Origin of the sequence: Pelomonas caseinilytica (assembly GCF_021353235.1) — a bacterium.
Classification (GTDB): domain Bacteria; phylum Pseudomonadota; class Gammaproteobacteria; order Burkholderiales; family Burkholderiaceae_C; genus Pelomonas; species Pelomonas caseinilytica.
The window spans coordinates 113,439-167,365 of the sequence record NZ_JAJTWT010000007.1 but is presented as its reverse complement, the minus strand read 5'-3'; the positions used below and the strand labels follow the sequence as shown (position 1 = coordinate 167,365).

49 protein-coding genes, 1 pseudogene and 1 riboswitch (2 of these 51 cut by a window edge) are annotated in these 53,927 nt (G+C 71.3%); of the genes and pseudogenes, 21 read left to right on the top strand and 29 right to left on the bottom strand.

The window, feature by feature from the left end; genetic code table 11:
* Nucleotides 1–577 carry the 3' portion of a hypothetical protein gene (locus LXT12_RS17550; RefSeq protein ID WP_233393579.1) on the top strand. The gene continues 161 nt to the left of window position 1, outside the view, so 577 of the gene's 738 nt are visible here — the last part of the coding sequence; its start codon lies off the left edge, out of view; the stop codon is at nucleotides 575–577.
* A gap of 338 nt (nucleotides 578–915) precedes the next feature.
* Here the strand turns inward: LXT12_RS17550 and LXT12_RS17545 are convergent, their stop codons facing one another.
* Both LXT12_RS17545 and LXT12_RS17540 read right to left on the bottom strand, forming a co-directional pair.
* Nucleotides 916–1,221, bottom strand: a complete 306-nt coding sequence (locus LXT12_RS17545; RefSeq protein ID WP_233393578.1) for a high-potential iron-sulfur protein — start codon at nucleotides 1,219–1,221, stop codon at nucleotides 916–918.
* A 71-nt stretch (nucleotides 1,222–1,292) separates the two neighbouring features.
* The gene (locus LXT12_RS17540) at nucleotides 1,293–3,041 is read right to left on the bottom strand and encodes a PQQ-dependent methanol/ethanol family dehydrogenase (protein ID WP_233393577.1); all 1,749 of its coding nucleotides are present in this window, start codon (nucleotides 3,039–3,041) and stop codon (nucleotides 1,293–1,295) included.
* A 341-nt stretch (nucleotides 3,042–3,382) separates the two neighbouring features.
* Between LXT12_RS17540 and exaC the strand changes: the two genes are divergently transcribed.
* Both exaC and LXT12_RS17530 read left to right on the top strand, forming a co-directional pair.
* Entirely contained in the window at nucleotides 3,383–4,906 is a 1,524-nt protein-coding gene (gene exaC / locus LXT12_RS17535) for an acetaldehyde dehydrogenase ExaC (RefSeq protein WP_233393576.1), read from the top strand.
* Between the two features lie 5 nt (nucleotides 4,907–4,911).
* Nucleotides 4,912–5,295: a DUF779 domain-containing protein gene (locus tag LXT12_RS17530; protein ID WP_233393575.1), complete on the top strand. Its 384-nt coding sequence runs from the start codon at nucleotides 4,912–4,914 to the stop codon at nucleotides 5,293–5,295.
* Nucleotides 5,296–5,301: 6 nt separating this feature from the next.
* Here LXT12_RS17530 and LXT12_RS17525 read toward each other — a convergent pair whose 3' ends face one another.
* The 8 genes from LXT12_RS17525 to LXT12_RS17490 all read right to left on the bottom strand — a co-directional run bounded on the left by LXT12_RS17525 (nucleotide 5,302) and on the right by LXT12_RS17490 (nucleotide 14,572).
* Complete coding sequence (locus tag LXT12_RS17525) at nucleotides 5,302–6,570, bottom strand: glycerophosphodiester phosphodiesterase family protein (RefSeq protein WP_233393574.1); 1,269 nt, start codon at nucleotides 6,568–6,570, stop codon at nucleotides 5,302–5,304.
* 95 nt (nucleotides 6,571–6,665) lie between these two features.
* Entirely contained in the window at nucleotides 6,666–7,679 is a 1,014-nt protein-coding gene (locus tag LXT12_RS17520; protein WP_233393573.1) for an ABC transporter ATP-binding protein, read from the bottom strand.
* Nucleotides 7,655–8,458 carry an ABC transporter permease gene (locus LXT12_RS17515; RefSeq protein WP_233393572.1) on the bottom strand — a complete coding sequence of 268 codons (804 nt, stop codon included), beginning with the start codon at nucleotides 8,456–8,458 and terminating at the stop codon, nucleotides 7,655–7,657. The genes LXT12_RS17520 and LXT12_RS17515 overlap by 25 nt, the downstream gene beginning before the upstream one ends.
* Entirely contained in the window at nucleotides 8,455–9,276 is an 822-nt protein-coding gene (locus LXT12_RS17510) for a hypothetical protein (protein WP_233393571.1), read from the bottom strand. The genes LXT12_RS17515 and LXT12_RS17510 overlap by 4 nt, the downstream gene beginning before the upstream one ends.
* On the bottom strand, nucleotides 9,267–10,043 hold the full coding sequence (locus tag LXT12_RS17505; protein WP_233393570.1) for an alkaline phosphatase family protein: 777 nt from the start codon (nucleotides 10,041–10,043) through the stop codon (nucleotides 9,267–9,269). The genes LXT12_RS17510 and LXT12_RS17505 overlap by 10 nt, the downstream gene beginning before the upstream one ends.
* Nucleotides 10,044–10,143: 100 nt before the next feature.
* Nucleotides 10,144–11,187: an ABC transporter substrate-binding protein gene (locus LXT12_RS17500; RefSeq protein ID WP_233393569.1), complete on the bottom strand. Its 1,044-nt coding sequence runs from the start codon at nucleotides 11,185–11,187 to the stop codon at nucleotides 10,144–10,146.
* A complete protein-coding gene (locus tag LXT12_RS17495) occupies nucleotides 11,184–12,329 on the bottom strand; it encodes an alkaline phosphatase D family protein (protein ID WP_233393568.1) in 1,146 nt (381 codons plus the stop codon). The genes LXT12_RS17500 and LXT12_RS17495 overlap by 4 nt, the downstream gene beginning before the upstream one ends.
* Nucleotides 12,329–14,572 carry a TonB-dependent receptor gene (locus LXT12_RS17490; RefSeq protein ID WP_233393567.1) on the bottom strand — a complete coding sequence of 748 codons (2,244 nt, stop codon included), beginning with the start codon at nucleotides 14,570–14,572 and terminating at the stop codon, nucleotides 12,329–12,331. The genes LXT12_RS17495 and LXT12_RS17490 overlap by 1 nt, the downstream gene beginning before the upstream one ends.
* Before the next feature lie 231 nt (nucleotides 14,573–14,803).
* On the opposite strand from LXT12_RS17490, the gene LXT12_RS17485 reads away from it, so the two are divergent.
* Nucleotides 14,804–15,589: a DeoR/GlpR family DNA-binding transcription regulator gene (locus LXT12_RS17485; protein ID WP_233393566.1), complete on the top strand. Its 786-nt coding sequence runs from the start codon at nucleotides 14,804–14,806 to the stop codon at nucleotides 15,587–15,589.
* Here the strand turns inward: LXT12_RS17485 and LXT12_RS17480 are convergent.
* From LXT12_RS17480 to LXT12_RS17465, 4 genes are read right to left on the bottom strand one after another with little or no spacing between them, the layout of a single operon-like run.
* Entirely contained in the window at nucleotides 15,574–16,869 is a 1,296-nt protein-coding gene (locus LXT12_RS17480; RefSeq protein WP_233393565.1) for a glycoside hydrolase family 10-like protein, read from the bottom strand. The two genes, LXT12_RS17485 and LXT12_RS17480, sit on opposite strands and share 16 nt — an antisense overlap.
* The gene (locus LXT12_RS17475) at nucleotides 16,866–17,999 is read right to left on the bottom strand and encodes an acyltransferase family protein (RefSeq protein WP_233393564.1); all 1,134 of its coding nucleotides are present in this window, start codon (nucleotides 17,997–17,999) and stop codon (nucleotides 16,866–16,868) included. Before LXT12_RS17475 ends, LXT12_RS17480 begins: the two co-directional genes overlap by 4 nt.
* Nucleotides 17,996–19,276 (bottom strand): AmpG family muropeptide MFS transporter, encoded by a 1,281-nt coding sequence (locus LXT12_RS17470; RefSeq protein ID WP_233393563.1) that lies wholly within the window; start codon nucleotides 19,274–19,276, stop codon nucleotides 17,996–17,998. Before LXT12_RS17470 ends, LXT12_RS17475 begins: the two co-directional genes overlap by 4 nt.
* Nucleotides 19,273–20,154, bottom strand: a complete 882-nt coding sequence (locus LXT12_RS17465; protein ID WP_233393562.1) for an N-acetylmuramic acid 6-phosphate etherase — start codon at nucleotides 20,152–20,154, stop codon at nucleotides 19,273–19,275. The genes LXT12_RS17470 and LXT12_RS17465 overlap by 4 nt, the downstream gene beginning before the upstream one ends.
* A 224-nt stretch (nucleotides 20,155–20,378) precedes the next feature.
* On the opposite strand from LXT12_RS17465, the gene bufA2 reads away from it, so the two are divergent.
* From bufA2 to LXT12_RS17440, 5 genes are all read left to right on the top strand, one after another.
* On the top strand, nucleotides 20,379–20,636 hold the full coding sequence (gene bufA2 / locus LXT12_RS17460) for a BufA2 family periplasmic bufferin-type metallophore (RefSeq protein WP_233393561.1): 258 nt from the start codon (nucleotides 20,379–20,381) through the stop codon (nucleotides 20,634–20,636).
* Nucleotides 20,637–20,770: 134 nt separating this feature from the next.
* Nucleotides 20,771–21,598: an MNIO family bufferin maturase gene (bufB, locus tag LXT12_RS17455; RefSeq protein ID WP_233393560.1), complete on the top strand. Its 828-nt coding sequence runs from the start codon at nucleotides 20,771–20,773 to the stop codon at nucleotides 21,596–21,598.
* Complete coding sequence (locus LXT12_RS17450; protein WP_233393559.1) at nucleotides 21,595–22,404, top strand: HvfC/BufC N-terminal domain-containing protein; 810 nt, start codon at nucleotides 21,595–21,597, stop codon at nucleotides 22,402–22,404. The genes bufB and LXT12_RS17450 overlap by 4 nt, the downstream gene beginning before the upstream one ends.
* 54 nt (nucleotides 22,405–22,458) lie before the next feature.
* On the top strand, nucleotides 22,459–22,995 hold the full coding sequence (locus tag LXT12_RS17445; RefSeq protein ID WP_233393558.1) for a peroxiredoxin: 537 nt from the start codon (nucleotides 22,459–22,461) through the stop codon (nucleotides 22,993–22,995).
* Entirely contained in the window at nucleotides 22,992–24,386 is a 1,395-nt protein-coding gene (locus LXT12_RS17440) for an amidase (RefSeq protein WP_233393557.1), read from the top strand. Before LXT12_RS17445 ends, LXT12_RS17440 begins: the two co-directional genes overlap by 4 nt.
* On the opposite strand, the gene LXT12_RS17435 is transcribed toward LXT12_RS17440, so the two are convergent.
* Both LXT12_RS17435 and LXT12_RS17430 read right to left on the bottom strand, forming a co-directional pair.
* Entirely contained in the window at nucleotides 24,373–25,836 is a 1,464-nt protein-coding gene (locus LXT12_RS17435; RefSeq protein ID WP_233393556.1) for a hypothetical protein, read from the bottom strand. The genes LXT12_RS17440 and LXT12_RS17435 overlap by 14 nt on opposite strands.
* Nucleotides 25,833–26,312 carry a hypothetical protein gene (locus LXT12_RS17430; RefSeq protein ID WP_233393555.1) on the bottom strand — a complete coding sequence of 160 codons (480 nt, stop codon included), beginning with the start codon at nucleotides 26,310–26,312 and terminating at the stop codon, nucleotides 25,833–25,835. The genes LXT12_RS17435 and LXT12_RS17430 overlap by 4 nt, the downstream gene beginning before the upstream one ends.
* A 48-nt stretch (nucleotides 26,313–26,360) precedes the next feature.
* Between LXT12_RS17430 and LXT12_RS17425 the strand changes: the two genes are divergently transcribed.
* Entirely contained in the window at nucleotides 26,361–26,981 is a 621-nt protein-coding gene (locus LXT12_RS17425) for a glutathione S-transferase N-terminal domain-containing protein (RefSeq protein WP_233393554.1), read from the top strand.
* On the opposite strand, the gene LXT12_RS17420 is transcribed toward LXT12_RS17425, so the two are convergent.
* From LXT12_RS17420 to LXT12_RS17405, 4 genes and pseudogenes are all read right to left on the bottom strand, one after another.
* The gene (locus LXT12_RS17420) at nucleotides 26,978–28,075 is read right to left on the bottom strand and encodes an ABC transporter permease (protein ID WP_233393697.1); all 1,098 of its coding nucleotides are present in this window, start codon (nucleotides 28,073–28,075) and stop codon (nucleotides 26,978–26,980) included. The genes LXT12_RS17425 and LXT12_RS17420 overlap by 4 nt on opposite strands.
* A 244-nt stretch (nucleotides 28,076–28,319) precedes the next feature.
* Nucleotides 28,320–29,006, bottom strand: a pseudogene (gene ccmA / locus LXT12_RS17415) (heme ABC exporter ATP-binding protein CcmA); the annotation flags it as partial.
* Nucleotides 29,003–29,956 carry an HlyD family secretion protein gene (locus tag LXT12_RS17410; RefSeq protein WP_233393553.1) on the bottom strand — a complete coding sequence of 318 codons (954 nt, stop codon included), beginning with the start codon at nucleotides 29,954–29,956 and terminating at the stop codon, nucleotides 29,003–29,005. The pseudogene ccmA and the gene LXT12_RS17410, both read right to left, overlap by 4 nt.
* Before the next feature lie 11 nt (nucleotides 29,957–29,967).
* Entirely contained in the window at nucleotides 29,968–30,597 is a 630-nt protein-coding gene (locus LXT12_RS17405) for a TetR/AcrR family transcriptional regulator (protein ID WP_233393552.1), read from the bottom strand.
* Between the two features lie 139 nt (nucleotides 30,598–30,736).
* On the opposite strand from LXT12_RS17405, the gene LXT12_RS17400 reads away from it, so the two are divergent.
* From LXT12_RS17400 to metW, 3 genes are all read left to right on the top strand, one after another.
* Complete coding sequence (locus LXT12_RS17400; RefSeq protein WP_233393551.1) at nucleotides 30,737–32,323, top strand: methyl-accepting chemotaxis protein; 1,587 nt, start codon at nucleotides 30,737–30,739, stop codon at nucleotides 32,321–32,323.
* 1 nt (nucleotide 32,324) lies between these two features.
* Nucleotides 32,325–32,400: riboswitch (SAM riboswitch) on the top strand.
* A gap of 45 nt (nucleotides 32,401–32,445) precedes the next feature.
* On the top strand, nucleotides 32,446–33,618 hold the full coding sequence (metX, locus tag LXT12_RS17395; protein ID WP_233393550.1) for a homoserine O-succinyltransferase MetX: 1,173 nt from the start codon (nucleotides 32,446–32,448) through the stop codon (nucleotides 33,616–33,618).
* Nucleotides 33,615–34,190, top strand: coding sequence for a methionine biosynthesis protein MetW (metW, locus tag LXT12_RS17390; RefSeq protein ID WP_233393549.1), 576 nt, complete (start codon nucleotides 33,615–33,617; stop codon nucleotides 34,188–34,190). Before metX ends, metW begins: the two co-directional genes overlap by 4 nt.
* 373 nt (nucleotides 34,191–34,563) lie before the next feature.
* On the opposite strand, the gene LXT12_RS17385 is transcribed toward metW, so the two are convergent.
* From LXT12_RS17385 to LXT12_RS17375, 3 genes are all read right to left on the bottom strand, one after another.
* A complete protein-coding gene (locus tag LXT12_RS17385) occupies nucleotides 34,564–34,755 on the bottom strand; it encodes a hypothetical protein (RefSeq protein WP_233393548.1) in 192 nt (63 codons plus the stop codon).
* 64 nt (nucleotides 34,756–34,819) lie between these two features.
* Nucleotides 34,820–36,559, bottom strand: coding sequence for an MORN repeat-containing protein (locus LXT12_RS17380; RefSeq protein ID WP_233393547.1), 1,740 nt, complete (start codon nucleotides 36,557–36,559; stop codon nucleotides 34,820–34,822).
* A complete protein-coding gene (locus LXT12_RS17375; protein ID WP_233393546.1) occupies nucleotides 36,556–37,896 on the bottom strand; it encodes a hypothetical protein in 1,341 nt (446 codons plus the stop codon). The genes LXT12_RS17380 and LXT12_RS17375 overlap by 4 nt, the downstream gene beginning before the upstream one ends.
* 135 nt (nucleotides 37,897–38,031) lie before the next feature.
* Between LXT12_RS17375 and LXT12_RS17370 the strand changes: the two genes are divergently transcribed.
* Together LXT12_RS17370 and LXT12_RS17365 are read left to right on the top strand one after the other, a co-directional pair.
* Nucleotides 38,032–39,507, top strand: coding sequence for a M20 family metallopeptidase (locus LXT12_RS17370; protein WP_233393545.1), 1,476 nt, complete (start codon nucleotides 38,032–38,034; stop codon nucleotides 39,505–39,507).
* 11 nt (nucleotides 39,508–39,518) lie between these two features.
* Nucleotides 39,519–40,466, top strand: a complete 948-nt coding sequence (locus LXT12_RS17365; RefSeq protein ID WP_233393544.1) for a LysR family transcriptional regulator — start codon at nucleotides 39,519–39,521, stop codon at nucleotides 40,464–40,466.
* Nucleotides 40,467–40,478: 12 nt separating this feature from the next.
* Here LXT12_RS17365 and LXT12_RS17360 read toward each other — a convergent pair whose 3' ends face one another.
* Nucleotides 40,479–41,042, bottom strand: coding sequence for a hypothetical protein (locus LXT12_RS17360; protein WP_233393543.1), 564 nt, complete (start codon nucleotides 41,040–41,042; stop codon nucleotides 40,479–40,481).
* Between the two features lie 101 nt (nucleotides 41,043–41,143).
* Here LXT12_RS17360 and LXT12_RS17355 point away from each other — a divergent pair, with 101 nt between their 5' ends.
* Genes LXT12_RS17355 through rsmA form a run of 3 tightly spaced genes read left to right on the top strand, consistent with a single transcriptional unit; the run spans nucleotide 41,144 to nucleotide 45,637 of the window.
* The gene (locus LXT12_RS17355; RefSeq protein WP_233393542.1) at nucleotides 41,144–43,516 is read left to right on the top strand and encodes an LPS-assembly protein LptD; all 2,373 of its coding nucleotides are present in this window, start codon (nucleotides 41,144–41,146) and stop codon (nucleotides 43,514–43,516) included.
* Nucleotides 43,513–44,811: a peptidylprolyl isomerase gene (locus LXT12_RS17350; RefSeq protein ID WP_233393541.1), complete on the top strand. Its 1,299-nt coding sequence runs from the start codon at nucleotides 43,513–43,515 to the stop codon at nucleotides 44,809–44,811. The genes LXT12_RS17355 and LXT12_RS17350 overlap by 4 nt, the downstream gene beginning before the upstream one ends.
* A gap of 46 nt (nucleotides 44,812–44,857) precedes the next feature.
* Nucleotides 44,858–45,637, top strand: a complete 780-nt coding sequence (gene rsmA, locus LXT12_RS17345; protein ID WP_233393540.1) for a 16S rRNA (adenine(1518)-N(6)/adenine(1519)-N(6))-dimethyltransferase RsmA — start codon at nucleotides 44,858–44,860, stop codon at nucleotides 45,635–45,637.
* 274 nt (nucleotides 45,638–45,911) lie between these two features.
* On the opposite strand, the gene LXT12_RS17340 is transcribed toward rsmA, so the two are convergent.
* The 3 genes from LXT12_RS17340 to LXT12_RS17330 form a co-directional block, all read right to left on the bottom strand.
* On the bottom strand, nucleotides 45,912–46,307 hold the full coding sequence (locus LXT12_RS17340; RefSeq protein WP_088482711.1) for a barstar family protein: 396 nt from the start codon (nucleotides 46,305–46,307) through the stop codon (nucleotides 45,912–45,914).
* 56 nt (nucleotides 46,308–46,363) lie between these two features.
* Nucleotides 46,364–46,786, bottom strand: coding sequence for a guanyl-specific ribonuclease (locus LXT12_RS17335; RefSeq protein ID WP_414708905.1), 423 nt, complete (start codon nucleotides 46,784–46,786; stop codon nucleotides 46,364–46,366).
* Nucleotides 46,787–47,015: 229 nt separating this feature from the next.
* Entirely contained in the window at nucleotides 47,016–49,313 is a 2,298-nt protein-coding gene (locus tag LXT12_RS17330; RefSeq protein WP_233393539.1) for an NADP-dependent malic enzyme, read from the bottom strand.
* Between the two features lie 91 nt (nucleotides 49,314–49,404).
* Between LXT12_RS17330 and thiL the strand changes: the two genes are divergently transcribed.
* From thiL to LXT12_RS17315, 3 genes are read left to right on the top strand one after another with little or no spacing between them, the layout of a single operon-like run.
* Nucleotides 49,405–50,343 carry a thiamine-phosphate kinase gene (gene thiL / locus LXT12_RS17325; RefSeq protein ID WP_233393538.1) on the top strand — a complete coding sequence of 313 codons (939 nt, stop codon included), beginning with the start codon at nucleotides 49,405–49,407 and terminating at the stop codon, nucleotides 50,341–50,343.
* Entirely contained in the window at nucleotides 50,340–50,867 is a 528-nt protein-coding gene (locus LXT12_RS17320; RefSeq protein ID WP_233393537.1) for a phosphatidylglycerophosphatase A family protein, read from the top strand. The genes thiL and LXT12_RS17320 overlap by 4 nt, the downstream gene beginning before the upstream one ends.
* A 3-nt stretch (nucleotides 50,868–50,870) precedes the next feature.
* On the top strand, nucleotides 50,871–51,365 hold the full coding sequence (locus tag LXT12_RS17315) for a CinA family protein (RefSeq protein ID WP_233393536.1): 495 nt from the start codon (nucleotides 50,871–50,873) through the stop codon (nucleotides 51,363–51,365).
* Here LXT12_RS17315 and LXT12_RS17310 read toward each other — a convergent pair.
* Both LXT12_RS17310 and LXT12_RS17305 read right to left on the bottom strand, forming a co-directional pair.
* A complete protein-coding gene (locus tag LXT12_RS17310; RefSeq protein WP_233393535.1) occupies nucleotides 51,362–53,749 on the bottom strand; it encodes a putative bifunctional diguanylate cyclase/phosphodiesterase in 2,388 nt (795 codons plus the stop codon). The two genes, LXT12_RS17315 and LXT12_RS17310, sit on opposite strands and share 4 nt — an antisense overlap.
* A 10-nt stretch (nucleotides 53,750–53,759) precedes the next feature.
* A protein-coding gene (locus LXT12_RS17305; RefSeq protein WP_233393534.1) for a methylamine utilization protein crosses the window boundary here: on the bottom strand, nucleotides 53,760–53,927 show its final stretch. Its footprint extends 411 nt past the window's final position; 168 of the gene's 579 nt are visible here — the last part of the coding sequence; its start codon lies off the right edge, out of view; it ends in the stop codon at nucleotides 53,760–53,762.

Here is a 53,927-nt window from a genome sequence, read left to right as displayed (position 1 = left end):
GGGTCAGTTCGATCGCGTCAACGCTTGGCTCCGCAAGAAGTCGGTGGAGCTCCTGGCTGAATGCGTGTCGTCTCGCATCGACGAGCTCCTCAAGCTGCCAGACAGAAAGATTGTCACCTTCCTTGCCAGGAACTCTAATTTTTCGGCGTGCGAGACCAATCAATCGATCGTCGAACCGGCAGAGGCGTTTGGCCAGTACATCACCTTTCGGCGCATCTCTGAATGGCGGGGCCTTGCGAGGCCGCAACACGATATCCAGCTGCTTGTCTTTGACCTTCAGTCCAACGTAGAACTCACCATGGCGTCCCTATTCAAGCCCGGAGCACTCGATGCGCTGAATGAGGCCCTCGCAGAAGTCATTCAAAGCACCAAACCCAACTGCTCAGGGCGCAACTTTGTCTGGTCGCAAGTCTCCCTGCGCCCGCCGCATCACTTGTTCATTGAGTTCCCATACAACCCGGCCGAATGGGAAGCATGCGGTGACGGCGTTGAGGCGCTAGAAGGTCAGGCTGTGTCAAGCCAACTTCGGAATCCGGCCTCCCTTCAGCCCCTCCGGCCGCTGATGGAGGCGCGCTAGCTCGGCAGGTTGGGGGTGAGCCTGCGAACCCCAACGTCAGGATCGACCGAATTCATTGGGGTTCGCTGCGTTCACACCAACCTACCGTGCTTGGACAGCTCGACGCCGACTCGGGTAATCTCGTCCATGGGCTTCCCCTTTCGCGGGCTTGCAGGTTGATGATTCGCACCCGCAATCTTGGCGCCCACGAAGCCGTGGGCCAGAAGGTCCAGGGCGTTTTCGATAGCGGCCTTTGCCGCAAAGCCGACCTCGACGAACTTCCGCCGTCAGCCTAAAGCCGGCACCACTCCTCAGCGGAAGTGCTTGCCGGCCGGCCCCGCCCCGCCGCCCAACTCGGCTCAGCCCGGCGCCTTGACCCAAGCATTGCACCACCCCTTGTTCGCCACCTGCGCCTTGCGCCCGAACATCGCGCAGTGGCTCCACGCATCGGTGGGCTTGGCCTGCCAGAACTGGCAGTTGGCGCAGTGCTGGCTGGCCTGGTGCTTGGGGAACTTGGCGGTGTCGACCAGGGCCGTGTCGTGCTTGTAGCCGAGGGCGACGGCGGTGTCGCTGGTCTCGTCGACCGGGGCGGTCTGGGCAATGGCCGGGACGGCCAGGCAGGCCGTCGTGGCCTGGAAGATGAAGATGCGGCGGTTGGGTTGCATGGGGAAAGACCTCGGGAATGACAGAGGCGCCGGCCGCGCGGGCCGGCGCTTTCAGTTCAGGGCATGGCCGCTTACTTGGAGAGTTTGAAGACCCAGACCATGCCGCCCTGCTCCAGGTAGTTGACCTTCTTGGCCACGTCCCCGCCCCACAGCGGCACTGCGCCGCCCCAGCCGGAGACGACGCCGATGTACTGCTCGCCGTTCTGCTGCCACGACACCGGCGGCGCGACCACGCCCGAGCCGGTCTGGAACTGCCAGACGACCTTGCCGGTCTTGGCGTCCGCGGCCTTGAGCCAGCCCTCGGGCGTGCCCCAGAACACGAGGTTGCCGGCGGTGGTCAGCACGCCGCCCCACAGCGGCGCGCCGTTCTTCACTTCCCAGACGATCTTGCCGGTCTTGGGGTCGATGGCGCGCATGGCACCGATGTAGTCGTCGTTGAGCGTCCTGATGGTGAAGCCGGCGCCGAGGTAGGCCGCGCCCTTCTTGTAGGCGATGGGCTCGTTCCAGATCTCCATGCCCCATTCGTTGGCGGGCACGTAGAAGAGCTTGGTGTCGGGGCTGTAGGCCATGGGCATCTGGTTCTTGCCGCCCAGGAAGGAGGGCGCGGAGAACACCGAGTTGCCCTTCTTGCCGTCGGCCGCGGCCGTCGGGTCGCCGGGGCGGTTCTCGGGGATGAAATTGGGGCGGCCGGTCTTCAGGTCGATGCCCGAGGCCCAGGTGATCTTCTTGACGAAGGGGAAGGCGTTGGCGAGCTGGCCGTTGGTGGCGTCCAGCACGTAGAAGTAGCCGTTGCGGTCGGCCTTGGCGCCCATGCGCTTGCCGTCCATGTCGAAGGTGATGAACTCGTTGACGCCGTCGAAGTCCCAGCCGTCGTTGGGCGTGCCCTGGTAGTGCCACTTGATCTGGCCGGTCTTCACGTCGATGGCGACGGTGGAGCAGCTGAACAGGTTGTCGCCCTGGCGCAGATGGCTGTTCCACGGCGCCGGGTTGCCGGTGCCGAAGTAGGCCAGGCCCGTCTTGGGGTCGTAGGTGCCGCCCAGCCAGGTGGCCGCGCCGCCGGTCTTCCAGAGGTCGCCCGGCCAGCTCTTGCCCGGCGTGCCGGAGACGCCGTTCTCGGTCTTCTTGCCGTTCTTGTCCCAGGTGTAGCCCATGTGGCCTTCCACCGTGGGGCGGCTCCAGACCATCTTGCCCGTGCGCGGGTCGCGCGCCTCCACGCGGCCCACCACGCCGAACTCGCCGCCCGACACGCCCGTCAGCAGCAGGCCGTTGGCGATGATGGGCGCGGCGGTGGCGGAGTAGCCGGCGGCGTAGTCGTCGATCTTCTCCTTCCAGACCACGTCGCCCGTGGCCTGGTCCAGGGCGACGAGCTGGGCGTCGAGCGTGGCGAAGATGACGAGGTTGTCGTACAGGGCCGCGCCGCGGTTGACCACGTCGCAGCAGGGCATGATGCCCTCGGGCAGGCGGTGCTCGTACTTCCACAGCTTCTGGCCGGTGGCGGCGTCCAGCGCGAAGATGCGCGAGTAGGACGCGGTCACGAACATCTTGCCGTTATGGATCAGCGGCTGCGACTCCTGGCCGCGCTGCTTCTCGCCGCCGAAGGAGAAGGCCCAGGCGGGCACCAGCTTGGCGGCGTTGCCGGCGTTGATCTGCTTGAGCGGCGAATGGCGCTGGCCCTGGGTGCCCAGGCCCCAGGACAGGACTTCCTGGCCCGACTTGGACGAGGCTTCGATCATCTGGTCCGTCACGGCGGCCGGCGCGCCGGTGGCGGCCAGCAGGCCGAAGACCGGGGCGAGCAGGGCGACGAGGGGCTTGAGTTGCATGGTTGTCTCCGTTGTTGATGGATGTCCGCCGCCGTGCGAGCGTGGCGTTCGGATGCGGGGCGACGGCGCAAGCTCCATGCCAGTCGCCATCGCGGCGGGATGGAGCAGTCCGCGGCGGCGCCGCCGAGCCGCCGTACCTGCGGGCGAGGGGCCCTGGCCGCTGGCGGGCGGGCCCGCCGCGGCGGGTGTCACGCGCTGTGCCGCATTGCTCCAGGCTGGGACAGCCGGAGAGTGGTTTCCCTGCACTTTCGGCCCGCGCGGGGCCCCGCGGGCGCCTGCCGCGGCCTGGCACGGGTTCTGCGATGAGAGGCCTGCCCCAACCCATTCGCAGGAGACATCCCATGACCGTCTACGCCGCACCCGGCCAACCCGGCGCCAAGATCGCCTACAAGGCCCGCTACGACAACTTCATCGGCGGCAAGTTCGTGCCGCCCGTCGAGGGCCAGTACTTCGACGTCGTCACGCCCATCAGCGGCAAGGTCTACACCCAGGCCGCCCGCTCCGGCGCCGCCGACATCGAGCGCGCGCTGGACGCCGCCCACGCGGCCGCCGCCGGCTGGGCCGCCGTGCCGCCGGCCGAGCGCGCCAACATCCTGCTCAAGATCGCCGACCGCATCGAGGCCAACCTCGAACTGCTCGCCTACGCGGAGACCGTGGACAACGGCAAGCCCATCCGCGAGACGCTGAATGCCGACATCCCGCTGGCGGTGGACCACTTCCGCTACTTCGCCGGCTGCGTGCGCGCCCAGGAAGGCGCCCTCAGCGAGATCGACCACAACACCATCGCCTATCACTTCCACGAGCCGCTCGGCGTCGTCGGCCAGATCATCCCGTGGAACTTCCCCATCCTGATGGCCGCGTGGAAGCTGGCGCCGGCCCTCGGCGCGGGCAACTGCGTGGTGCTCAAGCCCGCCGAGAGCACCCCCATCAGCCTGCTGGTGCTGACCGAGCTCATCGCCGACCTGCTGCCCGCCGGCGTGCTCAACATCGTCAACGGCTTCGGCCGCGAGGCCGGCATGCCGCTGGCCAACAGCAAGCGCATCGCCAAGATCGCCTTCACCGGCTCCACCGCCACGGGCAAGGTCATCGCCCAGGCCGCGGCGACCAACCTCATCCCGGCCACGCTGGAGCTGGGCGGCAAGAGCCCCAATATCTTCTTCGAGGACGTGATGGCCGCCGACGACGCCTTCCTCGACAAGGCCATCGAGGGCCTGGTGCTGTTCGCCTTCAACCAGGGCGAGGTCTGCACCTGCCCGAGCCGCGCCCTCATCCAGGAGAGCATCTACGACCGCTTCATCGAGCGGGCGCTCAAGCGCGTGGCCGCCATCAAGCAGGGCAACCCGCTGGACACCGACACCATGATGGGCGCCCAGGCCTCGGCCATGCAGATGGACAAGATCCAGAGCTACCTGGCCCTGGGCAAGGAAGAGGGCGCCAAGGTGCTGATCGGCGGCGATCGCGCCCAGCTCGGCGGCGACCTGGCCGGCGGCTACTACATCCAGCCCACGCTCTTCCAGGGCAACAACAACATGCGCATCTTCCGCGAGGAGATCTTCGGCCCCGTGCTGGCCGTGACCACCTTCAAGGACGAGGCCGAGGCCCTGGCCATCGCCAACGACACGCCCTACGGCCTGGGTGCCGGCGTGTGGAGCCGCGACGGCAGCCGTGCCTACCGCATGGGCCGGGGCATCCAGGCCGGCCGCGTGTGGACCAACTGCTACCACGCCTATCCGGCGCATGCGGCCTTCGGCGGCTACAAGGAATCGGGCATCGGCCGCGAGACCCACAAGGCCATGCTCGACCACTACCAGCAGACCAAGAACCTGCTGGTGAGCTACTCGCCGAGCGCGCTGGGCTTCTTCTGAAGCCGGTGGACACGACTCTCCCTCGTGTCCTGTCCACCGAGGCCGCGCGGGCGCTCATCGAGCAACTGCGCGGCCGGCACGGCGAGCTGCTGTTCTACCAGTCGCACGGCTGCTGCGCCGGCAGCGCGCCGATGTGCTTTGCCGCGCACGAGCTGAAGCTCAACGCCGACGACAGGCGGCTGGGCAACGTGGCCGGCGTGCCCGTCTATGCCAGCGCCGCCCAGTGCGACTACCTGGCCGGCCTGGAGATGACGCTGGACGTGGCGCCCGGCAACAGCGGCAGCTTCGGCCTGGAGGACGGCTCGGGCCAGCACTTCGTCGCCCGCTTCAGGCTCTGGAGCGACGACGAGGTGCCGCGCCTGGCGCCCATCACCGCGGCACCGGCCTGAGCCCGCTCAGCGCTGGCCCGTGCAGTTGGCGTAGAAGCTGACGGTGGCGGGCCAGTCGGAGAACACGCCGATCACGCCGATGTCCTGGGCCAGCACGTCCAGCACGCGCAGCACGTCGCCCTCGCGGGTGACGGCGCTGTCGAAGGTCTGGTAGTAGGAGCCGTTGTTGCCGTCGGCCAGGACGCCGCTGCGCTCCAGCGACCAGGTGATGATGTCCAGCCCCGCGGCGCGCGCGTTGCGGGCGTAGGCCGAGGGCAGGATGTTGCCGCTGGTGTCGGCCGTCAGCAGCGCGAACAGCGGCGGCGCCACGATGCGCACGCCCTGGGCGCGGTAGGCCCGCAGCTGCTCCAGCGTCGGCAGGTCGGCGGGCGTGTTGGCATCGTCGAGGTAGACGGCCTGGCGGCCGAAGGCGGGCTCGTTCTTCACCCAGTAGAGGATGTCGTCGAGGTTGAAGCTCTGCGCCCAGACGTCGCGCGCGGGCACGCCCGCGGCCTTGTGCTCGTCGATCATCTTCTGCGCATAGGCCGCCTGGGTGAAGCCGTCGAAGGGCATGGGCACGGCGGGCGACTTCAGCTCGGGCGTCATCTTCACGCCCAGCTGCTTGAACAGGGCGATGGCCTCCTTCAGCGACAGCAGCGTGCCGCTGGTGGGGCCGGCGTAGAGCTCGGTGCGGAAGGCGGGCGTGCCGCCCATGTACTCGGCCACCGTGCGGCCTCGCGGGTTGGAGGCGTCCATCTTGCCGCGCAGGCTCTTGAACTCGGCCAGCGTCAGCTCGCTGGTGCGGCACTCGGCGGCGGCCGGCGCGACGAGGGTGCCCGCGGCGTCGAAGACGGCCGGCGTGAAGGGCTTGACGCACTTGGCGGCCAGCGGCGTGGCGAGGATGTTGGTCGTCGTGTGCAGGTCGTTCTGGGCGTGGCGGCAGACGAGCTGCTTGTCTTTGGTGAAGGTCACGTCGCACTCGACGATGCCGGCACCCATGCGCGCGGCGGCCTCGTAGCTCTCCCTGGTGTGCTCGGGGAACTGCAGCGGCGCGCCGCGGTGGCCGATGGAGAACAGCGTCGGCTTGTAGTGCTCGCGCGTGGCGGCGCAATGCTGCAGCTTCTGCTTGAGCGGGCCGTCGGCCATCTCGTTGGTGAGGAAGAAGGGGCGGGGGCCGAGCTGCACGCTGGCGATGCCGCGCTCGTCGCGGCGCTCGCCGTCGAGTTCGTGGGCGAGGGCGGGCAGGCAGGCGGCCATCAGCACCAGTGACGCGAGGCGGATGAAACGGCGATGCATTGGGGGACTCCGGGGGGCGGGTTGGGGTGTCCCCACGCTAGGCAGGCGGCATGAAGGCCGCATGACATGCCTGCCCGCGTGGCGGAGTTAGGGGGTCAGGCCGGCAACCATTGCAGGGCCTCGGGGGGCAGGGCCAGCGCCAGCGGACTGCCGGCGGCCGGCAAGGGCGCGCCGGGCGGCAGCTGCAGGGCGATCGCCTGCCCATCGCCCGTGAGCAGCTCGACGCTGGCACTCAGCCTCCCGGCGTGCGCAGCCTGCACGGTGGCCGTGAGCGCCCAGCTGCCCTCGGGCGTGCCGGCCGTCGCGGGCTGAAGGGCCGCCAGCGGCGCGATCCAGCTGCCGCCGTCGCGCCGCCAGGGCTCGGGCGCGCGGCGGGCGTCCAGCCGGTTGAAGGCGCCCAGGAAATCGGCCACGCGCAGCGTGCGCGGCCACTGCCAAAGCTCGGCCGGCGGGCTGCATTGCTCGATGCGGCCGTCGAACATCACGGCCACCTGGTCGGCCAGTTCGAAGGCCTCGTCGCGGTCGTGCGTGACGAGGACGCAGCTCTGGCCCAGGCTGCGCTGCAGCTGCCGGAAGGCGCGCCGCAGCGGGATGCGGAAGGACTCGTCCAGCGCCGAGAAGGCTTCGTCCAGCAGCAGCAGCGAGGGCCGTGGCGCCAGCGCCCGGGCCAGGGCGACGCGCTGGCGCTGGCCGCCCGAGAGCTGGCCCGGCCGCTTGCCGGCGTGCCCGGCCAGGCCGACGAGGTCCAGCAGCTCGTCGATGCGCGCCCGCTGCTGGCCGGCCGGCTCGCCGCGGGCCTGCAGGCCGAAGCCGATGTTCTCGCGCACGCTGAGGTTGGGGAACAGCGCGTAATGCTGGAAGACGACGCCGATGCCGCGTTGTCGGGCGGGCATGGCGCTGACGTCGCGGCCGTCGAGCTCGATGCGGCCACCGTCCAGGGCCTGCAGGCCGGCGATGGTGCGCAACAGCGTCGTCTTGCCGCAGCCGGAGCCACCCAGCAGCGCCAGCACCTGGCCGCGCGGCAGCTCGAGGTCGATGCCTTGCAGGATGGGACGTCCGGCCAGGCTCACGCCGGCCTCGCGGACTAGGAGCGCGCTGGGGTTCGCCATGAGGTGAGCAGGTGCACGAGGGCGCCGATGAGGGTGACGAGGACGAGGCTGACGACGATGAGGGCCGCGGCCAGGTGGCCGTTGGCGCCGCGCAGGCCGTTGACCAGGGGCTGCAGCAACTCCAGCGAGCCGGCCAGCAGCAGGTTGGCGATGGCGAACTCCATGGCCCCGGTCGTCCAGGCCAGCAGCCCGGCCGCGGCGAAGGCGGGCAGCAGCAGCGGCAGCAGCACGCGGGTGAGCAGCAGGCCGTCGGAAGCGCCGAGGGTGCGGCTGGCGTCGATGAGGGGCTGGGCGTCGAGCTGCTGCAGCGCGGCCGACAGCGTCTGGTGCACGAGCGGGAAGAGCAGCGCGGCCAGCAGCCCGGCGTAGACCAGCCGCAGGTCCAGCACGTCGCCCCAGCGGCCGACGAAGAGGTCCAGCGCGCCGATGGCGACGACGACCGGCGGGATGGCATAGGGCAGCAGGGCCAGGCCGTCCAGCAGGCGCTTGAGGCGCGGTGCCGCGAGATGCGCCGCGAGGCTAGCCGCGCCGCCCAGCAGCACCGCCAGCAAGGCCGCCGCGCCCGAGATCCAGACGGAGTTCCAGGCCGCCGCGCGCACGCGCTCGTCGCCGGCCAGGCCGGCCAGCCAATGCAGCGTGGCGCCCTGCGGCAGCAGGCCCTGGTCCCAGCGCTCGCTGAAGGCATAGGCCCCCACGGCCAGCGGCGGCAACAGCACGACGAGGGCCGCGGCCCAGAAGGCCAGGGCCGGCAGGCGCCAGGGCGGGGCGGGCGGCTTCATGACTTCAACCGCCTGGACAGCCAGCGTCCGCCCGCGATGACGGCGAGCAGCAGCAGGCCCAGCACCAGGGACAGCGCCGTGGCCAGCTCGGGCTGGGCAAAGATGTCGCCGCTGACCGCGGAGGCGATGCGCACCGCGAGCACGGGGCTGCCCGTGCCGGCCAGCGCGAAGGGTGTGGCGTAGGCGGCGGCGGCGTTGGCGAAGAGCAGGCTGGCGGCCTCCACGAGGCTGGGTGCCAGCAGGGGCAGGCCCACCCGGCGCCAGAAGCGTCCCGGCGAGGCACCCAGGGTGGCGGCAGCCTCGGCCAGGGCCGGGTCCAGCAGCTTCACCGGCGCCATCAGCAGCACGACGGCCAGCGGCACCTGGAAGCAGGTGAAGGCCAGCAGCAGGCCGGCGTCGCCGGCGAGGTCCCAGTCCTGCAGCAGGCCGTGGGCGCGGGCCAGGGTGGTCAGCACGCCCTGGCTGCCGAGCAGCAGCGTCAAGGCCAGCGCCAGGGGCACGCCGGCGAAGTTGGCGCCCAGGCCGGCGAGCACGGCCACCGGCCGGCTCCAGCGCGGACGCGCCAGCAGATGCAGGGCGGCGCCGAGGCCGAGCACCAGGCCGAGGGCACTGCTGGCGGCCGAGAGCGCCAGCGTGCGGGCGATGGCGTCGAGGTAGAAGCGGTCGGCGGCCAGCTCGCGCAGCACGCAGGCCCCGGGGCCGAGGCAGGCGCGCAGCAGCTCCAGGCTGCGCCAGCCCAGCGGCAGCAGCAGGGCGGCGGCGGACAGGGCCAGCAGCGGGCCGGCGGCCAGCCAGGCGCGTACCGGGGTCAGCTGCATCCGAGGTGGCGGGCGACGAAGCCGCGGATGCCGGTCTGGGTGTCGGGCCAGCCGGCCGGCGCCTGGGCGCTGCCCTGGTGCGGCAGCCACACCAGCGGCACCTCGCGCTCGACGGCCAGCGGTCCGCCGTGCCAGTGGTCGGCATGCATGCCGTGGTCGCTGGTGAGCAGCAGGTCGTAGCCCGCGGCATGCCAGCGCGGCAGGACCTGGGCGAGGACCTGGTCGAGCCGGCGGGCGGCGAAGCTGTAGCCGGTGGACTCGCCGCCATGGCGGTGGCCGGCAAGGTCCAGGCCCATGGGATGGACGAGCAGGAAGTCGGGCGCCTGCGCGGCGCGCAGCGCCTCGGCGTCGGCGAGGAGATGGGAGTCGGGGTAGTCGTCCTCCCAGTACCAGCGCGCGGCTTCGATGCGCAAGGACGGCAACGCGGCCTCGCGGTGGGCCAGCGGGTCGAAGACCTGCCCGGCCAGCAGCTCGTAGACCCAGTGGTAGGCCGCCACGGCCGAGCGGCGGCCGGCGGCGGCCAGGTCGTCGAACAGCGTGGGGCCGCAGCGCTGGCCGGCCTGGCCGTTGCCGAGGATGCCGTGGGCCAGCGGCGTGCGGCCGTTGAGCACCGTCGCGTACAGGGGCCGCGACACGCCGGGCAGCTCGCAGCGCAGCGTGCTCCAGTGCGCGCGGCCGGCCTCGTTGAGCGCTTGCACGTAGCCGAGGTAGTCGCGTGCGGTGTCGGCCCGCAGGCCGTCCACCAGCAGGAGGATGAGCTTGTTCATGTCAGAGGGAGAAATGCAACCACAGAGGCACAGAGGCACAGAGGAAGTGCTTCTCTGTGTTTGCTCTGTGGCTCCGTGCCTCTGTGGTTGCCTTTGGAATTCACGCGAGCACCTCGCGCTGCCAGGCGCGCGGCAGCTTCTTGACCTCTTCGGTCCACAGCTGCGGCTTGAGGGCCCGGGCGGCCTGGTACTGGGCCACGGGCAGCAGCTTCTTCTTCACGTCTTCGGGCAGGGCCAGGTGCTCGATGCGGATGGGGCGCGCATTGCCGCGGGCGAGGTTGAGCTGGCCGGCGTCGCTGAAGATGTACTCGCGGACCAGGTCGCCGGCGTGGGGGCGCTTGGAGAACTTGTTGAGCAGCGTCGTGTAGCCGCTGGTGATGGAGCCGTCGGCGGGGATGAACACCTCGTAGTCGGCGGCGTTGGGCAGCTTGTCGCGGTAGCTCAGGGCGTTGAAGTCCCACAGCAGGAAGACCTCGGCCTCGCCGCGCTCCATCAGCGCGGGCGAGGGGTCGGTGCCGAGCAGCTTGCGGGCCTTGGCGAGTTGGGCGAAGGCCTGCAGTGCCGGCTGCAGCCGGGTCTCGTCGCCGCCCAGGGCGTGCGCGGCGGCCAGCACGGCCGCATTGGCCTGGGCCGCCCGGCCGACGGCGCCGATCATCACGCGCGGCTGGGCGGCGAAGAGGGCCTTCCAGCTGCGCGGCACGTCCCGGAGCAGGCGCTTGTTGACGGCGAAGGCGATGGTGCCGGTGTAGGCCAGGGCCCAGTGGCCGTCGGCGTCGCGGGCCCAGTCGGGCAGCTGGGCCCAGGTCGTGGGCTTGTAGGCGCGCGTGATGCCGCGGGCCTTGGCGATGGGGCCGAATTCGAAGCCCACGTCGCCGATGTCGACGCTGGCGTTGGCACGCTCGGCCTCGATCTTGGCGATCTCCTCGGCGCTGCTCATGTCGGTGTCGCCGTGGGCCAGGCCGTACAGGCGCTGCAGGTCGGCCCAGGTGGCGCGCCAGTTGGCCCAGTCGTCGGGCATGCCGACGCTCTGGATGCGCCCTTCGGCGCGGGCGGCCTCCACGAGGCCCGCCGGTTGGGCCGGGGCGGCGCGGCCGAGGCCGGTGGCGGCCAGGCCGAGGACAAGATGGCGGCGGTTCAGGTTCATGCGGCGGCGAAGCGGAGTTGGTCGAGGCCCAGGCGCTGCTGGATGCGCGTGTTGCCCTGGAGGTCGCGGATGCCGAGCTGCAGCGTCGGCACGCGGCCGGAGAAGTCCAGCTCCACGAGGCCGAAGTTGACGCCGGCATACACCTCGGAGACGCGGCGCCGGTTGGGCGTGGGGATGTCCCAGACCTCGGTGAGGCCGCTGGAGGTCAGGTCCCACAGCGGATAGCAGCCGGGCGCGTCCCAGCGGGAGAGGTCGGCGTAGTGCATGTCGCCGCTGACGAGGACGACGCCTTCGGCGCGCTTGTCGCGGATCAGGTCCACCAGGCGCTGGCGCTCCAGCGGGAAGTTGTTCCAGCCCTCCCAGCCCGTGCCTTCGGCGGCGAACTGCACGCTGGAGACGATGAGGCGCACGTCGGCGGGCTCGGCCAGGCGCTCGGCCAGCCAGGCCCATTGCGGCTCGCCCAGCATCGTCGCCGCGGGGTCGAGGTTGGGCAGGTACCAGCCGGGCATGGGCGCGCCGCCGAGCCTGGCCTTGGCGTACATGGCGGCATAACCCTGCTTCAGCGCGGGGTCGGCCACCAGGCCGGTGCGGTTGAAGCGCAGGTCCAGCATCAGGACCTGCACGGTGCGGCCGGCGCGCTCGATGCGCCAGGCCTCGTAGATGCCGGGGCGGCTGCGGCGCGGCGAGTCGGCCGGCTCGCCCCACTCGTCGCAGAAGAGCTGCTGGGACAGCGCCTTGAGCGGGTAGTCGCCGCCCACGTCGTCGTCGCCGAAGTCGTGGTCGTCCCAGATGGCCAGGTGGGGCACGTCGCGGCGGAAGGCCTGCAGGGCCTCGACGCGGCGGAACTCGGCATAGCGCTGGCGCAGGGTGTCGGCGTCCCTGGCGTCGGCGTAGAGGTTGTCGCCGAGGAAGAGGAAGAGGTCGGGCCGCGCGGCGCGCACCGTCGCCCAGATGGGCTGGGGCTTGGACTGCTTGGCGCAGGAGCCGAAGGCGATGCGCAGCTTGTGCGAGTCGGCGGGCGTGGCCAGCGCCAGCGGGCGCGAACCGGAGTTCGTGCCCGCCTGCGCGCCCGCGCCCACCGCCGCCAGCCCGGCGGCCAGCATCAGCTGGCGCCGGTCGAGATGGCTGGGCGAGGCGGCCATCAGAGCTTGCCGGTGAAGGTCACGAAGAACTGGCGCGGCGCGCCCGGCAGCAGCGTCTGGCTGTCGCCGCTGTTGACGAAGCCGTTGCTGCCGACGGTCGAGATGTATTTCTTGTTGCCGAGGTTGGTCACGCCCAGTTGCACGCTGCCTTCGGACAGGAAGCCCAGCGACTTGGCGCGCAGGCCGCCGCTGACGTTGAACAGGGTGCGCGCCGACACCGCGGCGTCGTTGAGGTAGCTGTAGTAGCGCTTGGACATGTAGTCGGCGCCGATGTTGCCGAACCACTGGCCGTCGTCGTAGCTGAGGATGCTCTTGACCATCTGGTCCGGCGCGTCGACGACGTGCTTGCCGGCGATGGCGATGGTGGTGGTCTGGTTGTTGGCGTCCTTGCTGACGACGTCGTCGCGGTAGGTGGAGTTGCTCAGGCTCAGGCTGTTGTACCAGCTGACGCCCGGCATCAGGCGCAGCGACAGCGCCGCCTCCAGGCCCTTGGTGCGCACGCCGCCGACGTTGCTCAGCACGGTGGGGTTGCCCTGGATGCCCGAGCCCTGCGTGACACCGAGCAGGCGGTCCTTGAAGTCGACGACGTAGGCGGTGAGCGCAGCCTCGTAGAGCTTGCTGGTGGTGCGCCAGCCGGCCTCGAAGTTGGTGGAGGTCTCGGGGCGCAGCGAGCCCTTGATGGCGTCGAAGCCCGACTGCGTCGTCGCGAACGGCGTCGTGCCGGTGGCGGCGCCCTGGTAGGCGCGCATGTTCTTGGAGACGCTGGCGAAGAGCTCGTCACTGCGGCTGAGCTGGTAGTTCAGGCCGAGCTGGGGCAGGAAGCCCTTCTTGGCCGTGATGCTGCCGGCCGGGCCGGTGCCGACCTGGCGCTCGGCATCGATCTTGGCGCGCAGCGACTTGAAGCCCAGGCCCAGCGTCAGGTCCCGGCCGAGGGCCACGGTGTCGGACAGCGAGAACTGGTCGGTCTTCGTGTTGAAGGCGTACTGCCACTGCGTGAAGAAGGGGTTGGTCGGGAAGTCGTAGGGGCTGGGGACGGCGCTGGGCGAGGTGGCGTAGAAGCGGCGAGCCTGGTCGAAGTCGTTGTTCTCGTGCCAGACGGAGGCGCGCAGCTGGTGGCCGGCGATCTCGTAGTCCAGGGTCGCGGTCAGGCCGTTGCGGCGGATGGCGTACTCGGTGGTGCGCAGCGCGACGGGCGTGCCGTCGGGCGAGGCGGTGTAGGGCGTGAACCAGAGGCCGCGGCCGTCGTTCTTGTGGTGGTAGACGGTGGTCTTGAGGCTGAGCTTGTCGGCCAGCTTCGCGTCCAGCGTCGCGCCGGCGAGCGTGTCCTTGCGCAGGCCGGAGCCGGCGTAGTAGGCGTCGTCGCACTGGGCGACGTAGGTGCTGCCGTTGTTGCCGCACAGGGTGTTGGAGGCCTTCACCGCGGCGGCGAAGTCGGGATAGAAGTTGTCCCAGTCGTAGCCCAGGCGGTTGATCATCTCCAGCGACATGTCCTGGTAGTCGATCTCGCGGCGGTTGGAGGTGTTGACGAAGGCCGACAGGTGGTTCTCGCCGAAGTCCTTGACGTACTTCAGGTTGAACTGGTCCTGGCGCTGCTGGCCGTTGCCCTTCCATTTGTCAGCTTGCTGGTGGGTGTAGCTGGCGTAGACGGCGCCGAACTCGGAGGCGCCGCTGTCCAGGCGCACGAAGCTGCGGCGGTTGCCGTCGCTGCCCAGGGTCTGCGAGAGCTGGGCGCCGAACTTCCTGCCCGGGTCGGACGAGTAGAACTGCAGCGTGCCGCCGAGGTTGCTGGACGAGGGCGTGTCCAGTGAGCCGGTGCCCTGGGACAGGTCGGCGCGGGCGACGTTCTCGCTGGAGATGGCGCGGCTGATGTGCAGGCCGTTGAGGTTGCCGTAGCTCATGTCGCCCAGGGGCACGCCGTCGAGCGTGAAGCCGAGCTGGTTCTGCGAGAAGGCGCGCACCGTGAAGCGGGTGGACCACTCGTAGTTGCCCAGAGGGTCGGCGGACTGGAAGTTCACGCCGGGCAGGCGCGAGACGGTGGCCAGCGGGCTCTGGCCGGCCGCGGCGGCGGCTTCGAAGTCGGCCTTGGTCAGGCCCTGGACGGAGCGGATCTGGCCGCGGCCGAGGGAGACGGTGACGCGTTCGAGCTCCTGGGTCTCGGTGGTCTGGGCCAGGGCCGGCAGGGCGGTGAAGGCCAGGCCGAGCAGGGCGGCCAGGGGCGTGAGGGCGTGGACTGCAGATCGCATGGAAGTGGGGCGCGGGGCGCGTTGGAGTGCTCAGATGACTCGCTCCGGCGACGGCCGGGGCGGACGGCGTGACGGGCCGCAATGTCACAAAAATCCACGACAGTTCTGCGACAGAACGCTGGCTGTGAGCTGATGTCCACGCGTTTGCACATCCGGCCCCAGATTCACACAAACGCCATGCGGCTCTGGCCTACTCGGCGCCGTCCCTTTGCCGAGCCGAGCGAGCCGCTCATGTGGGTTGCCGACAGACACCGCCTCATCCTCGACCTGCTGCAGACCCATCAGCGCCTGACGACCGAGCACTTCGCCGAGGCCCTGGGCGTGTCGCGCGAGACCGTGCGGCGAGACCTGATCGAGCTGGAGCGCTCGGGCCACCTGGCCCGGGTGCATGGCGGTGCCGTGCCGCCACCGGGCGGTGGTGCGCGCCCGGAGCCGGCCTACCTGGAGCGCGCCGGCCTGCACCTGCCGCAGAAGCGCGAGATCGCGCGGCTCGCGGCCGGGCTGGTGCAGCCGGGCCAGGCCTGTTTCCTGGACGCCGGCTCGACGACGCTGGCACTGGCCGAGGAGCTGGCCAGCCGGCCGGGCCTCATCGTCATCACCAACTCGCTGGAGGCCGCGATGGCCCTGGCCCGCGCGCCGGCGCATGAGGTGCGGCTGCTCGGCGGCCGGCTGGAGACCGACGTGTCGGCCACCTACGGCGAGCAGACGGTCGCCGAGATCGGCCGGCTGCAGGTCGACTGGGCGCTGGTGTCGCCGGTGGGCTTCGACGCCGCCAACGGCGCGACGGACTATCTCTGGCCCGAGGCGACCGTGGCCCGCGCGATGCTCGCCCGGGCCAGGCAGCGCGTCGTGCTGGCCGATGCCAGCAAGCTCGGCCAGGCCAGCCGCATCCAGATCTGCCCGGCCGCCGACGTGGACGTGCTCGTGACCGATGGCCAAGCCGATGCCGGACTGCTGGCCAGCTTCGCCGCTGCGGGCGTGAAGCGGCTGCTGGGGCCGGCTCAGCCCGCGGCGTAGGCGCCGCGGCGCAGGGCGTCGGCGATGCCGCGCCGGTTCTGCGCCAGCGCGGCCATGCTGAAGTGGATGTGGCCGCTGCCCGGAGACAGGCGCCGGATCAGCTCGATCTGGGCCAGCACCTCGTCCACCGGCCAGCTCTTGTCGCTGGCGTCGATGCGGCTGGTGAAGAGGCCGGGGTGGATGGGCCGGCCCAGCGGGTTGAGCGAGCGCCAGGCCTGCAGCAGCGGCTCGAAGGCCTGGGCCGTCTGCGCCCGCGGCCAGTAGAGCTGGGGTGCGAGGTAGTCCAGCCAACCCTCGCGCAGCCACAGCTCGACGTCGGCGTAGAGCTTGTCGTACTGGCTGAAGCCGGCGATGCCCGCCGGGCGCCGGCCGGGCTGCGGCAGGCCGAAGGGGCTGATGCCGACGCGCGTGCCCGGCCGCACCTCGTGGGCCAGGGCGTACAGGCGCTTGACCAGCGCGTTGACGTTGTAGCGCCGCCAGTCGGCCCGCGCCAGGCTGCCGCCGCCGGCGAGGTAGGCCTGCCAGGGGGCCTCGTCGGGGAAGTCGACCTCCTGCTTCGTCGCCGGGTTCTGCCAGGGGTAGGGGTAGAAGTAGTCGTCGATGTGCACGCCGTCCACGGCATAGCGCGCCAGCACGTCGCGCACGACGGCCAGCGTCTGCTCGGCCGCGGCGGCCTCGCCCGGATCCATCCAGAGCTGGTCGCCATAACGCCTGACCCAGCCGGGGTGGGCGCGGCCGACGTGGCTCTCGGCCAGCGCCGACCTGGCCGTGCTGTGGCGGGCGCGGTAGGGGTTGAACCAGGCGTGCAGCTCCAGGCCGCGCGAGCGCGCCTCGGCCAGCCACACCGCCAGCGGGTCGTAGCCGGGGTGGCGGCCCTGGGTGCCCGTGAGGTATTCGCTCCAGGGCTCCAGGGCCGATTCGTAGAGGGCGTCGGCGCTGGTGCGCACCTGCAGGATGAGGGCGTTGAGGCCGACGCGCGCGGCCGTGTCGCACAGGGCGCGGATCTCGGCCTGCTGCTGGGCCGCCGGCAGGCCCGGCTTGCTCGGCCAGTCGATGTTGGCGACGGTGGCGATCCAGGCGGCCCGCCATTCGCGCGGCGGCGGGGGCGGCAGCGGCGTCGAGGCGGCCGACGCTGCCGGGGCCGGTGCGCTGGCCGCGAGTGCGGCCTCGCCGGGCGCCGGTGGCGCGGTCGTGGCTTCGGCCGGCGCGGAGGTGGGCGGCGTGGCGCAGGCCGCCAGCAGCGGGGCGGAGGCGAGGGTGAGCAGATCGCGGCGCTTCATAGCTTGACGAACCAGTGCTTGCGGTACATGGCCCAGGCCACCGCGTACATGGCGAGCACGAACAGGACGGCCCGCAGCAGCGAGGCGTTCTCGGGCGCGAGGCCGAGGGCCAGGATGGGCTGGTAGAGGGCGGCACCCAGGCTGTGGCCGTCGGCGAGCTTGATGAAGATCAGCGCCTTGGCGAGCAGGCCCGAGAGGGCGAACAGGAACAGGGCGTTCATGCCCAGCACCACGAGGGGATGGGCCCGGCGCGCCCAGCGCTCGCGCTCCAGCGGACGCGGGCTGGCGTCCAGCAGCCAGTAGAAGACGGCGAACACCAGCAGGGCCCAGCCGGCCATGGCGAACACGAAGGACGGCGTCCACAGCGACTTGTTGATGGGCATGAGCACGGTGTCCAGCACCTGGCCCAGCCACAGGCTGGCCAGGCCGGCGACGACCCAGGTCATGGCCTTCTCGGCCGGCTGGCGGGCGGACAGGAGCACATGCCCGGCCAGCACGCCGAGCAGTTGCGAGGCCACGGCCGGCAGCGTGCTGAGCAGGCCCTCGGGGTCCCAGGTCCTGGCGGTCTTCCACAGGTGGCCGTCGAGCAGGAGGCGGTCCAGCCAGGCGCCGGCGTCCTTGCCGGGCTCGAGCAGGCCGGTGTGGACGACGCCGTCGGCGTCGGGCACCGGCACGAGCAGCTGGACGGCGGCGTAGACGGCCATCAGCCCTGCGGCCCACAGCGCCACGCCGCGCGGCCGGCACCACAGCACGATGGGCGCCGACAGCAGGGCGCACAGGCCCAGGCGCTGCAGCACGCCGGGGATGCGCAGCGTGGCGAGGTCGAAGCCCGGGATGAGGTTGAGCGCCAGGCCGATGGCGACGATGCCGAGGGCCCGGCGCGCCGTGCGCGCCATCAGGGCCGGCCGGTCGGCGCCGGCCTGGGCGCGCCGGCCGAGGCTGATGGCCATGGACATGCCGGCGATGAAGACGAAGAAGGGGAAGACCCAGTCGGTAAAGGTCCAGCCGTTCCAGTGGGCATGCAGCAGCGGCGGATAGACGTGGGCCCAGTCGCCGGGGTTGTTGACCAGCAGCATGGCGCCGATGGCCAGGCCGCGGAAGGCGTCCAGGCTGAGCAGGCGGTCCTTCATGGCGAGGCATCCTCGGTCTTCTTACCGAAGTCGTCGGGCACGCGGATGAGGGCGGCCATGGCGAAGCTGGGCAGCGTGGCCAGCAGCACCCAGCCGAAGAAGGGCACGTAGCCGATGTGCTCCTGCAGCCAGCCGCTCCACATGCCGGGGATCATCATGCCCAGGGCCATGAAGCCGGTGCAGATGGCGTAGTGGGCGGTCTTCTGCGGGCCCTCGGCGACGAGGATCATGTACATCAGGTAGGCCGTGAAGCCGAGGCCATAACCGAACTGCTCGACGGCGAGCGCGGCGCTGACGACGGCGAGGTTCGTCGGATGCGCCAGCGCCAGCGCGAGAAAGGCGACGTTGGGCAGGTGCATGGCCAGCACCAGCGGCCACAGGGCCTTCTTCAGGCCCACGCGCGAGATCACCCAGCCGCCCACCAGCCCTCCCACGGTCAGGGCGATGAGGCCGACGGTGCCGTAGGCGACGCCCACCGCCTTGGTCGACAGGCCCAGGCCGCCTCGCTCGACAGGGTCGAGCAGGAAGGGCGAGGCCAGCTTGAGCAGCTGCGCTTCGGGGAGGCGGTAGAGCAGCAGGAAGCCGAGGATGACGGCGATGCCGGGCTTCCTGAAGAAGCTGGCGAACACGGCGAAGAACTCGGTCATCAGGTCGCGGGCCGCGCCGTGCCCGGCGCCCGGGCGGTCGCTCGCCGGGCGCGGCAGCACCAGCGCATGCCAGGCCGCCAGCGCGACGAAGAGGCCGCCGAGCAGCCAGAACACGCCCGTCCACGCCTTCACGACGCTGCCCGTGCGTTCGGTCAGCTCACCGGCGAGGTAGACGAGGCCGCCCTGGCCGCCGATGTTGGCCAGGCGGTAGAAGGTGGAGCGCACGCCGACGAAGGCGGCCTGGCTGTGCTGGGGCAGGGCCAGCATGTAGTAGCCGTCGGCAGCGATGTCGTGCGAGGCGGAGGCGAAGGCCATCAGCCACAGCACGGCCAGCGACATCTGGAAGACTTTGTCCGTCGGGATGGTCAGCGCCACCCCGGCCAGCGCGGCGCCGACGAGGAACTGCAGCGCCGTGACCCAGTGGCGCTTGGTGCCGAACAGCTCCACCAGCGGCGACCACAGCGGCTTGATGACCCAGGGCAGGTAGAGCCAGCTCGTATACAGCGTGAGGTCGGTGTTCGAGATGCCGAGGTTCTTGTACAGGTACGTCGACAGCGACATCACGACGACGTAAGGGATGCCCTGCGCGAAGTACAGGCTGGGCACCCAGGACCACGGGGAGCGAGTCATGCTGCCAGCGCGCGGCCCACGCTGCCATCCGCCGCGTCGAGCCGCCTGCGCGCCTCGTCGGCGCTGACGCCGCGCTTGAGCATCACCAGCGCCGTCTTCACGTGGTGGTCGCATTGCGCGAGCGCGGCCTGCGCCTCGGCCTCGCTGGCGCCGCTGGCCCGCACCGTCAGCGCCAGCGCGCGCTTCACGAGCTTGGCGTTGGTGGCCTTGAGGTCCACCATCAGGTTGCCGTAGACCTTGTTCAGCCTGACCATCAGCGACGACGAGAAGGTGTTCAGCGCGATCTTCTGCGCCGTGCCGGCCTTGAGCCGGGTGCTGCCCGAGATGATTTCCGGCCCGGTGTCGAGCACGATGCCGATGTCCGCCCGCTCGGCCACCGGCGCGCCGGGGTTGTTGGCGATGCCGATGGCCAGGGCGCCGGCGGCGCGGGCCGCCTCCAGCGCACCGAGGACATAGGGCGTGCCGCCCGAGGCGGCCAGCAGCAGGGCCACGTCGTTGGGGCCGGGGCGCAGGGCGGCCAGGTCGGCGCCGCCCTGGGCGCGGTCGTCCTCGGCGCCTTCGACGGCGACGAACATCGCGCCCCGCCCGCCGGCGATGACGGCGACCGCGCGCTCGCGCGGCCAGGAGAAGGTCGGGTAGAGCTCCACGCTGTCCAGCACCCCGAGCCGCCCGGAGGTGCCGGCGCCCGCGTAGAGCAGCCGCCCGCCGGCGCGGATGCGCGGCAGCGCCGCGTCGACGGCCGCGGCGAGCTGGGGCGCCGCCGCCTTGACGGCCGCGACGGCGGCGGTCTGGTCGTCGATGAAGGCATCCAGCAGGGCCGGCGTGTCGTAGGTGTCCAGGTCGGGATGCCGGGTGCTCGGGGTTTCGGTGTTCAGCATGGGGATGGGCGGCCTTGGGGCCGACGGACTCTAGCTCGCCGGAGCCCCATGACGAATGCCACGCGCCATTGCAGCCATAACGGCAGGTAATCAGAATCCTGCCTGCCGCTGTAAGGACTCGGCGAGTCATTCCGACGCAAGCAGGCAAGTCGATGCGGGCAACGCCCGGGTCGACCTGTGGTGATCCGATCTCAACCACTTCCCTTTCTTTTGTGGAGACTCCCATGAACGCATCCCTCAAATCCGGCCTCGGCATCGCCGCCGCCGCTGCCGCGCTGTTCGCCACCACCGCTTTCCCGACGACCGCCGCCGCGGCCGAAGGCATGGTCAAGTGTTCGGGCGTCAACAGCTGCAAGGGCACCTCCGAGTGCAAGACCGCCACCAACGCCTGCAAGGGCCAGAACGGCTGCAAGGGCCAGGGCTGGGTCAGCAAGAAGTCGGCCGACGAGTGCACCAAGGCCGGCGGCAAGGTAGAGAAGTGACCCACCCCCGAGGCGCTTGACGCGCCTCCCCCTCAAGGGGGCGCAGCCAGTGGCCTGGCGAAGCCAGTTCCACGGCTGCCGCTGGATGAGGCGCGAGTGCCGGCGGCACCGCGCCGTCTGACTGTCTGTTTCGCATGACCAAGATCCAAGGCTTCGGCCTCGGCCTGCGCGTGGAGCACTACGCCGCCTTCGAGGCCGGCGTGGATGCCGACCTGCGGCCCGACTGGCTGGAGATCATTTCCGAGAACTACATGGTGCCCGGCGGCCCGCCGCTGGCGCACCTGGAGCGCATCCGGGCCGACTACCCGCTGGTCATGCACGGGGTGTCGCTGTCGGTCGCGGGGCCGGCGCCGCTGGACCTCGCCTACCTGCGCGAACTGAAAGACCTGGCTGACCACCTGCAGCCCGGCTGGGTGTCCGACCACCTCTGCTGGAGCGCCGACGCCCACAGCCAGCTGCACGACCTGCTGCCCGTGCCGCTCACGCGCGCCGCCCTCGACCACGTCGGCAGCCGCATCGCCCAGGTGCAGGACATCCTCGGCCGGCCGCTGGTGCTGGAGAACGTGTCCAGCTACGTGCGCTTCGCGGCCGACGAGATGACGGAATGGGACTTCATCGCCCGCCTGCTCAAGGCCACCGGCGCGCAGATGCTGCTGGACGTCAACAACGTCTACGTGTCCGCCCGCAACCATGGCTTCGACGCCCTGGCCTACCTCGAAGGCATCCCCGTCGAGCCCGTGCGCCAGATCCACCTCGCCGGCCACGAGGACCGCGGCGACCTCGTCATCGACACCCACGACCACCCCGTGCGCGACGAGGTCTGGGCCCTGTACCAGCAGGCCCTGCGCCGCTTCGGCCCGGTGCCGACCATGATCGAGCGCGACGACCGCATCCCGCCGCTGGACAGCCTGCTGGCCGAGCTGAACGTCGCGCGCCGCCTGGCGCGGGAGGCTCTGGCATGAGTACCGCGCCGGTGCCGAAGCTGGCCGACCTGCAAGGCCGCCTGGCCGCCGCCATCCGCGACGGCGCCGATGCCGAGGGCCTGCTCGCCGGCGACTGGGCCCTGGGCCTGGCCGCCTACCGCCACGCCTACCGCGCCCGTCTGGCGGAGGCCCTGGCCGACAACTACACCGTGCTGGCGCGGGCCCTGGGCGACGAGCCCTTCGCGGCCCTGGCCCAGGCCTACATCGCCGCCGCGCCCAGCCGCCACCCGTCCATCCGCTGGTTCGGTCACGCCCTGGCCGACTTCATGGCCGGGGCCGGCGAAGCCCTCGTACCCCACGCCGGCCTCGTCGACATCGCCCGCATGGACTGGGCCCTGCGCGGCGCCTTCGACGCCAAGGACGCCCCCACGCTCGACCCCGCCTCGCTCGCCGCCCTCGACCCCGACGCCTGGGCCGGCTTGGTGCTGCACCTGCATCCCAGCGTCCGCCGCGCCAGCCTGGCCCATGCCGTCGAGCCGGCGTGGCGGGCGCTGCGCGAGTGGGAGCCCGAGTCGGGTGCGCCCCAGCCCGAGCTCGACGAGCCCCCGCCTCACGAGCACGGCCTGCTCGCCTGGCGCCAGGACGGCGAGACGCGCTGGCGCTCGCTGGAGCCGCTGGAGGCGGCGCTGCTCGACGAGGTCGAGGCGGGCATGCCCTTCGCCCAGCTCTGCGAACGCGCCGCCGAGGTGCTGGGCGGCGCCGAGGCCGCAGCGCCGGCGGTCATCGACGCCCTGCAGCGCTGGCTGGCCGACGGCCTGCTGCGCGCGCACGCCCCAGCGCCGTGATGGGGCATGCCGGCTTGGCTATCCTGCGGTCTTTCGCCCCTGCAAGGTCAACCCATGCGCCGACCGTCGATCGCCCTGCTTGCCACTGCCGCCCTGGTGTCGGCCCCTGCCGCCCACGCCGCCTTGAGCGTCGGCGCGCCGGCCCCCGACTTCACCGCTGACGCCGCCGTCGGCGGGCAGGCCTTCAGCTTCCACCTCGCCGAGGCGCTGAAGAAGGGCCCGGTGGTGCTGTACTTCTACCCCAAGGCCTTCACCAGCGGCTGCACCGTGGAGGCCCACCAGTTCGCCGAGGCGACCGAGAAGTTCAAGGCCCTCAACACCACCGTGATCGGCATGTCCAACGACGACATCGGCACGCTGAAGAAGTTCAGCGTCGAGGCCTGCCGCAACAAGTTCGCCGTCGCCGCGGACGCGGGCGGCAAGGTCATCAAGGACTACGACGTGGCCCTGAGGTTCATCCCCGGCGGCATGGCCGACCGCGTCTCCTATCTGATCGGCCCCGACGGCAAGGTGGCCGCCGTGCACGCCAGCATGGACCCCGACGGCCACATCGACGCCATGCTCAAGGCCGCCCAGAAGCTCGCCAAGTGATCGCGCTCGGCGCCGCGGAACTGCTGGCCGCCTACGCCGCGCGGCGGTTGTCGCCGGTGGAGGTAATGCGGGCCGTGCTCGACCACGCCGCTGCGCGTGAAGGAGAGCTGCATGCGCTGTGTGCCGTCCAGGCCGACGAGGCCCTGGCCGCTGCCCGTGACAGCGAGGCCCGCTGGCGCAGCGGCACGGCCCTGGCGCTGGAGGGCGTGCCCGTTACGCTGAAGGAGAACATCGCCGTGCCGGGCGCGGCCTGGCGGCTGGGTACCGCGGCCACGGCCGACGACGCGGTTGCCGGCTTCGAGGCCCCGCCCGCGGCGCGGCTGCGCGAGGCCGGCGCCATCGCTTGGGCGCGCACCACCATGCCCGACTACGGCATGCTGAGCTCGGGCCTGTCCAGCCTCCATGCCGAGCCGGCCCGCAACCCCTGGGACCCGCGCATGACGCCGGGTGGGTCGAGCGCGGGCGCGGCTGCCGCTGGAGCGGCGGGTTATGGGCCCCTGCACCTGGGCACCGACATCGGCGGCTCCATCCGCCTGCCGGCCGGCTGGTGCGGCCTTGTCGGCCTCAAACCCAGCCACGGCCGCGTGCCCATCCAGCCGGCCTATGCCGGCCGCGTGGCCGGGCCGTTGACGCGCACCGTCGAGGACGCAGCACTGATGCTCGCCGCTCTGGCCCGCCCCGATGCGCGCGACCCGACGCAGCTGCCGCCCGGCGGCTTCGCGCCCCGCCGCGTCGAGCCGCGCGGCCTGCGCATCGGCCTGTGGCTGGATGCCGGCTGGGGCGACGCCGTGCAGCCCGAGGTCCAGGCCGCCGTCACGGCGGCGGCCCGCGCCTTCGAGCAGGCCGGCGCCATCGTCGAGCCGGTGCCGGCCTTCACGACCCGCGAGATGGCCGACGGCATGGACCGCTTCTGGCGGATGCGCTCCTGGCTGGACATCTCGGCCCTGGCGCCCGAACGCCGCGCCCGCGTGCTGCCCTACATCCTCGACTGGGTGGCGCCGGCCGCGGGCTACGACGGTGCCACGGTCTTCCACGGCTACAGCCAGATGCAGGCCCTGCGCGAAGCCGCCAATGCGGCCTGCGAGGGCTTCGACTTCGTGCTTTCGCCGGTGGCGCCGATGCCGGCCTACCCGGCCCACCTCGCCAGCCCGCTGCACGACCCGGCGCGGCCCTTCGAGCACATCGCCTTCACGCTGCCCTTCAACATGAGCGAGCAGCCGGCCCTGGCCATCAACGCCGGCTACACCGCCGCGCCGCAGCCCCTGCCCATCGGCCTGCAGATCGTCGGTCGCCGCTTCGACGATGCCGGCGTGCTGGCCCTGGGCGCGCTGTGGGTGCAACTGCGCCCGGCCCAGCGGCCCTGGCCCCTGCAGCCCGTCACGCCCGCCTGAGGAAGCCCAGCAGGGCCGCCATCGGCAGCACCGAGCGCGGCAGATAGGGCAGCCGCCACAGGCCGCCGTGGTTGGCGGTGTGCACCAGCGCCTGCAAGGGGTGGGCGAAGTCGCGCGGCGCGGTGCGCAGCTGGTGCACCCACATCGCGGCCATCAGCGCATTCGTGGTCTCCGGCGCGAAGGCCTCCACACCGAAGGCACGCGCGCCGCGGAAGCCCGCGGCCAGCAGCGGATTGGAAACGACCGAGGCCGTCGTCGTGCTCGGCGCCACGTTGAAGGCGACCCGCCGGCCCTCGTCCCGCGCGACCAGGGCTCGCCACTGCTGCAGCCGCTTGGCCAGGGCGTAGTTGGGGCCTTGCTCGACGACCAGGGCGTCCACCAGGCCCCAGCGGCCGCCGTCCTGCGCGTCGACCAGCGCCTCGATGTGAGGGGCGAAACCACGGCCGCCGCTGGCCAGCCGGGCGCCGGCCTGGACCAGCCGCTTGGCCAGGCCGCGCGCGGCGAAGCGCTGCATGACGTCCTCCGCCACGTCCCGCGGCACGGCGAAGACGTCGGTCGGCGTGGCCATGTAGGCGAGCTGGGTGCGGGCGTCGGCGCTGCACAGCGCGGCACCGATGGCGTCCATCGCCAGGCTCACGCGCACATGCCGCTCACCGTCGAGGTAGGCCAGGTTGGCCAGCGCCAGCGGCCGGCCGAGCGAGGCCAGCCAGGCGGCGATCTCCGGCGTGTCGGCCAGCAGGTCGGCGCCGGCGTGGGCGGTGTCCAGCGGCTGCCCGGGCGCGACCGGCGCCGTCAGCGTGGCATTGCCGGCGGCCACCAGGCCGGCGATGCGCTTCCAGGTGGCGGGCCGCGCGAGATCGACGGCGACCAGCCGGGCCCGCCACCGGGCGAGCCAGGCCAGCGGCCCCGCCTCGCTGCCGGCGCCGAGCAGGGCGAGGTGCTGGTCCGACAGGTCGAACCACTCGGGATGGGCCAGGCAGTCGCGCAGGGCTTCGGCATGGCCGGGCTCGCAGATGCCGGCCCGTTCCCAGCGGTCGATCTGGCGGGCGAGGGCGTCGCCGCCGAGCGGGCGGCCCTGGTAGGGCACCGTCCACGGCGCGGGGGCGGCTTCGCCCTGGCCGCTCAGTTGCAGGGTTTGCAGGCCTTGCCGCGGCGCGCGCATGGCATCGGCCAGGGCCAGCGGCCGGCCGTCGCGCAGGAAGGGCAGTTCGCGCCAGGCCGCCGCGAGTCCGGCGCGGGCCGAGGCGGCGACGCCCGCCGGACGCGCGGCCTGGGCCTGGACGAGCGCGCGCCAGTGGCGGGGGTAGGCCTGGCGCCAGCGGCGCTCGGCCAGCACGGCGTCGGCGGCGGTGCCGTCGAGCTCACGCAGGGCGGCGGCCACGATGCGCTGGCCCACCGCGCCGGAGGCGCGCCTGCCTTGCGCGTCGAGCGGCCACTGCAGGCCGTTCATGACCTGGGCGGCGGCTCCTGGGGCGGCAGGCCGGCCGCCTTCAGGTCCGCGTTGACGAGGGCCCAGGCGGCGGGGAAGCTGTCCGCGCGGCGCACCGGCCGGCTGGCGCGCCAGATGTCCATCAGCGCCGGCAGCCGCTCGATGCCCGGGATGCCCGGGCGCACGAGGAAGACGGTGGAGATGGCGACGAGGCCGAGCGAGGCGAAGCTGTGGATGCTGTGGCGCAGCTCGGCCAGGGCGTCGGCGTCCATCTGCAGGCTGCCGCGGATCTCGATCAGGTCGCCGAAGCGGCGGTCGGCGGGCAGGCGCTTGCCGGCCAGCGCGATGGCGCGCTTGACGGCCGACATCAGCGCCGCGTCGAACGGCCCCTCGGCCACCGACATCATGACCCGCCCGTACACGCCGACGCTGACGCGGCCGAAGCTGCTGCGGGCTGCGGGGCGGCGCGGAGGGGGCAGGGATGGGGAGGGACTCATGGCGGAACCTGTGCGAGGATTTTGCACGCTCGACGAAGGAGTCAGGAGATGTTGACTTTGTACGGAACCAAGGGCTCCGGCTCGGCCGCCATCGAGGCGGCGCTGGTGCGCGCCGGTTTTGCCTACACCTGCGTCGACGCGGCATCCTGGAACCCCGGCCCGGGGCGGGATGCTCTGCTGCAGGTGAACCCGCTGGGGCAGATCCCCACCCTGGTGCTGGCCGACGGCACGGTGATGACCGAGAGCGCCGCCATCCTCATCCACCTCGGGCTGTGCGCGGCGCCGGGCCTGCTGCTGCCGCAGGAGGCGGGTGCGCGGGCGAGGGCGCTGCGCGGCCTCGTCTACATCGCCGCCAACTGCTATGCCGCCATCAGCGTCATCGACTACCCCGAGCGCTGGTGCGAGCCCTGCGACGACGACATGAAGGCGCGCATCCGCGCCGGCACGCGGGCCCGCCTGCACGAGCACTGGCGGGTGTTCGCCGACGAGTTCGGCATCGGCTTCGATGCCGGTGCGCCGGGCGCCCTGGAACTGCTGGCGGTCGTGGTGTCGAAGTGGAGCGGCTCTCGCACGATGCTCCAGGCCGAGCGGCCGGCCTTCCATGCCCAGCTGCTGCGCGTCGAACAGCACCCCGACGTGGCGCCCGTGATGCAGAGGCACTGGCCCTAATCCACCGTCTGCCGATAACGCATCAAGGCCACGGCGCCCGCCGCGGCCAGGAAGGCGAGCATGGGCCATAGCTCGGGCAGCAGCTCCGCCGCGCCCGAGCCCTTGAGCATGACGCCGCGCACGATGCGCAGGAAGTGCGTCAGCGGCAGCACTTCGCCGAGGTGCTGGGCCCAGCCGGGCATGCCGCGGAAGGGGAACATGAAGCCCGACAGCAGCATGGACGGCAGGAAGAAGAAGAACGTCAGCTGTAGGGCCTGGAGCTGGTTGCGCGCCAGCGTCGAAAAGGTGAAGCCCACGCCCAGGTTGGCCAGCATGAAGACGCCGATCATGGCCAACAGCAGCGTCACGCTGCCCACCATGGGCACGCTGAACAGCAGCCAGGCCGCGCCGAGGATGACGCCCAGCTGCACGTAGCCGAGCACGACGTAGGGCAGGGTCTTGCCGACCATGACCTCGATGGGCCGCACCGGCGTGGCCAGCAGGTTCTCCATCGTGCCGCGCTCGCGCTCGCGGGTCATGGCCAGCGAGGTCAGCATCACCATGGTCATGGTCAGGATGGTGCCGACCAGCCCGGGCACGATGTTGTATCGCGACAGGCCTTCGGGGTTGTAGCGGCGCTGGATGCGCACCTCGAAGGGCAGGCCCTGCGGCGCCCGTGCGGCCAGCGCACCGCGCAGGTCGCGGGCCAGGGCCGTCTGGCCGAGCTGGCCCAGGGCCGCCATCGCGTTGCTGCCGGCGGAGGGGTCGGTGGCGTCGGCAGCGATGAGCACCGCCGGCTTCTCGCCGCGCACGACGCGGGTGCCGAAGTCGTCGGGCACGACGACGAGGAACTGGATCTCGCCGCGCTGCAGCAGCTCGTCGCCGCGTGACTCGGCGATGCCGGCCTCGACGACACGGAAATAGCCGCTGGTCTGCAGGGCCGCGACGAAGCTGCGGGCCATGGGGCTGGTGTCCTGACTGACGATGGCGGTCGGCAGGCCCTTGGGGTCGGTGTTGATGGCGTAGCCGAACAGGATGAGCTGCATGACCGGCACCGCCACCGCCATCGCGAAGGTGAGCCGGTCGCGCAGCATCTGCTGCACCTCCTTCAGCATGATCGCGAAGGTGCGCTTCAATGCATCCACGCCGACCTCCGATGGCTATGGGTCAACGAGGCCTGCGCGACGTCGTGCATGTCCGCGCGGCTGTCGTGGAACTGGCTTTGCCAGGCCACTGACGGCGTCCCCTTGAGGGGTCCGGCGAAGCCGGTAGGGGGCGGGCTCATGACGTGAAGTTGTCGGTGGCCTGGCCGACCAGCTTGACGAAGGCGTCCTCCAGGTCCCGGGCGCCCGCCTCGCGGACGATGGCGGCGGCGCTGCCGCGGGCCAGCACGTGGCCGTAGGCGATGTAGACGAGCTCGTCGCAGCGCTCGGCTTCGTCCATGTAGTGGGTGGAGACGAGGACGGTGATGCCTTCGCCGGCGAGCTGGTGGATCTGGTCCCAGAACTCGCGCCGGGCCTTGGGGTCGACGCCGGCGGTGGGCTCGTCCAGCAGCAGCAGGCGCGGGCGATGCAGCAGGCAGGCGGCCAGGGCCAGGCGCTGCTTCCAGCCGCCGGACAGGGCGCCGGCGAGCTGGGTCTCGCGGCTCTTCAGGCCCAGGCGCTCCAACGCGCCGTCGACGGCCTGGCGGCGCCCGGGCATGGAGAACAGCCGCGCGACGAAGTCGAGGTTCTCGCGGATGGACAGGTCTTCGTAGAGGCCGAACCTCTGGGTCATGTAGCCGACCTGGCGCTTGACCTGGGCGGCCTCGCGCCGGAAGTCCAGGCCAAGCACTCGGCCCTCGCCGGCGTCGGGCGTCAGCAGGCCGCAGAGCATGCGCAGCGAGGTGGTCTTGCCGCTGCCGTTGGGGCCGAGGAAGCCGACGATGCGGCCTGCGCCGACCTGCATGTCGACGTCGTCGACCACCTTGCGCCCGCCGTAGCACTTGCTCAGGCCGCGCACGTCGATGGCCAGGCTGTCATCGCCTTCGGTGCTGCGCTCGCTCATGGCGTCACGTCCAGGGGCTGGCCGGGGTGCAGGCGCTCTGCGTCCTCGGCCTTGACGGGCCGGGCCTCGACCAGGAACACCAGCTTGTCGCGCTGCTGGTTGGAGTAGATGACCGGCGGGGTGTATTCGGGGCCGTTGGCGATGAAGCTGATGCGTGCCGGGATGGCGGCGCCGCAACCGTCGCAGCGCAGTTGAACGGGCGCGTCCAGCCGCAGGCCGCCGACGGCCGCCTGGGGCACGTAGAAGCGCGCCTTGCGGTTGGCCGGCGGCAGCAGCGCCAGCACGGGCTGGCCGGCGCCCACCCACTCGCCCGGCCGCAGGAAGACGTCCTGCACGCGCGCTGCCATGGGGGCGGACTGGCGCTTCTGCTCCACGCGCCAGGCCGTTTGCTCGCGGCCGCTCTGCGCCGCCGCGGCCAGGGCGCGGGCGGCGGTGCGCTCATCTTCGCGAGCCGGCAGGCGGCCCACCTGGAGGGCGGCCTGCAGCTCGGCGACGCGGGCGCGCGCCTGGGCCAGGGCGGTGGCGGCGTCGTCCGCCCGTGCGGGGGCGACGAAGCCCTGGGCCAGCAGCTCGCGCTGGCGGGTGAGGTCGAGCGAGGCCAGGCGTTCGGCGGCGCGCGCTTGATCCAGCTGGGCGCCCGTGACGGCGAGTTCGGGCGCACGCCGGCCCTTGTCGGCGTTCTGCGCCTGGGCCTGCGCGCTGCGCGCACGGGCCAGCGCCTCGGCGTCGGCGGCGAGCTCGGGCGTGGCGTCCAGCTCGAAGAGGGCCTGGCCGGCCGCAACCGCTTCGCCCGAGCGCACGGCCAGGGTCGCCAGCCGGCCGGCCACCGGCGGGGCGATGTAGACGAGCTCGGCTTCGGCATAGCCTGTCCAGGCCTCGGACGGCTTGTCGCCGCAGCCTGACAGGGGCAGCAGCAGGGCCAAGGGCAGGGGCAGCAGGGCCGTTCTCATGGGCATCTCCGTCATGCGCCGCTGGCCAGACCCAGCAGCGCCCATTCGACGCGCCGGGCGAGCGCCGCGTCGGACATCACTTCGTCGTCGAGCCCGGTGCGCAGGCTCGGCGGCACGGCGTCGATGGCCTGCATGCCGCCGGCCAGCAGCTGCGGCGCGACCACGGCGCCCATCAGGAAGGTGAAGGCGGTCAGCGGCGGCTGGGCCGGCAGGCGGCCGAGGCGAGCGGCCTCCTGCAGCAGCGCCATCAGCACGCCGAGGTGGCGGGGCGCGTTGGCGCGGAGGAAGTCGCGGGCGACGGCCTCGCCGGCCTGGGCGTCGGCCCAGACGCGGGCGAGCAGCGGCCGGTGCTCGCGCACGAAGCGTGCCACGCCCAGCAGGGCCGCGGCCAGGCGCTCCATGACATCGCCGCCGGACTGGCTGTTCAGCGACAGGGCGCTGAACATCTCCTCGTAGTGCCGCTGCAGCAGCTGGCGCAGGAAGGCGTCCTTGCTGCCGAAGTGGTAATGGACCATCGCCGGGTTGACGCCGGCCTGCTCGGCCACCCGCCGCACCGTGAGGCCGGCGCAGCCGAGCTGCGGGTAGAGGGCGGCACCGGCGGCGAGCAGGGCGAGGTCCTGGTCCTGGCTGGGGCGTGGCATGCGGCGATTATTGGTCAGTTGATCAATAACGACAAGATGAGCAGAAGTCCGCCTAAGCGCCCAGGGCCGGCGTTTGCGCGGCATCAAGTGGTCCTAGCATCGTTTTGATTCAAATCGGCCGTCCGACGAAGGAGTACCCATGGACCTCGCCAAGTGGATGCGTAGCTTCACCATCCGCACCCGCATGCACGGCGCCATCGCGATGGTGCTGTGCATGTTCGCCGCCCTCGGGCTGACCGGCCTGCTCGGGGGCCGGCAGCTCATGGCGCTCAACGCCGACCTCACGGCGCAGAGCGTCAGCGACCTGCAGCACCTCGCCGCCATCCGCCAGGGCCTCGCCGACGTTCGGCTCGAGGAGAAGGAGATGGTCATCGCCTACGAGTCCGCCGAGCAGGTGCGCGAGCTGCGCGGGCGCTGGGACGCCGCCGCCAAGCGCCTGGGCACGTCCCTGCAGGGCCTGCAGGAGGGCCGCCGCCCGGAGAACAAGGCCGCCGCCACCGAGGCCCTGAAGTTCCTCGACGACTACCGCACCGCGGCCCAGCCCGTGCTCGGGCAGATCGAGGCGGGCGGCTTCGACACCGCACGCGTGGCCGACCGCATGCTCAACCGGCCCAAGGCGGCGATGCGCGAGGTCGAGCAGCGCGTGGAGCGCCTGGCCACGCTGGCCGACCAGCAGGCCAAGGCGGCCGAGACCGAGTTCGCGGCCGAGATGCGGCGCATCGCCTGGCGCTCGATCGCGGTGCTAGGCGTCGTCATGCTGCTCGTCGTGCCGCTGACGCTGATCAATTCGCACACCATCACCAGCCCCATCCGCTATGCCAGCAATGTCGCCAAGGCCATCGCGGGCGGCGACCTGAACTGCACCATCCGCATCGCCGGGCGCGACGAGGCCTCGGACCTGCTGCACGCCCTGGATGCGATGCAGGCCAGCCTGCGCGGCCTGGTCAGCCAGGTGAAGGACTCGACCCTGCGCATCGAGACGGCGAGCAGCGAGGTCGCCTCGGGCAACCAGGACCTCAGCCACCGCACCGAGCAGGCCGCGTCCAGCCTGCAGCAGACGACCAACTCGATGGAAGACCTGACCAGCGGCGTGCGCCACGGCGCCGACGCCGCGAGCAAGGCCAGGGAGCTGGCCGCGGGGGCCGCCGAGGTGGCGCGCCGCGGCGGCGAGGAGGTGGCCAAGGTGGTCACCACCATGGACGACATCAATGCCAGCTCGCGCCGCATCGGCGACATCCTGGGCCTGATCGACAGCATCGCCTTCCAGACCAACATCCTGGCGCTGAACGCGGCCGTCGAGGCCGCTCGTGCGGGCGAACAAGGCCGCGGCTTCGCCGTCGTGGCCAGCGAGGTGCGAGCCCTGGCCCAGCGCTCGGCCGGCGCGGCACGCGAGATCAAGTCGCTGATCACCGCCAGCGTGGAGCGCACCGAGGCCGGTGCGCATCTCGTGCAGCATGCCGGCGCGACGATGGACCAGATCGTCGAGCACGTGCAGAAGGTGAGCGACATGATCGGCGAGGTGGCCACGGGCGCGGCCGACCAGAGCGCGCGCATCGTCCAGATCAACGGGGCCGTCAGCCATCTCGAGCACATGACCCAGCAGAACGCGGCCCTGGTCGAGCAGTCGGCCGCCGCGGCCGACAGCCTGCGCCAGCAGCTGCACCTGCTCACCGGCGCGGTGGCGCAGTTCCGGCTCGAAGGGCGCGAGGTCTCGCCCAACGCCTAGAATCCGCTCCAGCGCCGATTTGTTCCGGATTGCGGGCGCTCTACAAATGCCGCTAAACAGGGCGCTCTGAACGACCGGCGTCCCGCGAAAGTGGCGCCGGTTTTCTTTTTTGGAGTGAGGCCATGACGGGCCGCAGCGTCGGCGACGTGTCGCCGCAGAGTTTTCATTTCGACGAGCCGCTGCCGCTGCGCAGCGGCGCCACCTTCGGCCCCTACGACCTGATGGTGGAGACCTACGGGCAGCTCAATGCCGAGCGCAGCAACGCGGTGCTGGTCTGCCATGCGCTCAATGCCAGCCACCACGTCGCCGGCACCTACGCGGGCCAGCCCAAGAGCGAGGGCTGGTGGGACAACCTCATCGGCCCCGGCAAGGCGCTGGACACAGACCGCTTCTTCGTCATCGGGATCAACAACCTCGGCTCGTGCTTCGGCTCCACGGGGCCCATGCACGCCAACCCCGCCACCGGCCGGGCCTGGGGGGCGGACTTCCCCGTCGTCACCGTGCAGGACTGGGTCGACGCCCAGGTCCGCGTCGTCGAGCGCTTCGGCATCCTCAAGCTCGCGGCGGTGCTGGGCGGCAGCCTGGGCGGCATGCAGGCGCTGGACTGGGCGCTGCGCTACCCCGACCGGCTGTCGCACTGCATCGCCATCGCGACGGCGCCCAACCTGTCGGCCCAGAACATCGCCTTCAACGAGGTGGCGCGCCGCGCCATCGTCACCGACCCCGACTTCCACGGCGGCCATTTCTACGCCCACGGCGTGGTGCCCAAGCGCGGCCTGCGGGTGGCGCGCATGATCGGCCACATCACCTACCTGAGCGACGACGTCATGGCCGAGAAGTTCGGCCGCGAGCTCAAGAGCGGCGCGCTCGGCTACAGCACGCAGGAGATCGAGTTCCAGATTGAGAGCTACCTGCGCTACCAGGGTGACAAGTTCAGCGACTACTTCGACGCCAACACCTACCTGCTGATCACGCGGGCGCTGGACTACTTCGACCCGGCCGCCGAGCACGGCGGCGACCTGGCGCGGGCCTTCGCGCAGGCGCGGGCCAAGTTCCTGGTGGCGAGCTTCACGACCGACTGGCGCTTCTCGCCGGCGCGCTCGCGCGAGATCGTCAAGGCCCTGCTCGACAACAAGCTCGACGTGACCTATGCCGAGATCGACGCGCCCCACGGCCACGACGCCTTCCTGCTCGACGACCCGCGCTACCACGGGGTGCTGCGGGCTTACTTCGAACGCATCGCCGAGGGCCTGCGCCGCCCCGATGCGCTGAAGCTGAAGGGGGTGGCGGTATGAGCTTCGACCCCGCCATCGCGGCTCTGGTGCCTCCGGGCTCGCGCGTGCTCGACCTCGGCTGCGGCACCGGCGAACTGCTCGACCACCTGATCAAGCACAAGGGCTGCAGCGGCTACGGCGTGGAGCTGGACGACGCCAACCTGCTGGCCTGCGTCAAGCGCGGCGTCAACGTCATCCAGCGCAACCTGGAGGAGGGGCTGTCCATCTTCGAGGACCAGAGCTTCGACGTCGTGCTGCAGCTGGAGACGCTGCAGCACCTGCGCAATGCCGAGCAGATGCTCAAGGAGACGGCCCGGGTGGGCAAGATGGGCATCGTCAGCTTCCCCAACTTCGCCCATTGGCCCAACCGGTTGCAGGTGCTGACCGGGCGCATGCCCGTCACGCGGGCCCTGCCCTACGAGTGGTACGACACGCCCAACATCCGCGTGGGCACCTTCACCGACTTCGGCGTGCTGGCGCGCAAGAACCGGCTGAAGATCCTCGACGCCTTCGGCCTGCAGGAGGGCCGCGTCGTGCGCACGCTGCCCAACCTGCGGGCGAGCGTGGCGGTGTTCAAGTTCGAACGGGAGTAGTTGGGGCCCCTCGTCCGGCCTCGCGGAGCTGAACGCGCGCGAGTCCAGCCGGTCCCCCGAGGGGACGGCGATGCAAGCGGCATTGAGCCGCTTGCACATCGCCCGCGGGCCGGCTTGGGAGCGGCCCGGCGCTCGGCCCGCGGGGCGGCGGCGCCGCTGGACGCGGCGCGCCAAGGCGGTCGGCTGTGGCGACCGGGCTCAGCCGGCCTTGCGATGTGTCTGGCCTCAGCCCCCGAGGGGACGGCGATGCAAGCGGCACTGAGCCGCTTGCACATCGCCCGTGGGCCGGCTTGGGAGCGGCCCGGCGCTCGGCCCGCGGGGCGGCGGCGCCGCTGGACGCGGCGCGCCAAGGCCGCGGTTGGTGGAGTCTCGTTCAGGCGTTCTTGCGGTGGGTCGACTTCTTCGCGGCGTGCTTCTTGGGCTTGGCCTTGCTGGTCTTCTTGGTGGTGGCCTGGGCCTTGACGCCGCTGGTGGCGTGGCTGTGGTGCTTGACGGTGCGGGCCTGGGCGGCCGGGGCGGCAAGGGCGACGGCGAGGGCGGTGGCGGTGAGCAGGCTCTTGATCATGGGATTCCTCCTGGGTGATCCGGCGAGCGTACACGAGCCGGCCTGCGCGGCGCCTTGAGCCGGCTCAGCTGCCTTTGCGGATGATGAAGCCGTCGTCGGTGCGCTCGTCGTCCTTGAACACGCCTTCCCAACGGTCGCCGGTGGGCCAGTGGAAGATGCCCTGGCCGTGCTTGAGGCCGCGCGCCCAGGCACCCTCGTAGCGCTCGCCGGTCTTCCAGGCGTACTTGCCTTCGCCGTGGGCCTTGCCGGCCTCGAACTGGCCTTCGTAGACGTCGCCGCTCGGGAAGACCATGCGGCCCTGGCCCTGGGGCAGGCCGGCCACGAGCTGGCCTTCGTACTGGTTGCCGTTGGTGAAGCGCATCTTGCCGCGGCCCTGGGGCTTGTCGTTGACCCACTCGCCCTCGTAGCGCTGGCCGCTCGTCCAGGCGTAGCTGCCCTTGCCATGGGGCAGGCCCTGGTGGATCTGCCCGGTGTAGAGGTCGCCGGAGGCATAGGTGAGCTTGCCTTCGCCCTCGGGTTGGCCATCCACCAGCGTGCCCTCGAACTGGTTGCCGTTGGCGAACATCATCAGGCCGCGGCCGGTGGCGTGGTCGGCCACCCAGTCGCCCTTGTAGCGCTGGCCGTTGGCCCAGCGGATCTCGCCCACGCCCTGGCGCTGGCTGTGCACGAGGGGGCCTTCGTAGACGTCGCCGTTCTTCCACTCGACGCGGCCGGTGCCGGTGACGGTGTCGTCATCCTCACGGACGAACTGGCCCACGTAGCGGGTGTCGCCCGCCGTGCGGTCGAAGAGTTTGGGCTCGGGAGGCGGCGCGGCGGCGGCTGTCGCAGCGGTGGCCGGGGCCGGCAGCGGGGCGATGGGCGTGGCGGCGGCCTGGCGCAGCGGGGCGGTGGCCGTGGCTGCGGTGGCACCGGCGGTCGCCGCTGCGGCAGGGGTGCCGCCGGCCTTCGGCGCCGCGGCCAGCGCGGGGGCTGGGGGACTGGCGGCCGGCGCGGCTCCCGGCAGCGGTGTCGCCACCCAGGGCGTGCCGCGCTCGCGTGCCAGCGCCTGGGCATTGTTCAGGGCCAGTTCCTGGGCGCTGCCCTTGCAGAGCCTGGCCGTGTCGCGCCACAGGGTCTCGGCGATCTGGCTCTGGGCCTGGCGCTCGGCCAGCGGCAGGGCCGCGCCGCCATTGCGCAGCCGGGTGGAGAACTCGCGGGCCCGCTCGAAGGGCGGGGCGCAGAACTCGGCGTTGTGGCCGTCGATCTCGCTCTGCTCGCGGCGGCGCTGGGCGGTCTGCTGTTGGCTGCCGCTGCATTGCTCCACGGCCAGGTCCCACATGCCTTCGGCCTTGCGGTAGAGGCTGGCGGCCTCGGCGAAGCGGCGTTCGCCGAAGGCGTTGCGGGCGAGGTCCTGCAGGGCGGCGGCGTCGTGGTGGGCCGACTCGCACTGGCTGCCGGCCTGCAGCTTCTCGGCCAGGGCGTCGCGGCTCTTCTGGCTGTCGGCGAGGTTGCGCTGGGCACGTTCGCGGGCCCGGCCTTCGCATCCCGCAATGGCGGCGCCCCATTGGGTGACCGCTTCGTCGTGGAGCCGGACGAGGGCCTGCAGCGGCTCGCCGCGCGACTGCGCGGTCGCGGCCTTGAGGTCGGCCGAGAGGGCGCGGCTGGTGAGGGCGGCGCAGCTGGGAGGCGTGGGCGTGGGCGAGGCGACTGCGGCGGCGGGCAGGTCGGGTGCGCTGGCGGCTTCGGCTGGCGGTGTCTGGGCACGCGCCGCTGCCGCGGCGAGCAGCAGGCCGAGGGCAAGGCGGGGAAGGGCGGCCGGTGTCATCGTTTCTTCGGCGCGGATTCGGCCGGCAGATCGAGCATGGCGTCGACGAGGCCGCGCGAGTAGCGGCCGGCGCCGGGGTCGTCGGTGCTTTCGAACGAGAAGCTGGACTGGGCCGAGGCCAGCGGCATGGCGCCGATCTCGGCCACCAGGGTGTCGGCGCGGTAGCCGCCGAGGATGGCCGTGACCTCGGCCTCGAAGCCGCGCGCGGCGGCGACCTTGTTCAGCGCCGCGAGGCGGTCGGCGTCGAAGAGGAGGGCGTTGGCCGCGAGGCTGCGCTCGACGAGCTTCTGGTGCAGCGTGAAGCCGGCCAGCGGCGGCGCCCCCAGAGCGGCCATGCGCGTGAAGGCCCATGCGTCGGCCCGCTCGAAGGCCGTGGCGGCGATGCGCGAGACGCCCGACAGCGAGCCGCGGTTGGCCGCCGCCGCCTGCATCACGTTGAGCACCTGCTGCCGGCTCAACTGCTGGGCGGCGTCGACCAGGCCCTCGCGGATCTTCTGCGCCGCCAGGGCCTTGCCCTGCTCGATGAGCTGCTGCTTGATGAGTTCGCTGGCCACGTTGGCGGCGGCGCTCTTGGCGGCGCTGATGGCGGCGTCGGCGGCCACGGCGGCGGCCTTCACGCCCGAGGCCAGCGTGGCGAGGTTGTAGAGGGTGCCGGCGATCTTGACCGCGTAGTGGTAGGTCTTCATGCGCGCGCCGCCCTCTTCGGACAGACCCTGGGTCCACAGCACCAGCCACAGCGCCTCGTCGGGCGTGGGCTCGGCCTGGGTCACCTCCAGCGGGTGCAGGCTCAGCAGCCAGTGGTAGTCCTGCAGCTGGGGCGTGTTGGGCGGCGCGAAGCGGGTGTAGCCGCGGCAGACCTCGAAGGGCGTGACGAGGGCGTCCTTGCCGGCCGCCGTGCCGACGTGGAAGGGGCGGCCGGCGTCGCGGGCCTCGGCCAGCCACTCGAGCAGGGTCTCGCCGTCGTCGCTGGCGCGGCCGCCGATGCGGTTGAGCCGGGTGCCGGCGGGCAGGGGCGAATCCTGGGTGGCGGCGATGACGGTGAGGCGCTCGTCCACCTGCAAGGCGCGCACCCAGGCCACGCGGTCGTCGGCGCTCCAGCCCGCACTGGTGGCCACGGCGAAGGGCAGCTCCCACTGCTTGTCGCACTCCTTGTCCTGCAGTGCGGCGCTGCGGGCGATGGCGGGGCGGATGAGGCGCTCGCCCGCGCCGTAGGCACGCATGCCGGCCAGCAGGGTCTCGTCGACCCTGCGGCCGTCGTCCACGGTGAATTTGGGGCCGGAGGCACAGCCGCCCAGGAGCAGCGCCAGCACGGCGATCAGCAACAGTCGTGTCGTCATGTTGCCGGAGAGCCTAAGCCGTCGACATGGCGAACGCCGCCCGTAGTTGTACGGAGCGGCGTGAAGCCCTCCGCGTAAGCCTAAACTGACGAGCTTGCGCCACAAGCGCAGCGATACCGGCCAAGGAGTTCCGCCATGAACGCACGAGATCCGCACCTGCCCTTGCAGGCCGACGAAGCCACCGAACTGGGCCGTTTTGCCGAGCAAGTCTGGGACGACGAGATCGTCCCCGCCCTGACCGAATACATCGCCATCCCGGCCAAGAGCCCGATGTTCGACGCCGACTGGGCGGCCCATGGCCACATCGAGAAGGTATTGACCCAGGCCGCCGCCTGGGTGGAGAGCAAGAAGGTCGCGGGCCTCAAGCTGGAGGTGGTGCGCATCCCGGGCCGCACGCCGGTGATCTTCTTCGAGGTGCCCGCCACCAAGGCCGGCTCGGACGACACCGTGGTGCTCTACGGCCACCTGGACAAGCAGCCCGAGTTCAGCGGCTGGCGCAGCGACCTCGGCCCCTGGACGCCCAAGTACGAAAACGGCCTGCTCTACGGCCGCGGCGGCGCCGACGACGGCTATGCGGTCTACGCCTCGCTCACGGCCATCATGGCCCTGGACCGCCAGGGCATCCCCCGCCCGCGCTGCGTTGGCCTGATCGAGACCTGCGAGGAAAGCGGCAGCTTCGACCTGCCGGCCTACATCGACCTGCTGAAAGCCCGCCTGGGCAACGTGTCGCTGGTGGTCTGCCTGGACTCGGGCGCCGGCAACTACGAGCAGCTCTGGCTGACGACCTCGTTGCGCGGCATGGTCTCGGGCGTGCTCAAGGTGGAGGTGCTGACCGAGGGCATCCACAGCGGCGATGCCTCGGGCGTGGTGCCGTCGAGCTTCCGCATCCTGCGCCAGGTGCTGGACCGGCTGGAGGACAGCAAGACCGGCCGCCTGCTGCCGGAGAGCTTCCACTGCGAGATCCCCGGCGCGCGCCTGGAGCAGGCCCGCGCCACGGCCGCCATCCTGAAGGAAGAGGTCTACAAGCGCATGCCCTGGGCCTGCGGCGCGGACGGTGGCCCGGTGCTGCCGGTCACCACCGACCCCGTCGAGGTGCTGCTCAACCGCACCTGGCGGCCGACGCTGTCGGTCGTCGGCACCGACGGTTTCCCCGAGCTGAAGAACGCCGGCAACGTGCTGCGGCCTTACACCGCCTTCAAGCTGAGCCTGCGCCTGCCGCCGCTGGTGGACGGCAACGAGGCGGCGCTCAGGCTCAAGGCGCTGCTGGAGGACAACGCGCCCTACAACGCCAAGGTCACCTTCACGCCCGACGGCCGTGCCGGGGCCTACGGTGCGACGGGCTGGAACACGCCCGAGCTGGCACCGTGGCTCAGCCAGGCCCTGAACGAGGCCAGCCAGGCCCAGTTCGGCGCGCCGGTGGGCTACATCGGCCAGGGCGGCACCATCCCGCTGATGAGCATGCTGCAGAAGGGTTTCCCGGCGGCGCAGATGATGGTCTGCGGCGTGCTGGGCCCCAAGAGCAACGCCCACGGGCCCAATGAGTTCCTGCACGTGCCCTACGGCAAGCGGCTGACGGCGGCCGTGGCCCAGGTGATGGCCGCCCATCCCTGACGTCGAGAAGGATGGACCAGCTCCGCGCCATCAAGGTCTTCGTCCGCGTCATCGACGAGGGCAGCTTCGCGGCGGCGGCGCGGTCGCTGGACCTGGCGCCCGCGGTCGTCACCCGGCTGGTCGCCGAGCTGGAGGATCACCTCGGCACACGGCTGCTCAACCGCACGACGCGGCGGCTGGCGCTGACCGAGATCGGCGAGGCCTACCTCGAGCGGGCGCGGCGCATCCTGGCCGACGTGGACGAGGCGGCGGCCCTCGCGGCCTCGGCCACGCAGGAGGTGCGCGGGCTGCTGCGGGTGCTGTGCCCGCCGGCCATCGCCGTGCACCAACTGGCCAAGCACCTGCCCAAGTTCCATCGCGAGTACCCGCATGTCACGCTGGAGATCACCTCGCCCGGGCCGGTGGACACGGTGGACGACAGCTACGACCTCACCATCCTGCTGGCCCGCGAGCCCCTCGATGGTGATTTCATCGCCCGGCGTCTGGCGCGCAGCGAGTTCATCATGTGCGCCTCGCCCGACTACCTCGACCAGCGCGGCCGGCCCCAGCACCCGCGCGACCTGAAGCAGCACGACGCCTTGCTGCCGCCGACGCCGTCGATGATGCGCGGCCTGACGCTGCAGCGCGGCGACGGCCAGGAGGAGATCACGCTGCCCATCGTGCCCTCGCGCGCCACGCTGTCCACCACCCACATGGACACCAACTACGCCGCCGCCCTGCACGGCCTGGGGGTGGCCGGCCTGCCGAGCTTCATGGTGGAGGACGCGCTGCTGGAGCAGGCCCTGGAGCGGGTGATGCCGCAGTGGCGGCTCTTCAGCACGACGCTGTGGGCGGGCATGCCCTCGCGCAAGTACGTGCCGGCCCGCACGCGGGCCTTCCTGGACTTCCTGCTGGAGATCTTCGGCGGCGAGGACAAGGACCCCTGGCTGGTGGCGGCCGGCTGCGCGACCTGCCCCTGATCCATTGCAGGGTCACCTCAGGCTGAAGCCCAGCTCGAAGAATTCGGGAAAGCGCAGCTCCATCGCCCGCTTCAGCGGCCCGAAGGCCACGTAGCGGCTGGCCGTCTTGGCGACCTGGGCGAGCAGCCGGCGCTCCTCGGCATGGCCCCGGCCCAGCAGCACGAGGTGCAGGCGCAGGGCGCTCCATTCCAGCCGCCGCCAGTAGTCGCCGAAGTCGGCGGCCAGCTCCTCGTCGAGCTGGCCGGCCGCGCGGGCGGCCTCCCAGTGGCGCACGGCCCAGTCGATCTCCTGGGCCTCGTCCCAGGCCAGTTCTGCCGGGCGCAGCAAGGCGGCGAGGCCGTCGGTGACGCTGCCTTCGCCTGCGTCGTCGACCAGGCGGTGCAGTACGGCCTCCAGGCCTGCGTCCAGGCCGTCGAGGGCGATGCGCGCCAGGCCGGCACGCAGGGCGCCGGGGTCGGGCGGCACGAGGGCCGGGGGCTGGCCGCGCAGTTCGGCGCAGGCGGCGCGCATCAGCCGGTCGGCGTCGGCGGGGGAGGACTGCAGGGCCTGGATCAGCTCGGCGTGGGGAGATGTCATGGGAGTCAGGGAGGCAGGGGGCCTCGTGGATAATGAAATTCTAAGAATCGCCGGCCCCGGCATCCTCCGATTTCGAGTCCTACTCCGAGCCTTTGCCGCCTGTGCCGCGCTCGTCACGCCTCCCGACACCCGCTCCGCTGCCCTCGCTGATCGCCCTGGCCCTTTGCGCCTGGGGTTCGGCTTCGGCCCAGCAGGCCGCGAGCGACGATGCGCTCAAGCTGCACGGTAGCCGCGTGCTCGGGGCGCCGGCCAAGTCGGCGGCCAAGCCGGCGCTGGTGATCAGCGGGGGCAAGGTGTCGGCCCAGGTCGACCAGAGCGCCCAGGCCGAGGGCGGCGTCGAGCTGCGCTACGGCGAGTTGACGCTCAACGCCGACAAGCTGAACTACAACGTCGTGGACGACCTGGCGCGGGCCGAAGGCCATGTGCGCATCAACCACCAGGGCAATGTGTTCACGGGGCCGCTGCTGCAGATGTACGTCGCCCGCTTCGAGGGCGAGTTCCTGACGCCGAGCTTCTTCCTGGCGGCCACCGGCGGCGCCGGCAAGGCCGACGTCGTCAAGTTCATCGACAACGAGCACATCAGCGCCACCCGCGGCACCTACAGCAGCTGCCCGGCGTCGGGCGATCAGGAGCCGGACTGGCAGATCTCGGCCCGGCAGCTGCGCATGGACCTGGCCGCCAACGAAGGCCAGGCCGACGGTGCCGTGCTGCGCTTCCTGGGCGTGCCCATCCTGGCGGCGCCGTCGCTGAGCTTTCCGCTCAGCTCGGCGCGCAAGTCGGGCTGGCTGCCGCCCAACATCTTCCTGGACAACCGCAGCGGCCTCGAGTTCGGCGTGCCCTACTACTGGAACATCGCGCCGCAGCGCGATGCGACCTTCACGCCCTTCGTCATGACCAAGCGCGGCGTGGGCCTGGACAGCGAGTTCCGCTACCTGGAGCCCGGCCACGCCGGCCGCATCAACCTCGACCTGCTGCCCAGCGACCGCGTCTTCGGCCATTCGCGCTGGGACCTGAAGCTCAACAACGACGGCCGCTTCGGCGACTGGCGCTACCGGCTCAAGAGCGAGCGCGTGTCCGACGACGACTACTGGAAGGACATGTCGCGCCGCGTCGAGAGCCAGACGCCGCGGCTGCTGGCCAGCGACTTCAACATCAGCCGGCAGCGCGAGCTCTCCTGGGGCGTCATCGACACCTACGCCCGGCTGCAGCGCTGGCAGACCCTGCAGGGCACCGACGCCCTCGCCCAGTTCGACTCGCCCTACCAGCGCAGTCCGCAGATCGGCGTGCGCGTGACGACGGCGGCCGACGAGGCGGTGCTCGACAGCTTCCGCCCCTGGGGCCGCAAGGCGCGGCTGGAGGGCGGGCTGGAGCTGGAGTACAACCGCTTCGACCTGCCCGGCTCGGCCCTGGCGGCCCAGGCGCGCGGCGGCCAGCGGGTGCATGCCCTGGGCCACGTGGCCGCGCCGGTGGGCGGCGAGGCCTGGTGGTTCATTCCGCGCGTTTCCGTCAATGCCGCGGCCTACGACCTGGACCGCCCCCAGGCGGACGGCCGCCGCCGCATGGGCCGCGTCATTCCGACGCTGAGCATCGACCATGGCTGGGTCTTCGAGCGCGACACCACGCTCTTCGGCCGCGACATGCGCCAGAGCCTGGAGCCGCGGCTGCTCTACGTGAACACGCCTTTCCGCGACCAGGCCAACCTGCCCAACTTCGACGCCGCGGCCAAGGACTTCAACTTTGACTCCATCTATACCGATAACCCCTTCTCGGGCATCGACCGGGTGTCGGACCTGCATGCCGTGAGCGTCGGCGCCACCAGCCGCTGGGTCAGCGCGGCCCAGGGCGAGGAGATCCTGCGCCTGGGCGCGGTGCAGCGCTTCCTGTTCCGCGACCAGTTCGTCACGCCCGACGGCCAGCCCGTCACCCAGCGCTTCTCCGACCTGCTGCTGGCTGCGGCGGCCCATCTCGACGAGAAGTGGTGGGCCGACGGCACGCTGGAGTTCAACCCCGAGACCAACCGCTCGGTGCGCTCTGTCATGCGGGCCCGGTATTCGCCGGGGCCGTTCAAGACGGTCAGCATGGCCTACCGCTATGCCCGCGCGCAGAGCGAGCAGGTGGAGCTGGCCTGGCAGTGGCCGATCTACGGGACGCCGGTCACCTCGCGGGGGGCCGACAGCAAGTCCTGCGGGGGCGCCTGGTACAGCGCCGGGCGCGTGCAGTACTCGCTGCGCGACAAGCGGCTGACCGATTCGGTCATGGGCTTCGAGTACGACGCCGGCTGCTGGGTGCTGCGCTGGGGCGTCGAGCGCCTGTCCACCGGGCGGGCCGAGGCCAACACCCGGCTGATGCTGCAACTGGAGCTGGTGGGCCTGTCACAGCTTGGATCGAACGCCCTCAAGGTCTTGAAGGACAATGTGCCCGGTTACCGCAGGCTGAGCTCCGACCGCTCACCGAGTTCAGACTTCCTACCATGATGCATCGCTTCGTTCCCCTTGTTCTGGCCCTGGCAGCCTTGAACGCCTCGGCTCAGACGCCCACGCTGCAGCCGGGGGACTACATCGCCGCCGTCGTCAACCAGGACGTGGTTGCCGCCAGCGAGGTCATCCAGCGCACCGAGCGCCTGCGCCAGGAGGCCCGCCAGCGCGGCGAGGTGATGCCCGAGACGACCGGGCTGCGCAAGCAGGCGCTGGAGGCGCTGATCGAGGACCGCGTCCTCGTCACCTATGCCCGCGAGAACGGCCCGCGCGTGGACGAGGCGGAACTGGACCGCGTCGTCGCCAACGTCGCGGCCCAGAACAAGCTCACGATGGACCAGCTGCGCGAGCGCCTCAAGCTCGACGGTACCGACTACAAGAGCTTCCGCGAGAACCTGCGCGACCAGATGATGACCGAGCGCGTGCGCGAGCGCGAGGTGCAGGGCCGCATCAAGGTGACCGACGCCGAGATCGACGCCTACCTCGACAAGAAGCGCGCGGCGCTCGAAGAGGGCGGCATGATCAACCTGGCCCAGGTGCTGGTGTCGGTGCCCGAGGGCGCTCCAGAGGCCGTCGTCGCCGAGCGCCGCGCCCGTGCCGAGGCGGCCCTGGCCCGCGTCAAGGGCGGCGAGGATTTCGCCAAGGTGGCCCGCGAGGTCTCGGAGGACGGCAACAAGGCCCGGGGCGGCGAGATCGGCCTGCGGCCCGCCGACCGCCTGCCGGACATCTTCGTCAACGCCGTGCGCAACCTCAAGAGCGGCCAGGTCGCGCCCGAACTGCTGCGCAGCGGCGCCGGTTTCCACATCCTCAAGGTCGTCGAGCGCCAGGGCGCCGCCTCCCTGAACCAGACGGTGCAGACCCATGCCCGCCACGTGCTGCTGCGCGTGTCGCCGCAGCTGCCGGTCGAGGTGGCCGCCCGCCGCCTGGCCGAGTTCAAGCGCCAGATCGAGTCCGGCCAGGTCAAGTTCGAGCAGGTCGCCCGCGACAACTCCGAGGACGGCAGCGCCTCGGCGGGCGGCGATCTCGGCTGGATGGGCGCCGGCGGCTTCGTGCCCGAGTTCGAGGAGGCGATGAACGCTCTGCCGCTGGGCGGCATCTCCGGCCCGGTCGTGTCGCGCTTCGGCGTCCACCTGATCCAGGTACTGGAGCGCCGCACCGTCGAGGTGGAAATGAAGCAGCTGCGCGAGCAGGCCCGCGCGGCCCTGCGCGAGCAGAAGTACGACGAGGCCTACAAGGAGTGGGTGAGCGACCTGCGCGCCAAGGCCTTCGTCGAAGTCCGGGAATGGCTGGAGTGACCCGGGCCCTGCGGCCTTCGGGTGGCGGGGCGGCGTGAAGGCGCACGTGCCGCGCAAGCGGTTCGGCCAGCATTTCCTGACCGACACCGCGCTGATCGAGGCCATCGTCGACCTGATCGACCCGCAGCCGGGCGACACCCTGGTCGAGATCGGGCCCGGCCTGGGCGCGATGACGCTGCCGCTGCTGCAGCGTCACAAGCCGCTGACCGTCATCGAGCTGGATCGCGACCTCGCGGCACGGTTGCGCAAGCGGGACGACGTCGAAGTGATCGAGAGCGACGTGCTCAAGGTCGACTTCCAGGCGCTCAGCGAAGCCAAGGGCGCGAAGCTGCGCGTCGTCGGCAACCTGCCCTACAACATCTCCACGCCCATCCTCTTCCATCTGCTGGAGGCGGTGGACGTCGTCGTCGACCAGCACTTCATGCTGCAGAAGGAGGTGGTGGACCGCATGGCCGCCGCCCCGGGCGGCAAGGACTACGGCCGGCTGTCGGTGATGCTGCAGTGGCGCTACGACATCGAGTCGGTGCTCGACGTGCCGCCCGAGGCCTTCGACCCCCCGCCCCGCGTCGACTCGGCCATCGTGCGCATGCTGCCGTTGAAGACACCCCCGGCCGTGGACCCGGCCCTGCTGGGCGCGCTGGTCGCCAGCGCCTTTTCGCAGCGCCGCAAGCTGCTGCGCCACAGCCTGGGCCGCTGGCTCGCCGAACGTGGCTACTCGGGCCACTTCGACCTGCAGCGCCGCGCCGAGGAAGTGCCGGTGGCCGAGTTCGTCGCTCTCGCGCTCGCTGTGCAGGCTCAAACCCCAGAAACGACAAAGCCCGCCTGAAAAGGCGGGCTTTGTCTCCTCCAGCAGCAGTCGTGGAACCGGCTTCGCCGGGCCACTGACTGCACCCCCTTGAGGGGGCCGGCGTCAGCCGGTAGGGGGTGAGTCGTTCAAGCGGCGTTCAGCCACATGGACGTGTCGAAGGCACTGCACATCATCGGCATGTTCATGCCGAAGTTGGGGTTGCCAATCGTCGACTTCGCGCTCTTGGTCGGTTTCTCAACCACCGGGGCCACCTCAGCAGCCCGCTCCCATGACCCGTTTTCTTGGGAGCGGGCTACTGAAAAGAATAGAAACACCGGAATGGCACCTTCCGGTCGGCCCAGTAGTCGGCCGTGTCGCGGAAGACGTCGAGCAACTGCTCGCGGGCCTCGCGGTCGAAGCGCACGTTGTCGGGCAACTGCTCCAGCACCACGACGAAGCCCGGCTGGCTGCCGGCCTTGTGGACGAGGTCGGTCATGCAGTCATGCAGGGCGTCCAGGTTCTTGCCGAAGTGAGCGGGGAAGAGGAAGGCCTGCGCGATGCCGTCGAGCACGTCCTGCTTGGACTGCGCCTCCGACAGGTTGGCGTACAGGAAATGCTGGCCCGCTTCTTGAGCGGCCTGCATCAAGTCCTCGACCCGGTAGGCCCGTATGGCCTGCACGATATTGGGACGGACGGTCTGCAAAAGCATGGTCGCGTTCCTCCTTTCAAGTCACAAAACTGCCAAAACTCGCGCTGTCCCGACCTTCACCGCGCCGCCCCGGCGCGAATGCGCCTGAAGCTGGCATAGTGATCGTCGGTGTAATAACAAACTTCAGGCGCGGTCGGCGGCGTGCCGCCGCAGATCAGGCGGCGGGCGCCTCGGTTGCGCGCGCCAGGGGTCTTGACCGTGTATTCGCGATAGAAGCCGCGCGCCTTGCGGGGTAGCAGGCGCTCGCGATTGCCGAACACCACGCCGTCCTGGGAGTAGGGAAACGGGCCGCCGGCAAGCACCAGCCGGTGGGTTTCCTGAGCCTGGACGGGCAGCTCGCTCAGCGCAACTTCGGCCAGAGCGGGCGTAGCGGTGGGAGAGGCTTCCTTGGCTTGCACACCTCCGGCCAAACCGGAAAGCAGCAGGGCGGTGGTGACCGCCGAAGCGCCTGAGCGCGCCAGCCACGAGAGCAAAAACACGGGTTTACCCTGAACGGAAAACCGATATGGTACCGAAGCGACCCCGAAAGCTCAAGCCGGCTCCCGGCGCCGAAGTTTGGAATTGCCTCATGTGAGCCTGTGCTCACACTCCTGCAAGTGCCTGTTTTTATTGAGCCTATGACCGATTCATGACGAAGTTTTCCGGCTGAAAACTTCTGTCAATTGGGGGAGTCCGGCCGCATCGCCGGTTCTCCCCCCGCAAGCGCGGCTAGCCCCGGGCGGCGTTGGCGTCGGCCACGGTCAGGGCCGTCATGTTGACGATGCGCCGCACGGTCGCCGAGGGCGTCAGCACGTGCACCGGCTTGGCGGCGCCCAGCAGCACCGGGCCGATGGCGATGCCGCCGCCGGCCGCCGTCTTGAGCAGGTTGTAGGAGATGTTGGCGGCGTCGATGTTGGGCAGGACCAGCAGGTTGGCCTCGCCGGTGAGGGGGCTGTGCGGCATGAGCTGCTTGCGGTAGGCGGCGTCCAGGGCCGTGTCGCCGTGCATCTCGCCGTCGACTTCCAGCCAGGGCGCGAGTTGCTGGACCAGGGCCAGGGTGTCGCGCATCTTCACGGCCGAGGGGCAGTTGCTGGTGCCGAAATTGCTGTGCGAGAGCAGCGCCGCCTTCGGGCTGAGGCCGAAGCGGCACATCTCCTGGGCGGCCAGGATGGTGATCTCGGCCAGTTGCTCGGCGCTCGGGTCGTAGTTGACGTGGGTGTCCACCAGCATGACCTGGCGCCCCGGCAGGATCAGGCCGTTCATGCAGGCATAGGTCTTGACCCCGGCGCGCTTGCCGATGACCTGGTCGATGTACTGCAGGTGGGTGGCGGTGGAGCCCCAGGTGCCGCAGAGCATGCCGTCGACTTCGCCCTTGTGCAGCAGCATGCTGCTGATCAGCGTCAGGCGCCGGCGCATCTCGATCTTGGCGAGCTGCTGGGTCACGCCCTTGCGCTCGGTCATGCGCAGGTAGGTCTGCCAGTAGTCGCGGTAGCGGTCGTCGTGCTCGACGTTGACGACGTCGTAGTCCCGCCCCTGCTGCAGGCGCAGGCCGAAGCGCTCGGCGCGCTCGGCGATGACGGCCGGCCGGCCGACCAGGGTCGGGCGGGCCAGGCCCTCGTCGACGACGACCTGCGCGGCGCGCAGCACGCGCTCCTCCTCGCCCTCGGCATAGGCCACGCGCTTGTGGGGCGCGCGCTTGGCCGCGGTGAAGATGGGCTTCATGGTGTTGCCCGAGGCGTAGACGAAGCTCTGCAGCTTCTCGCGGTAGGCGTCCCAGTCGGTGATGGGGCGGGCGGCCACGCCGGAGTCCATCGCCGCCTTGGCCACGGCGGGGGCGATGCGCATCATCAGCCGCGGGTCGAAGGGCTTGGGGATGAGGTATTCAGGGCCGAAGGACAGCGTCGCTCCCACGTAGGCGGCGGCCACCACCTCGCTCTGCTCGGCCTGCGCCAGCTCGGCGATGGCCTGCACGGCCGCGATCTCCATCTCGACGTTGATGGTGGTCGCGCCCGAGTCCAGGGCGCCGCGGAAGATGTAGGGGAAGCACAGGACGTTGTTGACCTGGTTGGGGTAGTCCGTGCGGCCGGTGGCCATGATGGCGTCGCCGCGCACGGCCTGGACCTCCTCGGGCAGGATTTCGGGCGTGGGGTTGGCCAGGGCGAAGATCAGCGGCTTGTCGGCCATGGTCGCGACCATGTCGGCCTTGAGCACGCCGCCGGCCGACAGGCCCAGGAAGACGTCGGCGCCGGCGATGGCCTCGCGCAGGCTGCGCTGCTCGGTCGGCTGGGCGAAGGTGGCCTTGTCCGGGTCCATCAACTCCGTGCGGCCTTGGTAGACGACGCCCGCCAGGTCGGTCACCCAGATGTTCTCGCGAGGCAGGCCGAGCTTGACGAGCAGGCCCAGGCAGGCCAGCGCTGCGGCCCCCGCGCCCGAGGTGACCAGCTTGATCTTCTTGATGTCCTTCCCGACGACCTTGAGACCGTTGAGGAAGGCCGCGCCAACGACGATGGCCGTGCCGTGCTGGTCGTCGTGGAAGACCGGGATCTTCATGCGCTCGCGCAGCTTGCGCTCGACGTAGAAGCAGTCGGGCGCCTTGATGTCCTCGAGGTTGATGCCGCCGAAGGTGGGCTCCAGCGCGGCGATGCAGTCCACGAGCTTGTCGAGGTCGCGCTCGGCCACTTCGAGGTCGAAGACGTCGATCCCGGCGAACTTCTTGAACAGCACGCCCTTGCCCTCCATGACCGGCTTGGAGGCCAGGGGCCCGATGTCGCCCAGGCCCAGCACGGCCGTGCCGTTGGTGACCACGGCGACGAGGTTGCCCCGCGAGGTGTAGCGGAAGGCGTTGGCCGGGTCGGCGACGATCTCCTCGCAGGCGGCGGCCACGCCCGGCGAATAGGCCAGGGCCAGGTCGCGCTGGTTGATCAGCTGCTTGGTCGGCGCGATGGCGATCTTGCCCGGCGTCGGGAACTCGTGGTACTCGAGGGCGGCCTGGCGGAGCTGGGCGCGTTTTTCTTCTGGGCTGGGCATGGCGGGGAGATCGAAGGCCGGCGGGGATGAAATCATGCCACCGCGGTCGGCCTCGGTCGCTGTGGATGTCCACAAGCCGACAATGCGGGCCATGGGTGAGTTCGAACTGATTCGGCGCTTTTTCCTGCGACCCCCGGCGGCCGGCGTCGAGCTGGGCGTGGGCGACGACTGCGCCGTCCTCGCGCCGACGCCGGGCGCGCGCTGGCTGGTCTCCAGCGACATGCTCGTGGAAGGGCGGCATTTCCTGTCCACGGTGGACCCGGGGCGCCTGGGCCACAAGGCCCTGGCCGTCAACCTCAGCGACCTCGCCGCCTGCGGCGCGACGCCGCGAGGCTTCACATTGGCGATGGCCCTGCCCCGCGTTGACGAAGCCTGGCTGGCCGGTTTCTCGGCTGGACTGTGGGCCCTGGCCGACGCCAGCGGCTGCCCGCTGATCGGGGGGGACACCACCCAGGGCCCGCTCAACCTGTGCATCACCGTCTTCGGCGAGGCGCCGGCGGGCCAGGCCCTGCTGCGCCGCGGCGCGCGGCCCGGCGACGAGGTCTGGGTGTCGGGGCGGCTCGGCGATGCGCGGCTGGCGTTGGAGGCCTTCCGCGGTACGGTGGCCCTCGAGGGCCGCGGCTTCGAGGCGGTGCGCGTCGCGATGGAATGCCCGACGCCGCGGCTGGCCCTGGGCCAGGCCTTGCGCGGCATCGCCACGGCGGCCATCGACGTCTCCGATGGCCTGCTCGGCGACCTCGGCCACATCCTGGCCGCTTCGGGCGTCGGTGCGCGGGTGGACGTGGACGCCCTGCCGCGCAGCGCCGTGCTGGCCGCCCAGCCGGTGGAGTTGCAGCGCACCTGCGTGCTGGCCGGCGGCGACGACTACGAACTGGTCTTCACGGCGCCGCCGGGCGCGCGCCTGCCCGACGTGGGCGTGGCGCTGACCCGCGTCGGCGTCATCGAGGTCGAGCCGGGCCTGCGCGTCGTCGACGCACGGGGCGAGCGGGTCGACCACGGCCTGCGGTCCTTCGACCATTTCAAGCCATGAGCGCCGCACCGGTGAGGCCGACGCCGGCCTTCATGCTCCGCCATCCGGCCCGCTGGATCGCGCTCGGCTTCGGCAGCGGCCTGTCGCCCAAGGCGCCAGGCACGGTCGGCACGCTCTGGGCCTGGCTGGTCTTCTGGCTCATCGCCCCGTGGATGGGTGATCTGGCCTGGGCGCTGCTCATCGGCATCGGCACCCTCGTCGGCTGGTGGGCCTGCACGGTCACCGCCCGCCACCTGAACACGCCCGACCCCAGCGCCGTGGTCTGGGACGAGGTGCTGGCCTTCTGGCTCATCCTCTGGCTGATCGCCCCCTCGACCTGGCTCGGCCAGGCGGTGGCCTTCGGCCTGTTCCGCTTCTTCGACGCCGCCAAGCCCGGGCCGGTAGGCTGGGCGGACCGGCTCTTCAAGTCCGAGCGCGGCGCCGCCATCGGCTGGCGGCAGGGCCTGGGCATCCTGATCGACGATTTCGTCGCCGCCGGCTGTACGCTTGCCGTCATCGCGCTGGTCTGCGCGCTGCTGGGGTAGGCCATGTTTGCCGAAGAGACCGAACTGATCGACCGCATCGCTTTGGCCCTGATGCGGCGGCGCGAGCGCATCGGTACCGCCGAGTCCTGCACCGGGGGCCTCATCGCCGCGGCCTGTACCAGCCTGGCGGGGTCCAGCCAGTGGTTCGAGCGCGGCATCGTCAGCTACAGCAACGAGGCCAAGGTCGAGCTGCTCGGCGTGCCCAAGGGGCTGATCGACCTGCACGGCGCCGTCAGTGGCGAGGTGGCCGAGCACATGGCGCGGGGGCTGCTGGCCCATGCGCCCATCGACTGGGCGCTGTCCGTCACCGGCATCGCCGGGCCCACCGGCGGCAGCGCGGCCAAGCCGGTCGGCACCGTCTGGCTGGCCCTCGTGAGGGCCGGCCACCCGGCGCGCGTGTGGCGTGAACACTTCGGCGGCGACCGCCAGGCGGTGCGCCTGCAGACGGTGCGCGCCGGGCTCACGGCCCTGTGCGAGGCGCTGGAAGACGGCGCCTAATCCAGCTTCGCCATCAGGCTCTCGGCCGTCACGGCCGAGATGTCGGGCGGCTGCCAGGCCTGGGCCCAGGCGACGAATTGCTCCTGCGGCATGGGCTTGGAGACGAAGTAGCCCTGGCCCTCGTCGCAGCCCAGCTTGGCCAGCAGGGCCCAGGCCTTGAGGGTCTCCAGCCCCTCGGCGACGACCGAGAGGCCGAGGTTGTGGGCGAGCTCGATGGTCGAGCGCACGATGCGGGCGTCGTCGAGGTCGCGCTCCATCGCCATGACGAAGCTCTTGTCGATCTTGAGCTCGTCCACGGGCAGCCGCTTCAGGTAGGCCAGCGACGAATAGCCCGTGCCGAAGTCGTCGATGGACAGCTTCAGGCCCATGGCGTGCAGGTGCTCCAGCGTGGACAGGGCCCGCTCGGGGTCGTCCATGATGGCGCTCTCGGTGATCTCCAGGCAAAGGGAGTCGGCCGCCACCTGCAGCGGCGCGAGCATGGCCTCGATCTTGGCGGGCAGCTCCTGGTCCATCAGGTCGCGGGTGGACAGGTTGACCGACAGGCGCAGCGCCAGCCCGGCCTCGCGCGCCTGCTGCGAGAAGCGGGCCGCACCCTCAAGCATCCAGGCGCTGAGGATGCGGATGAAGCCGGTCTGCTCGGCAAACGGGATGAACTGCATCGGCGGCACCAGGCCGCGCTGCGGATGCTGCCAGCGCACGAGGGCCTCGGCACCGACGACACGGCCTTGCTGCAGGTCGATCTTGGGCTGCAGGAAGAGGCGCAGCTCGTCGTTCTCCACCGCACGGCGCAGTTCGGACAGCAGCGACAGCGACTCCTGGCTGCCGACGTCGAGCTGGGCGTGGTAGATCAGGCTGCCGCATTGCCGGGTCTTGGCGGCATACATGGCCAGCTCGGCGCGGCCGAGCAGCACGTTGACGTCGCGGCCGTGTTCGGGGAAGAGGGCGATGCCGATGCCGGCGCCGAGGTCGATGGTCTCGTCGTCGAGCTGCAGAGGCTGCTCGAAGTCCTTGAGGATGGCCAGCGCCGCCTCGCTGGCTGCGCGCGCGTCGGTGCGGGCCAGCAGGATGGCGAACTCGTCGCCCGACAGCCGCGCCAGCACCGAGTGGGCCGGCGCGCACAGGGCGCGCAGCCGCTCGGCCACCGACTGCAGCAGCCGGTCGCCCACGTCGTGGCCCAGCACGTCGTTGACGTGCTTGAAGCGGTCCAGGTCCAGCATCAGCACGGCGCCCGGCGTGTCGCTGTGGTCGAGGTGGTGCTGCAGGAACTCGGCAAACCGGGCGCGGTTGGGCAGCAGGGTCAGCGGGTCGACGTAGGCGAGGTTGTTCACCAGGGCGTCGCGGCGGCGTATGCCTTCGCGCATGCTCTCCAGCGCGACGGCCAGCTCATGCACTTCCTCCACTCGCGACGCTGCCGGCACGGGGGTGTCGTAGTCGCCGCCCTCCAGGCGCCGCGCCGAGCCCGACAGCGCCGTGATGGGCCCGCTGATGCCGCGCGCCAGCAGCACGCTCAGGCTGGCGAACACCAGCACGCCTACTACCGTGAGGCCGAGCAGGACGAGTTGCAGCTCCCGGTAGGGCGCCAGCGCCGCATCCAGGGAGCGCAGCAACACCACGCCCAGGCGAGGTTCGCCGCGCAGCAGCGGCACGAAGTGGGTGCGCAGCCGCTCGCCCGCGAGCTGCAGCACGCCGTCGCCCGGCGAGTCGGCGCCGAGGCTGGCTTGCAAGGCGGCGTTGGCCTGGCCGTCGAGGGTGCCGACGAGCGGGGTCCAGCCCCGCCTGGGTGGCTGCAGCAGCACCACGCCGTCCAGGTCGGACAGGGCCTTGAGGTCGTCCAGCACCTCGCGATCGAGGGAGAAGCCCATCAGCACCCAGCCCACCGGGGCGGGCGTGCGCACCTGCACGGCGACGACCTGGTAGGCGTGGCCGTCCTGCACCGACAGGGCGCTGCCCTCGCTGCTGGCCACCAGGGCCTTGAGCACGCCACCGAAGGGCTCGGCCCCATCGCGCGTGGCGGCCACGAGGCGGAGCTCGCCGTCGAAGTAGGCAACGACGGCAGCGCCGATGCGCTCGCCCTGGTTGGCGAGGGCGTCCTTGATGGTCTCGACGGTGCCGGCCTCGGCCAGCGACAGGCCGACGGCGCTGCGGAAGCCGTAGTCCTTGGCCAGCAGCTCGGCTGTGTCGCGCAGCTTGCTGGCGCGCTGGTCGAGCAGACGGCGCAGCAGCCGCTCGCCGGTCTGCAGCTCGGCGGCGAGGGAGGTGTCCGCGTTGTGGGTGATGCTGGCGCGGATGACCCCGAAGCTGACCAGCTGCACCAGCAGCAGCAGGCCGAGGAAGAGGGCGACGATGCGCCCTTCCAGGCGGCGCAGGTTCAGCCAGGAGGGCATGGCCGCGGCGTCACTCGGCCAGGGTCAGCACGCTCGTGCCGCCGGCGGCCGGCACGTCGAGCTTCACGGCCTGCAGCGTGGGCGACTTCTGGCCGGCATGCCAGGCCTTCACCACGTGTTCACCGGGCGGGAGGTCGAAACTCGCCTGGCCCTGGGCGTCGGTGCGCGCGAACGTCGG

Bases quoted from the DNA above. Each gene is read 5' to 3' on its own strand.
- LXT12_RS17545 (WP_233393578.1), bottom strand. From the start codon at position 1,221: ATGCAACCCAACCGCCGCATCTTCATCTTCCAGGCCACGACGGCCTGC.
- LXT12_RS17540 (WP_233393577.1), bottom strand. From the start codon at position 3,041: ATGCAACTCAAGCCCCTCGTCGCCCTGCTCGCCCCGGTCTTCGGCCTG.
- exaC (WP_233393576.1), top strand. From the start codon at position 3,383: ATGACCGTCTACGCCGCACCCGGCCAACCCGGCGCCAAGATCGCCTAC.
- LXT12_RS17525 (WP_233393574.1), bottom strand. From the start codon at position 6,570: ATGCATCGCCGTTTCATCCGCCTCGCGTCACTGGTGCTGATGGCCGCC.
- LXT12_RS17520 (WP_233393573.1), bottom strand. From the start codon at position 7,679: ATGGCGAACCCCAGCGCGCTCCTAGTCCGCGAGGCCGGCGTGAGCCTG.
- LXT12_RS17515 (WP_233393572.1), bottom strand. From the start codon at position 8,458: ATGAAGCCGCCCGCCCCGCCCTGGCGCCTGCCGGCCCTGGCCTTCTGG.
- LXT12_RS17510 (WP_233393571.1), bottom strand. From the start codon at position 9,276: ATGCAGCTGACCCCGGTACGCGCCTGGCTGGCCGCCGGCCCGCTGCTG.
- LXT12_RS17505 (WP_233393570.1), bottom strand. From the start codon at position 10,043: ATGAACAAGCTCATCCTCCTGCTGGTGGACGGCCTGCGGGCCGACACC.
- LXT12_RS17500 (WP_233393569.1), bottom strand. From the start codon at position 11,187: ATGAACCTGAACCGCCGCCATCTTGTCCTCGGCCTGGCCGCCACCGGC.
- LXT12_RS17495 (WP_233393568.1), bottom strand. From the start codon at position 12,329: ATGGCCGCCTCGCCCAGCCATCTCGACCGGCGCCAGCTGATGCTGGCC.
- LXT12_RS17490 (WP_233393567.1), bottom strand. From the start codon at position 14,572: ATGCGATCTGCAGTCCACGCCCTCACGCCCCTGGCCGCCCTGCTCGGC.
- LXT12_RS17485 (WP_233393566.1), top strand. From the start codon at position 14,804: ATGTGGGTTGCCGACAGACACCGCCTCATCCTCGACCTGCTGCAGACC.
- LXT12_RS17480 (WP_233393565.1), bottom strand. From the start codon at position 16,869: ATGAAGCGCCGCGATCTGCTCACCCTCGCCTCCGCCCCGCTGCTGGCG.
- LXT12_RS17475 (WP_233393564.1), bottom strand. From the start codon at position 17,999: ATGAAGGACCGCCTGCTCAGCCTGGACGCCTTCCGCGGCCTGGCCATC.
- LXT12_RS17470 (WP_233393563.1), bottom strand. From the start codon at position 19,276: ATGACTCGCTCCCCGTGGTCCTGGGTGCCCAGCCTGTACTTCGCGCAG.
- LXT12_RS17465 (WP_233393562.1), bottom strand. From the start codon at position 20,154: ATGCTGAACACCGAAACCCCGAGCACCCGGCATCCCGACCTGGACACC.
- bufA2 (WP_233393561.1), top strand. From the start codon at position 20,379: ATGAACGCATCCCTCAAATCCGGCCTCGGCATCGCCGCCGCCGCTGCC.
- bufB (WP_233393560.1), top strand. From the start codon at position 20,771: ATGACCAAGATCCAAGGCTTCGGCCTCGGCCTGCGCGTGGAGCACTAC.
- LXT12_RS17450 (WP_233393559.1), top strand. From the start codon at position 21,595: ATGAGTACCGCGCCGGTGCCGAAGCTGGCCGACCTGCAAGGCCGCCTG.
- LXT12_RS17445 (WP_233393558.1), top strand. From the start codon at position 22,459: ATGCGCCGACCGTCGATCGCCCTGCTTGCCACTGCCGCCCTGGTGTCG.
- LXT12_RS17435 (WP_233393556.1), bottom strand. From the start codon at position 25,836: ATGAACGGCCTGCAGTGGCCGCTCGACGCGCAAGGCAGGCGCGCCTCC.
- LXT12_RS17430 (WP_233393555.1), bottom strand. From the start codon at position 26,312: ATGAGTCCCTCCCCATCCCTGCCCCCTCCGCGCCGCCCCGCAGCCCGC.
- LXT12_RS17425 (WP_233393554.1), top strand. From the start codon at position 26,361: ATGTTGACTTTGTACGGAACCAAGGGCTCCGGCTCGGCCGCCATCGAG.
- LXT12_RS17420 (WP_233393697.1), bottom strand. From the start codon at position 28,075: ATGCTGAAGGAGGTGCAGCAGATGCTGCGCGACCGGCTCACCTTCGCG.
- LXT12_RS17410 (WP_233393553.1), bottom strand. From the start codon at position 29,956: ATGAGAACGGCCCTGCTGCCCCTGCCCTTGGCCCTGCTGCTGCCCCTG.
- LXT12_RS17405 (WP_233393552.1), bottom strand. From the start codon at position 30,597: ATGCCACGCCCCAGCCAGGACCAGGACCTCGCCCTGCTCGCCGCCGGT.
- LXT12_RS17400 (WP_233393551.1), top strand. From the start codon at position 30,737: ATGGACCTCGCCAAGTGGATGCGTAGCTTCACCATCCGCACCCGCATG.
- metX (WP_233393550.1), top strand. From the start codon at position 32,446: ATGACGGGCCGCAGCGTCGGCGACGTGTCGCCGCAGAGTTTTCATTTC.
- metW (WP_233393549.1), top strand. From the start codon at position 33,615: ATGAGCTTCGACCCCGCCATCGCGGCTCTGGTGCCTCCGGGCTCGCGC.
- LXT12_RS17385 (WP_233393548.1), bottom strand. From the start codon at position 34,755: ATGATCAAGAGCCTGCTCACCGCCACCGCCCTCGCCGTCGCCCTTGCC.
- LXT12_RS17380 (WP_233393547.1), bottom strand. From the start codon at position 36,559: ATGACACCGGCCGCCCTTCCCCGCCTTGCCCTCGGCCTGCTGCTCGCC.
- LXT12_RS17375 (WP_233393546.1), bottom strand. From the start codon at position 37,896: ATGACGACACGACTGTTGCTGATCGCCGTGCTGGCGCTGCTCCTGGGC.
- LXT12_RS17370 (WP_233393545.1), top strand. From the start codon at position 38,032: ATGAACGCACGAGATCCGCACCTGCCCTTGCAGGCCGACGAAGCCACC.
- LXT12_RS17365 (WP_233393544.1), top strand. From the start codon at position 39,519: ATGGACCAGCTCCGCGCCATCAAGGTCTTCGTCCGCGTCATCGACGAG.
- LXT12_RS17360 (WP_233393543.1), bottom strand. From the start codon at position 41,042: ATGACATCTCCCCACGCCGAGCTGATCCAGGCCCTGCAGTCCTCCCCC.
- LXT12_RS17350 (WP_233393541.1), top strand. From the start codon at position 43,513: ATGATGCATCGCTTCGTTCCCCTTGTTCTGGCCCTGGCAGCCTTGAAC.
- LXT12_RS17340 (WP_088482711.1), bottom strand. From the start codon at position 46,307: ATGCTTTTGCAGACCGTCCGTCCCAATATCGTGCAGGCCATACGGGCC.
- LXT12_RS17330 (WP_233393539.1), bottom strand. From the start codon at position 49,313: ATGCCCAGCCCAGAAGAAAAACGCGCCCAGCTCCGCCAGGCCGCCCTC.
- thiL (WP_233393538.1), top strand. From the start codon at position 49,405: ATGGGTGAGTTCGAACTGATTCGGCGCTTTTTCCTGCGACCCCCGGCG.
- LXT12_RS17320 (WP_233393537.1), top strand. From the start codon at position 50,340: ATGAGCGCCGCACCGGTGAGGCCGACGCCGGCCTTCATGCTCCGCCAT.
- LXT12_RS17315 (WP_233393536.1), top strand. From the start codon at position 50,871: ATGTTTGCCGAAGAGACCGAACTGATCGACCGCATCGCTTTGGCCCTG.
- LXT12_RS17310 (WP_233393535.1), bottom strand. From the start codon at position 53,749: ATGCCCTCCTGGCTGAACCTGCGCCGCCTGGAAGGGCGCATCGTCGCC.